This is a genomic window from Akkermansia muciniphila ATCC BAA-835 (genome assembly GCF_000020225.1).
Lineage (GTDB): Bacteria > Verrucomicrobiota > Verrucomicrobiia > Verrucomicrobiales > Akkermansiaceae > Akkermansia > Akkermansia muciniphila.
This window is the reverse complement of record NC_010655.1, coordinates 1,551,702-1,609,372: the sequence shown is the minus strand read 5'-3', so window position 1 is coordinate 1,609,372 and position 57,671 is coordinate 1,551,702. Positions and strand designations below refer to the sequence as shown.

At 56.9% G+C, this 57,671-nt stretch carries 46 protein-coding genes and 1 pseudogene (2 of these 47 cut by a window edge); 30 read left to right on the top strand and 17 right to left on the bottom strand.

Annotated features, from left to right (window positions below):
• Positions 1-1,206, bottom strand: partial view of an NTP/NDP exchange transporter gene (locus tag AMUC_RS07110; protein WP_012420370.1) — the 5' portion only. It extends 114 nt beyond the left edge of the window; 1,206 of the gene's 1,320 nt are visible here — the first part of the coding sequence; it begins with the start codon at positions 1,204-1,206; its stop codon lies beyond the left edge, outside the window.
• Positions 1,207-1,392: 186 nt separating this feature from the next.
• Between AMUC_RS07110 and dinB the strand changes: the two genes are divergently transcribed.
• The 5 genes from dinB (at position 1,393) to recR (ending at position 5,758) form a co-directional block, all read left to right on the top strand.
• Complete coding sequence (gene dinB / locus AMUC_RS07105) at positions 1,393-2,472, top strand: DNA polymerase IV (protein WP_012420369.1); 1,080 nt, start codon at positions 1,393-1,395, stop codon at positions 2,470-2,472.
• Positions 2,473-2,546: 74 nt separating this feature from the next.
• On the top strand, positions 2,547-3,098 hold the full coding sequence (locus AMUC_RS07100; RefSeq protein WP_232053426.1) for a peptide-methionine (R)-S-oxide reductase: 552 nt from the start codon (positions 2,547-2,549) through the stop codon (positions 3,096-3,098).
• 274 nt (positions 3,099-3,372) lie between these two features.
• Positions 3,373-4,620: a beta-ketoacyl-ACP synthase II gene (fabF, locus tag AMUC_RS07095; RefSeq protein WP_012420366.1), complete on the top strand. Its 1,248-nt coding sequence runs from the start codon at positions 3,373-3,375 to the stop codon at positions 4,618-4,620.
• An 87-nt stretch (positions 4,621-4,707) separates the two neighbouring features.
• Complete coding sequence (locus tag AMUC_RS07090; protein WP_012420365.1) at positions 4,708-5,157, top strand: hypothetical protein; 450 nt, start codon at positions 4,708-4,710, stop codon at positions 5,155-5,157.
• Positions 5,150-5,758 carry a recombination mediator RecR gene (gene recR, locus AMUC_RS07085; protein ID WP_012420364.1) on the top strand — a complete coding sequence of 203 codons (609 nt, stop codon included), beginning with the start codon at positions 5,150-5,152 and terminating at the stop codon, positions 5,756-5,758. The genes AMUC_RS07090 and recR overlap by 8 nt, the downstream gene beginning before the upstream one ends.
• 115 nt (positions 5,759-5,873) lie before the next feature.
• Here the strand turns inward: recR and AMUC_RS07080 are convergent, their stop codons facing one another.
• The 3 genes from AMUC_RS07080 to AMUC_RS07070 all read right to left on the bottom strand — a co-directional run bounded on the left by AMUC_RS07080 (position 5,874) and on the right by AMUC_RS07070 (position 9,486).
• Positions 5,874-6,098: a S1 domain-containing protein gene (locus tag AMUC_RS07080; protein ID WP_012420363.1), complete on the bottom strand. Its 225-nt coding sequence runs from the start codon at positions 6,096-6,098 to the stop codon at positions 5,874-5,876.
• Positions 6,099-6,112: 14 nt separating this feature from the next.
• A complete protein-coding gene (locus tag AMUC_RS07075) occupies positions 6,113-7,672 on the bottom strand; it encodes a translocation/assembly module TamB domain-containing protein (RefSeq protein WP_012420362.1) in 1,560 nt (519 codons plus the stop codon).
• A gap of 104 nt (positions 7,673-7,776) precedes the next feature.
• The gene (locus AMUC_RS07070) at positions 7,777-9,486 is read right to left on the bottom strand and encodes an SLC5/6 family protein (RefSeq protein ID WP_012420361.1); all 1,710 of its coding nucleotides are present in this window, start codon (positions 9,484-9,486) and stop codon (positions 7,777-7,779) included.
• A gap of 134 nt (positions 9,487-9,620) precedes the next feature.
• Here AMUC_RS07070 and AMUC_RS07065 point away from each other — a divergent pair, with 134 nt between their 5' ends.
• From AMUC_RS07065 to AMUC_RS07025, 8 genes are all read left to right on the top strand, one after another.
• Complete coding sequence (locus tag AMUC_RS07065; protein WP_012420360.1) at positions 9,621-10,244, top strand: peroxiredoxin; 624 nt, start codon at positions 9,621-9,623, stop codon at positions 10,242-10,244.
• 285 nt (positions 10,245-10,529) lie between these two features.
• Positions 10,530-11,423 (top strand): mechanosensitive ion channel family protein, encoded by an 894-nt coding sequence (locus tag AMUC_RS07060; protein ID WP_157738259.1) that lies wholly within the window; start codon positions 10,530-10,532, stop codon positions 11,421-11,423.
• Positions 11,424-11,489: 66 nt separating this feature from the next.
• On the top strand, positions 11,490-12,215 hold the full coding sequence (pyrH, locus tag AMUC_RS07055; RefSeq protein WP_012420358.1) for a UMP kinase: 726 nt from the start codon (positions 11,490-11,492) through the stop codon (positions 12,213-12,215).
• A gap of 51 nt (positions 12,216-12,266) precedes the next feature.
• Positions 12,267-12,833 carry a ribosome recycling factor gene (gene frr / locus AMUC_RS07050; protein ID WP_012420357.1) on the top strand — a complete coding sequence of 189 codons (567 nt, stop codon included), beginning with the start codon at positions 12,267-12,269 and terminating at the stop codon, positions 12,831-12,833.
• Between the two features lie 24 nt (positions 12,834-12,857).
• Complete coding sequence (locus tag AMUC_RS07045) at positions 12,858-13,178, top strand: bactofilin family protein (RefSeq protein WP_012420356.1); 321 nt, start codon at positions 12,858-12,860, stop codon at positions 13,176-13,178.
• 750 nt (positions 13,179-13,928) lie between these two features.
• A complete protein-coding gene (locus AMUC_RS07035) occupies positions 13,929-14,390 on the top strand; it encodes a MarR family winged helix-turn-helix transcriptional regulator (protein WP_012420355.1) in 462 nt (153 codons plus the stop codon).
• Positions 14,387-15,301, top strand: coding sequence for a DUF1848 domain-containing protein (locus AMUC_RS07030; RefSeq protein WP_012420354.1), 915 nt, complete (start codon positions 14,387-14,389; stop codon positions 15,299-15,301). Before AMUC_RS07035 ends, AMUC_RS07030 begins: the two co-directional genes overlap by 4 nt.
• Positions 15,298-16,233, top strand: a complete 936-nt coding sequence (locus AMUC_RS07025) for a radical SAM mobile pair protein B (protein WP_012420353.1) — start codon at positions 15,298-15,300, stop codon at positions 16,231-16,233. The genes AMUC_RS07030 and AMUC_RS07025 overlap by 4 nt, the downstream gene beginning before the upstream one ends.
• Positions 16,234-16,365: 132 nt before the next feature.
• Here AMUC_RS07025 and AMUC_RS07020 read toward each other — a convergent pair whose 3' ends face one another.
• On the bottom strand, positions 16,366-16,983 hold the full coding sequence (locus AMUC_RS07020) for an HD domain-containing protein (protein WP_042448008.1): 618 nt from the start codon (positions 16,981-16,983) through the stop codon (positions 16,366-16,368).
• 162 nt (positions 16,984-17,145) lie between these two features.
• On the bottom strand, positions 17,146-19,668 hold the full coding sequence (locus AMUC_RS07015) for a M16 family metallopeptidase (RefSeq protein ID WP_012420351.1): 2,523 nt from the start codon (positions 19,666-19,668) through the stop codon (positions 17,146-17,148).
• A 239-nt stretch (positions 19,669-19,907) separates the two neighbouring features.
• Here AMUC_RS07015 and AMUC_RS07010 point away from each other — a divergent pair, with 239 nt between their 5' ends.
• The 3 genes from AMUC_RS07010 to AMUC_RS07000 all read left to right on the top strand — a co-directional run bounded on the left by AMUC_RS07010 (position 19,908) and on the right by AMUC_RS07000 (position 21,770).
• The gene (locus AMUC_RS07010; protein WP_012420350.1) at positions 19,908-20,150 is read left to right on the top strand and encodes a hypothetical protein; all 243 of its coding nucleotides are present in this window, start codon (positions 19,908-19,910) and stop codon (positions 20,148-20,150) included.
• Between the two features lie 145 nt (positions 20,151-20,295).
• Positions 20,296-20,775 (top strand): outer membrane lipoprotein, encoded by a 480-nt coding sequence (locus tag AMUC_RS07005; RefSeq protein ID WP_012420349.1) that lies wholly within the window; start codon positions 20,296-20,298, stop codon positions 20,773-20,775.
• Positions 20,776-20,810: 35 nt separating this feature from the next.
• Positions 20,811-21,770, top strand: a complete 960-nt coding sequence (locus tag AMUC_RS07000; protein ID WP_012420348.1) for an aldose epimerase family protein — start codon at positions 20,811-20,813, stop codon at positions 21,768-21,770.
• Between the two features lie 84 nt (positions 21,771-21,854).
• On the opposite strand, the gene AMUC_RS06995 is transcribed toward AMUC_RS07000, so the two are convergent.
• Together AMUC_RS06995 and pstB (AMUC_RS06990) are read right to left on the bottom strand one after the other, a co-directional pair.
• Positions 21,855-22,502, bottom strand: a complete 648-nt coding sequence (locus AMUC_RS06995) for a phosphate signaling complex PhoU family protein (protein ID WP_012420347.1) — start codon at positions 22,500-22,502, stop codon at positions 21,855-21,857.
• 185 nt (positions 22,503-22,687) lie between these two features.
• Entirely contained in the window at positions 22,688-23,470 is a 783-nt protein-coding gene (pstB, locus tag AMUC_RS06990) for a phosphate ABC transporter ATP-binding protein PstB (RefSeq protein ID WP_012420346.1), read from the bottom strand.
• A gap of 202 nt (positions 23,471-23,672) precedes the next feature.
• On the opposite strand from pstB (AMUC_RS06990), the gene AMUC_RS06985 reads away from it, so the two are divergent.
• From AMUC_RS06985 to AMUC_RS06925, 13 genes are all read left to right on the top strand, one after another.
• A complete protein-coding gene (locus AMUC_RS06985) occupies positions 23,673-24,635 on the top strand; it encodes a PstS family phosphate ABC transporter substrate-binding protein (RefSeq protein WP_012420345.1) in 963 nt (320 codons plus the stop codon).
• A 91-nt stretch (positions 24,636-24,726) separates the two neighbouring features.
• Positions 24,727-27,081 (top strand): ABC transporter permease subunit, encoded by a 2,355-nt coding sequence (locus AMUC_RS06980; RefSeq protein WP_012420344.1) that lies wholly within the window; start codon positions 24,727-24,729, stop codon positions 27,079-27,081.
• Between the two features lie 37 nt (positions 27,082-27,118).
• On the top strand, positions 27,119-28,873 hold the full coding sequence (pstA, locus tag AMUC_RS06975; protein ID WP_012420343.1) for a phosphate ABC transporter permease PstA: 1,755 nt from the start codon (positions 27,119-27,121) through the stop codon (positions 28,871-28,873).
• Positions 28,874-28,895: 22 nt separating this feature from the next.
• Positions 28,896-29,675: a phosphate ABC transporter ATP-binding protein PstB gene (gene pstB, locus AMUC_RS06970; RefSeq protein ID WP_012420342.1), complete on the top strand. Its 780-nt coding sequence runs from the start codon at positions 28,896-28,898 to the stop codon at positions 29,673-29,675.
• 25 nt (positions 29,676-29,700) lie between these two features.
• Positions 29,701-30,375 (top strand): phosphate signaling complex PhoU family protein, encoded by a 675-nt coding sequence (locus AMUC_RS12030; protein WP_012420341.1) that lies wholly within the window; start codon positions 29,701-29,703, stop codon positions 30,373-30,375.
• Positions 30,376-31,048: 673 nt separating this feature from the next.
• Complete coding sequence (cysK, locus tag AMUC_RS06960; protein WP_012420340.1) at positions 31,049-31,978, top strand: cysteine synthase A; 930 nt, start codon at positions 31,049-31,051, stop codon at positions 31,976-31,978.
• Between the two features lie 56 nt (positions 31,979-32,034).
• On the top strand, positions 32,035-32,718 hold the full coding sequence (locus AMUC_RS06955) for a phosphoadenylyl-sulfate reductase (protein WP_012420339.1): 684 nt from the start codon (positions 32,035-32,037) through the stop codon (positions 32,716-32,718).
• An 18-nt stretch (positions 32,719-32,736) separates the two neighbouring features.
• Positions 32,737-33,648, top strand: a complete 912-nt coding sequence (gene cysD / locus AMUC_RS06950; protein WP_012420338.1) for a sulfate adenylyltransferase subunit CysD — start codon at positions 32,737-32,739, stop codon at positions 33,646-33,648.
• A gap of 45 nt (positions 33,649-33,693) precedes the next feature.
• Positions 33,694-35,421, top strand: a complete 1,728-nt coding sequence (gene cysN / locus AMUC_RS06945) for a sulfate adenylyltransferase subunit CysN (protein WP_012420337.1) — start codon at positions 33,694-33,696, stop codon at positions 35,419-35,421.
• A gap of 34 nt (positions 35,422-35,455) precedes the next feature.
• Positions 35,456-36,481 (top strand): ABC transporter substrate-binding protein, encoded by a 1,026-nt coding sequence (locus tag AMUC_RS06940; protein ID WP_123038957.1) that lies wholly within the window; start codon positions 35,456-35,458, stop codon positions 36,479-36,481.
• Entirely contained in the window at positions 36,474-37,271 is a 798-nt protein-coding gene (locus AMUC_RS06935; RefSeq protein WP_012420335.1) for an ABC transporter ATP-binding protein, read from the top strand. The genes AMUC_RS06940 and AMUC_RS06935 overlap by 8 nt, the downstream gene beginning before the upstream one ends.
• Positions 37,256-38,035: an ABC transporter permease gene (locus tag AMUC_RS06930; RefSeq protein ID WP_012420334.1), complete on the top strand. Its 780-nt coding sequence runs from the start codon at positions 37,256-37,258 to the stop codon at positions 38,033-38,035. The genes AMUC_RS06935 and AMUC_RS06930 overlap by 16 nt, the downstream gene beginning before the upstream one ends.
• A gap of 15 nt (positions 38,036-38,050) precedes the next feature.
• Positions 38,051-39,691 (top strand): NADPH-dependent assimilatory sulfite reductase hemoprotein subunit, encoded by a 1,641-nt coding sequence (locus tag AMUC_RS06925; RefSeq protein ID WP_012420333.1) that lies wholly within the window; start codon positions 38,051-38,053, stop codon positions 39,689-39,691.
• Between the two features lie 232 nt (positions 39,692-39,923).
• Here the strand turns inward: AMUC_RS06925 and AMUC_RS06920 are convergent, their stop codons facing one another.
• The 4 genes from AMUC_RS06920 to AMUC_RS06905 all read right to left on the bottom strand — a co-directional run bounded on the left by AMUC_RS06920 (position 39,924) and on the right by AMUC_RS06905 (position 46,951).
• Positions 39,924-40,307: a hypothetical protein gene (locus AMUC_RS06920; protein WP_012420332.1), complete on the bottom strand. Its 384-nt coding sequence runs from the start codon at positions 40,305-40,307 to the stop codon at positions 39,924-39,926.
• A 79-nt stretch (positions 40,308-40,386) separates the two neighbouring features.
• On the bottom strand, positions 40,387-41,514 hold the full coding sequence (locus AMUC_RS06915) for a Rid family hydrolase (protein WP_012420331.1): 1,128 nt from the start codon (positions 41,512-41,514) through the stop codon (positions 40,387-40,389).
• A gap of 14 nt (positions 41,515-41,528) precedes the next feature.
• On the bottom strand, positions 41,529-43,391 hold the full coding sequence (locus AMUC_RS06910; RefSeq protein WP_012420330.1) for a YncE family protein: 1,863 nt from the start codon (positions 43,389-43,391) through the stop codon (positions 41,529-41,531).
• Positions 43,392-43,405: 14 nt separating this feature from the next.
• On the bottom strand, positions 43,406-46,951 hold the full coding sequence (locus AMUC_RS06905; protein ID WP_143245872.1) for an SUMF1/EgtB/PvdO family nonheme iron enzyme: 3,546 nt from the start codon (positions 46,949-46,951) through the stop codon (positions 43,406-43,408).
• A gap of 155 nt (positions 46,952-47,106) precedes the next feature.
• On the opposite strand from AMUC_RS06905, the pseudogene AMUC_RS13130 reads away from it, so the two are divergent.
• A pseudogene (locus tag AMUC_RS13130) lies at positions 47,107-47,277 on the top strand (arginase family protein); the annotation flags it as partial.
• Positions 47,278-47,400: 123 nt separating this feature from the next.
• On the opposite strand, the gene AMUC_RS06900 reads toward AMUC_RS13130, so the two are convergent.
• The 5 genes from AMUC_RS06900 to AMUC_RS06875 all read right to left on the bottom strand — a co-directional run.
• The gene (locus tag AMUC_RS06900; protein WP_012420328.1) at positions 47,401-48,672 is read right to left on the bottom strand and encodes a peptidase U32 family protein; all 1,272 of its coding nucleotides are present in this window, start codon (positions 48,670-48,672) and stop codon (positions 47,401-47,403) included.
• 3 nt (positions 48,673-48,675) lie between these two features.
• Positions 48,676-49,308, bottom strand: coding sequence for a lactate utilization protein (locus AMUC_RS06895; protein ID WP_012420327.1), 633 nt, complete (start codon positions 49,306-49,308; stop codon positions 48,676-48,678).
• 59 nt (positions 49,309-49,367) lie between these two features.
• The gene (gene gyrA, locus AMUC_RS06890) at positions 49,368-51,989 is read right to left on the bottom strand and encodes a DNA gyrase subunit A (RefSeq protein WP_012420326.1); all 2,622 of its coding nucleotides are present in this window, start codon (positions 51,987-51,989) and stop codon (positions 49,368-49,370) included.
• Between the two features lie 23 nt (positions 51,990-52,012).
• Positions 52,013-54,571, bottom strand: a complete 2,559-nt coding sequence (gyrB, locus tag AMUC_RS06885) for a DNA topoisomerase (ATP-hydrolyzing) subunit B (protein ID WP_012420325.1) — start codon at positions 54,569-54,571, stop codon at positions 52,013-52,015.
• Positions 54,572-54,999: 428 nt separating this feature from the next.
• Positions 55,000-57,671, bottom strand: partial view of an autotransporter-associated beta strand repeat-containing protein gene (locus tag AMUC_RS06875; RefSeq protein ID WP_012420323.1) — the final stretch only. It continues 6,376 nt past the right edge of the window; 2,672 of the gene's 9,048 nt are visible here — the last part of the coding sequence; the start codon falls outside the window, past its right edge; the stop codon is at positions 55,000-55,002.

Here is a 57,671-nt window from a genome sequence, read left to right as displayed (position 1 = left end):
GGCACCCAACACGTTAAAGGAGCTTTTCAGCCATGCGCTGACGGCGTCGCCGCCACGGTAAAGGACCGTATCAATAAAGCTCTTGGCTTTATATTTTTCTTCCGGGGACAATACGGAATTCAACATTTCACGGCCGGGACGCACCATTCCGTATTCCCCGATGCGGCGTACCGCCATCACCACGGCCACGACGGCAAATACCGGAGCGAAAGCCATCCATACAAAACCCAGGGAAATAAGAACGGGGACAGCCGCCAGCAGCGCCGCCAATCCGAATTTCCGAACAATGCGTCCCGCCAGAAATACCTGAAGCAGCATGGTACACCCCTGAACAACAACGTCCAGCACTCCGAATACCTGCGTCTGGCGCACCGGATCAGGAAAGGAAGACGCTACAACGCTCATCAGCTCAAAATACAGGAACGTATTGGTCCCGGCCAGCAGGATGATGAACAGCCCGATGCTCATCAGGAAGGGAGACCGGAATACGGCAGACGCCCCGGCAAACGGGTTCCCTCCCAGAGGGCGTTCCCGGCAATCGGCCGGAAGAAGAACTCCCGTTTCCTCATCTTCCGGGGAATTCCCGTCACGCCAGCGGTGCAGGTACATTCCCGCCAGCATCGCCAGCGCCAGAAGAACAGCGGCGGCAAGGAACAACCACAAAAGGCCGGCCACTCCGGCAAGGGCGGCCGTCACCGCCGGCCCCGCCATGGCCCCAAGGCTGCTTCCGCTGGCAACCAGGGCAAACAGGCGTTTCATCTGCCCCGGCTTCATGACGTCCGACAGCACGCTCCACGCCACGGAAACGGTAAGCAGGTTAAATACGGACAGCCACACATAAAACAAACGGGCCGTCCAGACATTTCCCGGGCATGCCAGCACAAGCGCCGCAAAAACCGCCAGGTTAAGAATGAAAAAACCGTACGTCCACGGAAGAATGGCCTTTCTCCGCACCTTTGAGGAAATCCATCCGAATAAAAACTGGCCCCCTATGGAAGCGGCGAAAGTAGCCGTAAAAAGCCACTGCAGATTCTGAACGCCTCCGGCAATGCCCATCGTCTCCCGGACCGGCCGCAACATGGAATAGGCCAGGAACAACAGGAAAAACAGGAGGATTCCCCCCGCTGCGGCAGGCAATTCGCGGGTTTCCGCATGCAGCACCTTTTCCAGGCTCCGGCACAGGCGTTCCTTCATTCCGCTGGACATGCCCGGAATTTACCATACCCGGAAGATTTTTTCACTTAAATCGTCCCGTTCCCCAAAAATCCGCCTTTCTTTCATCTCCCTGCCGGAGCTTTTCCTTCCAACTGGACTTGCAGGATAAGTCGGATTATGATGGGGCATCCCATTCCCTCATGTTTCCCGCCCCATCAGGAATCATGAAGCGCTCCCATGAACCAGAGAAAAATCATCCATGTGGATATGGATGCCTTTTACGCATCCATAGAACAGCGGGACCATCCCGAATACCGCGGCAAGCCCATCGCCGTAGGCAGGCCGGAAATGCGCGGCGTGGTGGCGGCGGCCAGTTATGAGGCGCGCCGTTTCGGAGTGCGTTCCGCCATGCCTTCCATGAAGGCTCTCAAGCTTTGCCCCCATCTGATTTTCACCCGCAACCGCATGGATGTGTACAAGGCCGTCTCCGCGCAGATACACGCCATTTTCCACCGTTACACAGATCTGGTGGAACCCCTTTCCCTGGATGAAGCCTTTCTGGACGTCACGGAAAACAAGCCGGGCATTCCGCTGGCCGTCGACATTGCGAGGAGGATTAAGAAGGAAATCCGCCGGGAACTTCACCTGACGGCCTCCGCCGGCGTTTCCTACAATAAATTCCTGGCAAAAATCGCTTCCGATTACCGTAAGCCGGACGGGCTGTTCACGATCCATCCATCCCGGGCGGAAAAATTCATCGCGGCACTTCCCATTGAAGCTTTCTGGGGAGTCGGGCACGCCACCGCCGAACGCATGCGCGCCCTTTCCATCACCAACGGGGCGCAGCTCCGGGCACGGGACAAAGACTTCCTGGTAAGGCATTTCGGCAAAACAGGAGCCATCTTCTACAACTTCGCCCGCGGTGTGGACGACCGCCCTGTGGAACCTTCCCGCATGCGCAAATCCGTGGGTTGTGAAGAAACCTACCGGGAAAACGTCACCAGGGCGGAAGCGCTGGAACAACGCCTCCCCCTGCTGGCGGAAGAACTCGCGGGGCGGCTGGCCCGTTCCGGCTTCCGGGGAAACACCCTTACCCTGAAGGTTAAGTTCCCGGACTTTGTCCAGAAGACCCGCTGCGCGACCGTTCCGGAAATCCTGACGGAGAAAGAAGGAATTCTCCCCCTGGCCCGCACCCTGATGGAAGAACTGGATTCCGGGGACCGTACATTCCGCCTTCTGGGGCTGTCCGTCTCCCATCCCCAGGAAGAACAGCGGCAGGGCATCTGGGAACAGCTCTGGCTGGAGCTGGAGTATTAACTCTTCCATAGACTGCCATATTTTCAGGACTCTCCCCTTAAAAACGGCAATACCCACAAGATATCGTTTCAGGAATGAGCAAAACCCGCTCCAACCTGGTCATAAGCCATATGAATCAGGAAGAACGGAGACACTGGGCGTCATGGATAGGCATGATTGCGGAAGGCGTGGCTGGAGTCATGGCCGTGAATGGAGGGATTCCCGCCTCCCGGGACGTACCCGATCCCGGCCCTGCCCGCACGCGCCGCCCCCTCACGGAAACGGAAAAACGCATTATCGAACACCAGGGAACGGAACCGCCCTTTTCCGGGGAATTCGTCAGCTTCTTTGAGCCGGGCATCTATTCCTGCCGCAAATGCGGTGCGCCTCTGTTCCGGTCGGAAGACAAATTCGATGCCGGATGCGGCTGGCCCTGTTTTGATGATTCCCTGCCGGACGCCGTCACAAGCGTCCATGCGGGCGGCGGGCGGCGCACGGAAATCACCTGCGCCCGCTGCGGAGGCCATCTGGGACACATTTTCAATGGAGAACGCCTGACTCCGAAGAATCTGCGCTACTGCGTCAATTCCCTTTCCCTGGAATTCCGGGCAGCCCCTCTTCCGATAGCGGCGGATGCCCCCCGTTAAAGGCGTGCGGCAGGAAAAAAATATCCGGCCGCCCTTCCATGCGCTGCCGGATGCGGCCGCCGCGGCGGAATTTACCCTGAAATCCGTTCACGGCCCCGGAGCCTCAGCAGGCAACAGGGAATATCCTTGACCCGCAAAATCCTTGCCGTAAGCAGGATACGCCTTTCCGCCCAACCTGTTTCCCCCGTGCCGGGAAACAGGGGGGATTAGCTTGACTTTCCCGTAATGTCGCCTATTCTGGTTCAAGCATTATTTGCAACCACTCACACTTATTATGACCGACCGCAGAATTGTTATCACCGGCATCGGAGTGATCAGCCCCCTGGGCAATGATCTCGCATCCACCTGGGAAGCCATGAAGGCTGGCCGCAGCGGCATTGACACCATCAAATCCATGGATGTTACCGGCTACTCCACGAAAATCGCCGGTGAAGTCAAGGATTTCGATCCCGCCCCGTACTTCAAGACGCCCAAGGACGCCCGCCGCGTGGACCGCTTCACGCACTTTGCCATGGGCGCTGCCGGAATGGCTCTCAAGGATTCCGGGCTGGATCTGGAAGCGGAGGACAAAACCCGCATCGGCGTCATGGTGGGCAGCGGCATCGGCGGCCTCGGCACGCTGGAAAGCCAGCATGCCACGCTTCTTTCCAAGGGGCCTGCCCGCGTGTCCCCCTTCATGATCCCGTACATGATCAGCAACATTGCCTCCGGCCTCATCTCCATGGAATACGGCCTCGGCGGTCCGAACATGTCCATCGTCACGGCCTGCGCCACCTCCAACCACAACATCGGGGAAGCCTGGCGCATCATGAAATTCGGGGATGCCGACGTCATGGTCTGCGGCGGAGCGGAAGCTACCATCCTGCCCACGGGCGTGGCCGGGTTCAGCAACATGAAAGCCCTCAGCTCCCGCAATGACGAGCCCCAGCGGGCCTCCCGCCCGTACGACGTGGACCGCGACGGCTTCGTCATGGGCGAAGGCGCCGGCGTTGTCATTCTGGAAACGCTGGAACACGCCCAGAAGCGCGGCGCAAAAATTTACGGGGAACTCGTCGGCTACGGCATCTCCGCGGACGCCTACCACCTCACCGCCCCGGACCCGGAAGGCCGCGGCGCCGCCCGCTGCATGAAGATGGCTCTGGAACACGCGGGAATGAAGCCGGAAGACATTGACTACGTCAACACGCACGGCACCTCCACCCCGCTGGGCGACATCTGCGAAATCAAGGCCATCAAGGCCGTTTTCGGCGACCACGCTAAAAACGGGCTGCTTATCAGCTCCACCAAATCCATGACCGGCCACCTCCTGGGCGCCGCGGGAGGCGTGGAACTGGCCGCCTGCCTGATGGCCATGCAGGACAACATCATCCCGCCCACCATCAACGTGGACAACCAGGATCCGGAATGCGACCTGGACTGCGTGCCCAATAAGGCCCGTGAAACCAGGGTGGACGCCGTCTTGAGCAATTCCTTCGGCTTCGGGGGGCATAACTCCTCCGTCATCGTGAAACGATTCGCCTGACCCTTTCAGGCCTCTCCTTTCCGGCGGAAGCGCTGATGTTTGCGGCCACCGCAGCCATCGCGCTTCCGCTTTTTTCATTTAAAAGCCATGCCCGCCAAAACGCACCAGGACATTCTGCTCATGCGCTGGGCCCTGTTCTCCGTAGCCGGGCTTATCCTGCTCGTGGCGCTCTATTACCTGGGCCTTACTCCCGTCTGGGGCCGGGAGCTGAAGGAAGCCATGGCCTCCGCCCCGTTTCTGCTTCCCCCGGACGCCCCCGCCCTTTCTCCCGGCACGGGATTCCTGCTGTGCATGGCGTTGACGCTGGCCCTCGTTTACGATTTGCTGCTCATCCGCGGCACGCTCCGCAAAACGGCCGTTCTGGCCGCTTTCCTCCTTCTTCTGGCCAGCTTTACCCCGGTGCTGGGGCTGTGGGGCCTTTTCTTCAATGCCGTCCCATGCCTGCTTTCCGCAGGGAGCGCGGGCGCGCTCGCCATCCTCTGGCCCCAAACGCCCCCTGTCCGGCGTCATTCCGAACCTCCTTCCGCTCATGAATAATCTGGACTATCCCATCCCCGTGCTTGAACTGGTAACCGCCCTGAAACAGCTTCCGGGCATCGGCACCCGCGGCGCGGAACGCATGGCCCTGTGGATGCTCCAGGGGCACATGGGAGAAGCGGAGGCGATTGCCCGCACCATCGGCCAGGCGGCGGAACACGTTACGCCCTGCCCCGTCTGCGGCTTCTTCAGCACGGAAGGGGAGCCCTGCGCCGCCTGCCGGGATGAAGAACGGGACAGCCGCCTCATCTGCGTGGTGGAACAGGCCACGGACGTCATCCCCATTGAACGCAGCAGCGCCTACCGCGGATTGTACCACTGCCTGGGCGGCAAGCTTTCCCCTCTGGATGATGTGGAGCCGGAAGACCTCAACATTCAATCCCTGGTGGAACGCGTCTCCCGGCAGCCTGATTGCGAAGTCATTCTGGCAACAGGCTCTGACGTGGAAGGGGAGGCAACGGCCACCTACCTCCACCATCTGCTCAAAGAAATGGATTGCAGGATATCCCGCCCTGCCCAGGGGCTGCCTGCCGGCTCCGGCCTCAGCCACGCGGACACGCTGACGCTGATGAAGGCTCTGGAAGGACGCACCCGGCTGTAAAGGAAAGCCCTTTCCGCATCCATCCCGGCATGGGGACGGTTCCGTCTTTACAGCGGTTTTCCTGCACCGGGCAAAACGCCTCTTTCCCCCCATAATGAAGGAAAAAACGTCCGCCTCATTCCGCCAGTCCGTCCACACGGGCGCGGTCAAAATCCGCCGGGCAAATCGTCACCTTCACCCGGTCGCCCGGTTTGAGCAGATCCCTCAGGGAAGCGTTCTTTTTTTCTACAAAAGCCACGGCGGTTTTGCCATTCGGAAGGGTGGCGCGGAAAGCCGTATCCGCGATACGCTCCACAATAACGGCGACCGCCTGCACCATCTGGCAGGGATAAGGTTTCATCTGAAAAAAACGGGTTACCAATTCATTAGTTCGTTCATCAGGTCATTCCCGGTTTTAAGCCCCTTTTCCGCAGCGTCCTGAAGCCGCGGCACAACCGGGACGGGTACTTCGTCCGCGGCGGGAATCCTGAACTTGCGGCCATTACGTTCCGCACCATCCCCCGCCCCGTTTTCCCCGGCCCCTCTGTTCAGCAGCCGCGCCGCGACATCCGCCACCTCAGCCGCCTTGCCCATTCCTATTTCCGTCAGGCGGTTTCCCGCCGCCTTGATGAGCCGCGCGGACAAGTCCTCCGACGGGTTGTCCAGCGTCCCGCCGATATTCACATTGGCCCACGCCAGATTGCCTCCCGCTCCCTGGCGGGAAACGGAAAACACATCGGAAAACCCCGGAAGAGCTTTCCACAGGCCGTCGGCCCGCAGCCCCACCTGCAGCCTTCCGGTCAGCGCCCCCCCTTTCCCGATTTCCAGCCAGCCTTCCACCCTCACCAGGTTTTCGCTTTCCACCAGAATATTGGAAATATGCCAGGCGGATTCCTGATAGGAGAACTGGGCGGACGCCTCGTGCAGGGGAAGATTCCGGAATCTGGAAGAACCGCAGAACAGGGCCAGCCTGTCCAGAACGGGAAGGCCGGTCAGCATGCCGCCCTGCAACCTGGCGAGCCCGGCCACATGGGTTACGCCGTCCCGTCCGCCGCGCAGGTCTATCCCGCCGCTTACGCTGCCCTGGACATGCTTTTTCCAATGGCCTTCCAGGACGGAAGAGGCGGGGACGCCGTTCACCACCATATTCGCCGTCCAAGAGGAGGAAGAGCCGTCCCAGTCCCCCTTGATGTCCAGATAACCGCCGGCAGCCGTAGTCAGGCGGCAGGACGGAACGTTCACCCTCCTGCTGGCATGGTTAAACTGCGCCGTGCCGGACATCAGGGAAAACTCCGGGCATCCCTTGAAAGGAAGGAGCAGCCTCCCCCCCTGCATTTCAAACCTGTACTGGCTGGAACCGGCGTCATAGGTGCTCTCCACGCGGGTTCCGTCCAAAACATACGGCCGGCCGGCCTCCCCATAGGAAACGAACAGGGAATCAATGCTCCCCTTTTCCAAGCGGAACGTATCCGGCAGAATATTCTCTTCCGCCCAGCTCCTGGCCCCTTTCGGTTTTTCCCGGAAACGGAAAGGCACGGGAGCGAGCTGAAGCTTCAGCTCCGCAATATTGACGGAGGTAATGACAAACGCGCGCTTCAGCAACTCCCAGCGGCTGAATTTCGTCTCAATGTTCCTGGCCTGAAGGGAAGTCAAAAACTCATGCCCCTCCATCGTTACGCCGCCGCACCGGATGCCGGAACCGTCCCAGTCAAGAGGGTCTATCCTGGCGGTCTCCACATTCATATCATCAACGGCGGACTGTTCCAGCATGGCTAAAAAACCATCGCTCTTCAAATAGGCCCTGACGTACAGATAGGATCCCGCCACCGCAGCCGCCGCCAGAACAAGCATCCCCAGCACGCCCCACAGCAGCAGCTTTTTCCAGACGCTGCCGGCACGGGGCTTTTTCCTGCGTATCCTCCTTATTCTGGGCATGACGCCAGCCTATATCAAATCCGGCTTCGGTCAAGCCTCCGGATTGCCTCCCGGCCTGCCGCAAACTGCGGGGAACGGGCATCCGCGCAGCAGGCCTTCCCCGCCTATCGCGGACCGTGGTACACCTTATGCCTTCCGGAAGCCATGGTGATGAAAATCAGGAACAGGGCATAAGCCGCCAGAAACCCCATGGGAATGACCGCTCCATGTTCCCCACGCCCCAGAGCTTCAATGGGCGCGGCCTGCTTCACCCAGATATTCTGCGCCAGCCAGGCCAGGAAAATCGCCAGCAGCAGCGTAGGCGTCACAAACTTCATGATGAAACGGTAAATTCTGGGAATGCGGATGACGGAACCGTCCTCCAGATCCTTCAACCCCCGGTCCACCCCCAGTTTCCAGGAAAACAGAATCATCATCACCATGGCGCTCACAAAGAAGCACAGCGTGCCCAGAAAGAAATCATAAGTATCCATCGCCAGCAGGTTGCCGCTGTACCAGGCAACGATGAACGTGCCCGTAGCCGTAAAAAAGCCCTGCACCACCACAGCCATTTTGCGTTTCAGCCCCATGAATTCCTCAATAAAGGACAGGCCCACCTGCATCATGGAAATGGAGCTGGTCACCGCCGCCACCGTCAGAAGCAGGAAAAACAGGCTGCCGAATACCACGCTGGACCCCATTTTGGCAAAAGCCTGCGGAAGCACCATGAAGCCCAGCGCGAAGGTCCCCTGCCCGGCGGCTCCGGCCACTCCCAGGAACGCCACGGCGGCGGGAACCGTCATCATGCCGGCAATGCCCACCTCGCACACTTCATTGGAGGCGGCGGCCGAAAAGCCGCTCAGCGCGATATCCTCCTTCTTTTTTACATAGCTGGCATACGTCAGAATCAGCCCCGTTCCTACGGAAAGGCTCAGGAAAACCTGTCCGGCAGCCGCAATCCAAAGCTCAATGTTTTTCAGGCCGTCCCACAGGGTCACCTCAGTCAGCCTCCGGGTTCCTCCGGACATTTCCACCTGCCGCACGGCTTCATCCATGGCTCCCGCCTGGGAGGCCGAAACCATGGAAACCGTCTTCCAGTCCCCGCTGTTCCGGTCCAGCTCCTCCACCAGCACCTTGCCGGGATTCCACATATACCCCAGCCCCTGTTCGATGCTGCGGTCCGGATAAGAAGGGTCCGGCGTGCCGATGCACAAAATGCGCACCAGCAGCACCAGGGAAATCAGAAGCAGCAACGGCATGAACCAGCGCGAAAACATTTCGATGCCCTTGCTGATGCCCCGGTAAATAATCCCCAGGTTCAAAAGGATGACCCCGCTGACAATCCAGAGCAGCCCGTTGTCCGACAACAGGGCGCTCCCGTCGCCGTACATGCCCGTGAAACTGAAAAAAGTCTGCGCCGTCCCCTCCGCCGTGGCAAAAACCTCCGGGCAGGTGAGCATCTTCCAGAAATAGCCGCAGCACCACGCTTCCACCACCATGTAATAAAAGGCCACGGAAGAAGGCCCCAGAACCGCCAGCACTCCCAGGAACTTCCACAGCCTGGACCCTTTGGTCAGGTACCAGAACACGCCGGGGGCGCAATGGGCGCCCATCTGGCCGCCGCGCCGCCCGATGGACCACTCCGCCCACGCCACGGGCACGCCCACCAGAACCAGCATGAGGCCGTAAGCCACCATGAAGGCGCCCCCTCCATATTGGGCAGCCAGCCCCGGAAAGCGCAGAAAATTTCCCAGCCCGACGGCACTGCCGGCCACAGCGAGAATCACGCCAATTTTTCCGGACCACTCGTCTTGTTGCGCCTTTGAGGATGACATGGAGGGAATACTGACAAAAAAAGCTTCATTTTCAAGAGAAAACAGGCTCTTTTGGAACGAACGGGATATCATTGCCGCTTGACTTTCGTCCGTTTTTTGGAATCATTCTTTTAGAACCAAACCAAAAAACAACCATGCTTCTCATAGGAAAACCGGCACCTCATTTCAGCGCTAACGCAGTAGTAAACGGTACCATCGTACCGGATTTCAGCCTTGACCAGTTTAAGGGCAAAAAGTACGTGATCCTGTTCTTCTACCCGAAGGATTTCACCTTCGTGTGCCCTACCGAGCTGATCGGCTTCCAGGAAGCCCTGGGCGAATTCGAAAAGCGTGACGTGGCCGTCGTCGGCTGCTCCACAGACAGCGAATTCTCCCACTGGGCCTGGATCAACACCCCCCGCAGCCAGGGCGGCATTCAGGGCGTGACCTACCCCATCGTTTCCGACATCAACAAGACCATTTCCGCCGATTACGGCGTGCTGGCCGGAGACGAGGAAATTGACGAAGACGGCAATGTGGAAGTCAACGGGGAACTGATCGCCTACCGCGGCCTCTTCCTGATTGACAAAGACGGCATCGTCCGCCACCAGCTCATCAACGACTTCCCGCTGGGCCGCTCCATTGATGAAGCCATCCGCGTGGTTGACGCCCTCCAGCACTTCGAACTGTACGGGGAAGTCTGCCCTCTTGGCTGGCACAAGGGAGACGCGGCCATGACCCCGTCCCACGAAGGCGTGGCCTCCTACCTCAGCAAGTAAGCAGCCCCCCCGGCAATATTTCAAGGCCGCTCCCCTTCCGGGGGAACGGCCTTTTTTCATCCCCGCCTTCCCCTCTTTCCCAACCAGGCGCCATATCCGGCCATGCATCCGCCGCCTTTCCTGCGCCGGAAACCGCCCCCCCTTCTGCGGGATGAACCTATACGTCCTCCTCGCCCGAACACCCTGCCCTTTCCGCTGCCGGAGGAACTGTCATAAACCGGGGGGAATACGCGCGCGCCCCTTGAGCCGGGGAGAAGCGTCTGCTACATCCTTCATATGAATCTCATGGCAGACGCATCCTCCAGGGAAGATATCTGGACAAAAACCATGGACTTCCTGAACATGCCGGACTGGCTCAAGCTGGAAATGGTGCAGTCCGTGGGAATCAAAATCCTGCATGTGGCGGTATGGCTGGTGATCAGCTGGATACTCCTGAAACTGTTCTGCCAGGTGCTCCGGAAAATCACTGCGTTGAAAATGTCGCCCCAGGCCTCCCGCCTGACGGTAAAAATCGTCAAAAACGTCGGCTACATTATTATAGGCGTGGAGGCCTTCGCCCTGATGGGGTTCGATATCCTGACCCTGCTGGGCGCGGCCAGCATCATCGGCGTCGCCGTAGGCTTCGCCTCCCAGACCTCCCTGTCCAACATCATCAGCGGCCTCTTCCTGGTAGGGGAAAAGCAGATCAACCTGGGGGATATGATTGAAGTGAATGGAATCACCGGGAACGTGGACTCCATCAACCTGATGTCCGTCCAGCTCCGGCTGCCGAACAACACCATGGTGCGCATCCCCAATGAAATAATCATCAAGAATCCGGTCAGCAATATCACCCGTTTTTCCACGCGCCGGTGCGACCTGAGCCTGGGCGTGGACTATAACTGCGACATTGAGCATGTCGTGAACGTCCTCCGGGAAGTAGTCAAACAAAACAAATTCTGCCTGGATGACCCCGCGCCCCTCATCTCGTTTTCAGGGTTCCAGGACTCTTCCCTGGGCTTTACCGTAGGGGCCTGGTGCCGGAAAGACAATTTCCTGGACTGCCAGAAAACGCTCGCCCATGACATCAAGCGCCGCTTTGAGGAAGAAGGCATTTCCTTCCCCTTCCCCACCCGCAGCCTGGAGAGCAGAAGCCCCATCAAGGTGGAAATCTCCGGACCTCCGGAGAAAAATCAATAAGGAATCTCTTTTTGCTTTCTTTTTGCCCCGTGAAATTTCAATCTTGTCTGCGTAAAATCCGCATCTATGTCTGACACATCCGCACCAGCCTATCGAAGAATCCTTCTGAAACTCAGTGGGGAAGCCTTGCGCAGCCCCGGCAGCATGGACAACATTTCCCCGGAAATCGTCGCCCGCATTGCTGAAGAAATCGCCCAGGCGCACCGCGCCGGCGTCCAAATAGGCCTGGTCGTGGGCGGCGGCAATTTCTGGCGCGGGGCGAAAGCCAGCGTGCGCGGCATGGACCGCGCCACGGCGGATTACGTGGGCATGCTCGCCACCGTGATGAACGCCCTGGCCCTTCAAAGCGCGCTGGAACGCGCGGGGGTCCCCTGCGTGGTGCAATCCGCCATTGAAATGAAAAATGTCGCGGAATCCTTCATCCGCCTGAAGGCCCGCTCGTATCTGGACAACAATAAAATCGTCATCTTCGCCGCCGGCACCGGCAACCCGTTCTTTTCCACGGACACCACGGCTGCCCTGCGCGCCAGCGAAATCAATGCGGAAGTGGTCATGAAGGCCACCTCCGTGGACGGGGTGTATGATGCGGACCCCAAAAAAGTCTCCGGCGCCAAGCGATTCGACACCATCTCCTATCAGGAATGCCTGGAACGCCAGCTCAAAGTAATGGACTCCACGGCCTTCACCCTGTGCATGGACAACAAAAAGCCCATCATCGTATTCGACATGCATACGCCGGGCAACATCACGCGCGCGCTTCTCGGGGAACCGATCGGCACCACCATCAGCTGAACCCCGCATTCCTTTTCAACCCACCAAAAACACTTAGCACCCACCATCATCATGGACGCAGAAACATTATTATTGGAAACGGAGGAATCCATGCTCAAGGCCGTGGACTTCGCCAAACAGGAATTCTCCGGCGTACGCACGGGCAAGGCTTCCCCCGGCCTCGTGGAAAACCTGGACGTGCATGTCTCCAGCTACGGCTCCGTCATGAAACTGAAGGGCCTGGCCGTCATCAGCACGCCGGAACCCCGTCTCATCCTCATCCAGCCCTTTGATCCGAGCACCGTCCACGACATCGGCCGCGCCATCAATGAAAGCAAGCTGAACCTTAATCCCCTGGTGGAAGGCCGTTCCATCCGCCTGCCCATTCCCGCCCTCACGGAAGAACGCCGCAAAGACCTTGTGAAGCTTGTCAAATCCCAGGCGGAAGAAGCCCGTGTGCGCGTGCGCGGCGCCCGGAAGGCCGCCATGGATTCCGCCAAAAAGCTCAAGGCGGAAAACATCGTTACGGAAGACGGCCAGCGCGATCTGGAAACGCAGATCCAGAAGCTGACGGACAAATACGTGAAGGAGATTGACGAACTGGTGGCCGTCAAGGAAAAGGATATCATGACCATTTAACCCATCCCCAACCATTTTACGACAATGACAGACAACGTAACCAACTTCCTCGCCTCCGGCATCGAAATCAAGGGAACCATCCGTTTCCAGAATGACATGCACATCGACGGCAAAATCGAAGGCGAAATCATCTCCGACAAGGGAAAAGTCACCATCGGTGAAACCGCTCAAATCAAGGGAGACATCACTGCCGGAGACGTCCGCATCTACGGCAACGTGGAAGGCAAGGTCACCTCTGACCGCTGCGAACTCAAGCAGCAGGCCCGTGTCGTCGGGGACATGAAGACACGCAGCCTCGCCATGGAGGAAGGCGCCCACCTGCTGGGCCGCACGGAAATCGGCTAAAAAACAGCCGCCCCTGTTCTTCCCTGGCGTGCCTGCCTTGTACGGGCCGCTTCTCCAAAAGCGTAAAAGCGCGCCGGGGTTTCTCAGGGGGCGGCGAAAATGAGGAACGGAAAAAAGGTACCGCACTTTTTTCCAAATACCGTTCCCGCTCCGGAAGCGGAATTGCTGGGAACCCCTGGGTCATCTCCCGTTCTTCAGGAAGCGGACGGATGCCGTTTTACACAAATACCATCCGGCAGAAAAACCGCTTCTTTCTTCTGTCCGAACCATCGCCGGATATCACGCAGGCGCATCGCCGCCTGCGTTTTTTATTGAGTCTCCACGCTCTCTCCCCGCCTCCGGCGAAACATCCGTCACCGGAGCAGGCGGAACTTGCCCTGGTGCGGAAAAGCCCCGCCGGGCAAGCTCTCCAACTCCCGTGAACACGGAAAAACGTTTCCCCGGCAGCCACAGGCACCTGTCTTCCGAAGCCATGCGGCAAAAAAAACTCTTCTGCCGCGAAACAGAAGATACGGGAATAAAAACGGAAAACGTCCCGGATTCTTGAAAGGCCGGCAGCCATTGCCGCGCCGGCACCGTTTCCGGAAATTTGCCTGGCCACGCAAAAAGCCGTCCCTATCCCCCGCCTCTTTATCTGGAGCTTTATATTTGGGGCTTTATATTTGGGGCTTTACAAAAAACGCGTAAAGAGCTACATTCTTTTTGTCAAATATCAGACCATCAAATATCATACTTTATTCATCTCCGCCTATGAGCAAAGAGAGCGTCAATATCCACGTAAACAACTACTGCCGGCTGCGGGACAAACAATATGCCGTCTATACGGAATACGCCAGAAAACACGGGTTAACCACCAAAGAGCTGTTTATTCTGGATATCATCTATTTCGCTCAGGACGGCTGCACGCAGGCCGGGATTTGCGAACGCCTCTCCGCCACGAAGCAAACCGTCAGCGCCGCCATCAAAAAATTCTGGAAGCTGGGGTACCTTTCTTTTGAAGAATCCAAAACCGACCGGAGAATCAGGTTGATACGCTTCACCGCAGCCGGAAAGGAATACGTGGAACGCATCATCCCCCCTGCCGCGCAGGCGGAAAACGACGCCATGGCGGAATTGAGTGGAGAACAGCAAGCGGAACTGATTCGTTTAACCGACCTTTTTTCGGAACAAATGCGTCTGAAATTTCAATCCATCAACAAAAACACGCTATGATTATCAATACAGGAGGACGGACGGACACCGTCCAGTATTACACCCGCTGGCTGCTGAAGAGATTTGAAGAAGGCTATGTCCTTTCCCGCAATCCCCTGTTCCAACATAAGGTGACCCGCTATGAACTGACGCCGGACCAAGTGGACTGTGTTGTCTTCTGCTCTAAAAATTATGCCCCCATTCTTCCGCATATCAACAGCATCACCGAGCGCTTCCATACCTACTTCCACTATACGATTACGGCCTACGGAAAGGAAATTGAACCGGGTGTTCCCGGCATTGATGAAAGCATGGCCACGCTGGCAAAACTTTCGGAAGTTGTCGGAGCAAACCGCATCGCATGGCGGTATGACCCGGTATTGCTGACAAGTGAATATACCATCAGAAGGCATCTGGAGACCTTTGAACGCATGGCGTCCTTCTTATCCGGCCACATCGACCGCTGCATTTTCAGCTTTGTGGAAATGTACAGGAAGCTGCAAACCAACATGCCGGAGCTAATCCCCCTCACGGAAAAAGACAAGGAGGAGCTGGCGGCCGGGCTGGGAGCGATCGCGGCCGAATATAAAATCCCCATTCAAACCTGCGGAACCAATGGCGATTACACGCGTTACGGCATTTCATCCTCCGGCTGCATGACCCTGAACATTCTGGGACAGGCCAACGGCGTTCAATTCCGCAACCTGAAACATCAAGGAATGCGGCAGGGCTGCCATTGCATTGAGAGCCGGGACATAGGAGCGTATGACACCTGCCTTAACGGCTGCAAATACTGCTATGCAAATACGAACCGGCAAAAGGCCCGTGAAAATTACAAACTCCATGACCCGGACTCTCCGTTGCTGCTGGGGCATCTGCTCCCTTCCGATACCGTGCAGCAGGGAATGCAAAGGAGCTTTTTAAAACCATGAACGCTGATGCAATCAAAGTAAGGGAAATTCAGGTAAAGAGCATCCTGTCAACGTCAAATCTGCCTGTGGCCGATTACTCGGTCAATCCTTACGTGGGCTGCCCCCACGCCTGTAAATACTGCTACGCCTCGTTCATGAAACGGTTCACCGGGCATCCGGAACCATGGGGAACCTTTCTGGACGTCAAATACTGGCCGGAAATACGCAACCCCGGGAAATACGCGGGAAAACAGCTGTTTATCGGTTCCGTGACCGACCCTTACGGACCTCAGGAAGAAGTCTACAAGAGGACAAGGGCGCTTCTGGAACAGCTTCAAGGCAGCGGCGCGGAAATCAGCATAGCTACAAAATCCGATTTGGTGCTGAGGGACCTGGATTTGATAAAAACATTTCCCCATGCCCGCGTTTCCTGGTCCGTCAACACGCTTGACGAGCGCTTTCAGGCAGATATGGACATGGCGGTGAGCATCTCGCGGAGGCTGGCCGCCATGAAGGCCTTCCATGAGGCAGGAATCCGCACCACCTGCTTCATCTCCCCCATTTTTCCGGGCATTACGGATATTCCGGCGATTGTGGAGCAGGCTGAAGACAAATGCAACCTGATCTGGCTGGAAAACCTGAATCTGCGGGGCAGCTACAAATCCGTAATTCTGGAGTACATCAACAAACGCTATCCGCACCTGGTGCCCCTCTATCGGGAAATTTACCAGAAAGGCAGCCGCGGCTACTGGGAAGGACTGGACGCAGCAATACGGCAGCTGGCGGAAAAACGGGGGTTGCCGTACCTGCGCAATGACGATTCCATGCACCGGCCGTTCAACGAACCGCCGGTTATCGTGAATTACTTTTACCATGAGCAGATCAAACGTTCCGCCATGAAAAAAGGGGCGCTTCCGAATCCTCCGCCTCCCGCGGCGGCCTCCAGCTATTGATGTCAAAAACGCCTGATAACCCTGCATGGACTCCCAACAGCAACGCAGCTGGCCGGCACAGAAATTCCCCCTCCCGGGCGATTTGCCTTAGCGCATTGGGATGTGCCGTTTCCAAAAAAATCTTCCGCTTCATCACGCATGGCTTTCCTCCTGGCGAAAACTGTTTTCAACGACGCCCGGCAGAAGCTCATAAATGGAACAGCCCGCTTTTTTCTCAAAGAACGCCTTGAGCTGCAGAATTTTTTTCCACCGGTCCACCGTAAACGGATGCACTCCATACCGGATTGTCACATCTACAAACCGTTTTTCCAAAAGGCAGAAACCTGTCGGCATGGCCAAAGCGTCACATAACTGGACCAGGCGGTCGTAGTCGTCATAGACCGCGTTCTCTACAAAATCTTTCATGAACAGGTAATCCTCCCCACTCACGTCAAACGTGCCGATGGAAGTATTGATATCCTGTATCATAAACGCATGGGAAATACAAATCTGCGCCGCCTTTTTCCAGCCTCTTGCCGCACAATAGCGGTACCCGTCTATCAAATGCTTTTCGGAACTTACTCCGGCATACCGTCCAATATCATGCAACAGCCCCAGGACATAAGCTTTTTCACCGGATAACCCTTTACAGCGCGAGGCTATATTTTTACAGGCTTCCGCCACATAGCGGGAATGTTCCGCCCAGCCCCCCGGGTTGGATTCATACGCTTCCCTGATTGCCCGTTCCGCAGTTTTCCTGTCCGGCTCCATCTCAGTCATGGCTGCCACTATAGCGCATCACCACTGAAATAAAAATCACGATTCCGCTACACCCCTCCCCCAGCCTTCAGATGATGTAACGCAAAAATATTCCTTTTTATTTAATCCTGCCTTTTTCCCGGACAGGGAAAAAGGAAATGATTTTCCGGGGAATTACTCCCCGGCAGGCGGACGCACGATGGACCAGGAACGCGGCTGGGCGGGATCCAGCACCTTCCTGATAAAGGCGTTCATCCGGGCCAGATCCATATTCCTGATAGCGTCCGTCTGCTGTTCAAACGCTTCCAGAGGCAGACCGAACAGGATATCCAGCGCCAGCATCTGGCACAAAGTTCCATTGGACTGCATGGCCAGCAGACGGGAAGACAGGGCGGCCGCCCTGGTGCGTTCCAGCTCCTCCTCCGTCATGCCCTGTTCATCAATCATCTCCAGTGTTTTTTCCAGCCTCCGCCCGGCTTCCTCCAATTGTTCCGGGGAAGTGCCCAGATAGAAGCAGATGCCTCCGGCATCCATGCCGATGAACAGGGAAGAACTGGCATAATAGGCCAGTCCGGCCTCCTCCCGGATATTGGTGAAAACGGGACCGGCCATATCACTGCACCAGGACTGGAACAGCAGAGCCTGGGCCATCTCCGGGGAAGCCACGTCCACGCCCGGCACCCCCACTACCAGCACGGCCTGCTGTTTATCCAGCACGGCCACTTCCCGGCCGGCCCGCAGCGCGGGCGTGGGAATCAGGGCCGGAGGCGTTCCCGCCCTCATGCCTCCCAGATGTTTTTCCAGAAGAGGCAGGACCTCATCCTTCCTGACATCTCCGGAAATGCAAATCACGGCGTTGGAAGCGCAGATAATGCGTTCATACTGTTTTTTGATGTCCTGAACCGTCAGTGAAGACAGGCTTTCCGGCGTGCCGGAAGGGGAATTTCCATAGGAAACATGCCCGTAAGCCACCTTCCGCTCCTGCCGGAACGCCACGGAAAGAGGGTCTTCCATATCCTCCTCCGCATCCGCCACAAAAGATTCCTTTTCCCTCAGAAAGGCGTCTTCCGGGAAAGACGGATTCATGACCACATCCGCCATCAGCTCCAATCCGGCGTCCAGGTCTTCCGCCAGAACCTGACATCCCACGCTCAGGGAATTGTTACCGGTGGACGTGTTGATGGCTCCCCCGATGTCCTCCAGAAAACGGGCTATATCCGCCGCGGAACGGGTGGAGGTTCCTTTCAGCAGGCACTCGGACATCAAGTCCGTCACCCCGGCGTCATGCTCATTCTCCGCACGGCATCCGGCCTTGAACGCCATGCAGGCATAGGCCAGCGGCAGGCGATGGTCTTCACGGATCACCACCTTCATGCCGTTGCCAAGAACATGCTCGCTCAGGGCCGTTCCCGCAGAGGCGGAGGCCCTTTCTTCATCCCCGGCGTTGCTGCCCGGGGGGTCCAGGCTGACTTCCGTCACATTCGGGGAAGACAGCCAGGTGGAACAAACGCGGTGCAAATCTTCCGTAGTCACCCGTTCAATAGCTTCCTGCCATTCGGAAGACAGGTTCAAATTGCGCGAGCCGAACCAATCCGCCCCCATTTCCGAGGCCACCCCGGAAGCGGAACTCCTGCGGCGCAGGCGACTGACCCGGGTCTGTTTGCAGACTCTCTTCAGGTCCTCCGTAAAATCCTCTTCCGCCAGATTGCGAAGCTCCTGAAGTACCAGGTCCCGCACCTTGTCGCGCTGGGCGCGGTCCACGTCCATGCTGATGGTAAACGCCCCTTCATCCGTCTCAGACTGGTTGGAATGCACCTCAATGCTGTACACCAGGCCCAGGCGGTCATGGAATTTTTCATAAAAACGGGCGGAACGTCCGCCTCCCAGAATGCTGGACAGAGCGGAAAGGGCTGGCGTATCCGGATGGGCGGAACAGGGCAGGCGCCAGGCAAGGTGCAGCTTGGAGTAAGGCACGGCAAACTCCTTCCGCACCCTGCGGGAACCGAACTGGTGAGGTTCATGGGGAATGGGTTCCCGGTTCAGGGGACGGGATTTCAGGTCTTCCACCAGCAATTCCAGATGGGAAAGAATCTCCGCGGCATCCACGTCCCCCGCGATGGAAAGAACCACGTTGTTCGGAACATAACGGCTGGCATGGTAATCCAGCACGTCCTGCCGCGTCAGGCAGTCAAAGGCGGCGCGCTCACCCAGAACGGGCCAGCGGCGGGGATGCTTGAGATACAGCGTCTGCATCAGAAGCTGGTAGGCCACGGAATCGGGATCATCCGCATACATGGCCATCTCCCGGCGCACGACCTCCTTCTCCCGCTCCATCTCGTCTTCCGGGAACGTGGGGAAAAATACAAGCTCCGTCAGAAGATTCAGGAAAATCTGCCAGGACTCCGCAGGGCCGTCTATATAGTACACGGTGCGGTTCACGCTGGTGTACGCATTCCAGTGGCCGCCGCGTTCCTGCACCTTGCGGGCCAGTTCCTGCCCGGAGAAATGCGCCGTTCCCTTAAACACCAGATGCTCCAGCAAATGGGAAAGTCCGCTCCCCTGCCAGTGCCCCTCATTCATGGACCCCGTGCCTACCCAGTACTGGAGGGACACTACGGGATGAGACTTGTCCTCCTTAATCAAAACCGTCAAACCATTTCCAAAACGGCGCGTCACAGGTTCCTTGGCTGAACTCATGTTCCCTACCGTGCCTCAAGAAGGCGCCCCATGCAAGCCGGCGCTCCGTACGTGCCCCCGGACTGTCAAACTTACCCCGGAGGCTAAAAGCGCGTCCTCATCAAAAAAAACCGCCCTAAAAAGAATCCTCTCCGCGCATTTTTTTGAACAAATATCACTCCCTGCCGCTCTATCTGTCGTAGAACGGCAGCTCTTCTGCCGCTGCATTACCAACACCACACAACCTCACATATCATTATATGAAAAAAATCCTCGCTGTAGCAGCCTTTGCTTTCGCCTTCAGTGTCAACGGTTACGCTCAGGAAGCCGCCGCTCCGGCGGAGTCCCCCGCCCCCGCTGCCCAGAAGTGCTGCAAGAAAGACAAAAAGTGCCCCAGGAAATGCGCCAAGGAAGGCAAATGCCCAGAAAAATGCGGCCAGCCTTGCAGCAAAGGGGAAAAGCCCTGCGACTGCCCCAAAAAGGGAGAAGCCCCCAAGGCCTGACCCAACGGACCGTTAAAATAAATAAGAACCCTTGCCGGAACCTTCCGGCAAGGGTTTTCTCCGCCGGAAGAGGGCAGCCGCGCCCCTTCCGTTGACTGCGAAATTACTTGATCTTAACCTTCAACCCATTTTATAAATCGTCATCATGAAAACAGCTTCCATTCTTACCATCGGCTGTGCAGCCATGGCGCTGTCCATTACTTCCTGCACCAACTTCGGTTCCCCGAACACCTATAACCTGAACGAAATCGGCGGAGCCCAGGAAACCTATACCGGCACGGTCACCAGCGTGGAAAACGTCAAGATCCAGGCCAATAACGCCAACACCGGCACCGGAATCGGCGCCGTGGCGGGCGGGTTGACCGGCGCCATGTTCGGGGGCGGCAACGCCAAATTCGCGACGGCGGCGGGCGGCGCCATTCTGGGCGGCATTGCCGGCAACCAGATTGACAAGGCCGTCAACAACACGACCGGGGAACGCATCACCGTGCGTCTGGACCAGAAGAGGAACGGCACCCGCAACTACACGGTCGTCCAGGTCGCCAGCAGGAACAACCCGATTCAGGTCGGGCAGCGCGTGCGCGTGATCATCGGCAACAACGGTTCCCGCGTGCTGGCCTATTAATTGGACATCCACTACTGACCAAGCTATATACCGGCATGATCTTCGGCACCTTACCCGGCGGCGCACCTGTAGAATTGTTTGAACTGTCTTCCGACAAGCTGACGGTACGCATCAGCAACTACGGGGGGCGCATCATCTCCGTCGTCAAGGACGGCATGGACATGATCGTAGGGCCCAAGCACTTTGAAGACATGCTGAAAGACACCTGTTATTGCGGTGCGATTTGCGGCCGTGTCGCGAATCGCATCGCAAAAGGCAGGTTCTCCATTGACGGGGATTCCCGCACCGTGGCCGTCAACAACGGCCCCAACCACCTGCACGGCGGCATCCAGGGGTTCGACAGCAAAGTCTGGCAGGTGCAGGAAGCCGGGCGCAATACGCTGGTGCTGACCCTGCACTCCGCAGACGGTGAGGAAAATTACCCCGGCAACCTGGAAGTGGTAGCCACCTACACCGTGGTGGAAGAAACCCTTCATCTCCGCCTGGAAGCGTATGCGGACGCAGCCACAATCGTCAACCTCACCAACCACGCTTACTGGAACCTGTCCGGCAAACCCACCATTGATTCCATGACCCTGGAGATACGGGCCTCCGCCTATACTCCGGTGGATGCGACCAATATCCCCGACGGCCGTATTCTTCCCGTGGAAGGAACGGACTTTGACCTGCGGAAAGCAGCCCTGCTGGGGGAACGCAACTCCGCCGCCCACCCGGACACCGCCGCCGGACTGGACCACAACTACGTGCTGGATTCCGAACCGGGCGACAAAATCGCCGCCATCCTTCTTGATCCGGAATCCCGGCACCGCCTGATTGTGGCGACGGATGCTCCCGGCCTCCAGGTATATACCGGGGAATACCTGCCCCAGGCGCGCCAGGGAATAGCGCTGGAAGCCCAGGGCTTCCCCAATGCCGTCAATACCCCCCACTTCCCCAGCGTCATTCTGCGTCCCGGCCAATCCTCCACGCGCAGCATTACCTGGACTGTCAGATAGGCGGCATGCCTGAATCCCGTTTCCGAACAAAAAACGGCGCTTCGACAACGCCCGCAACGGGCTTTCCTGTGCAGGCACGCGGCATCAGGAGGCCGCGTAAAGCCCTTCCGCAGCTACCTTTTGGAGCCCTTCCGCGATGCGTTCCAGGGAACGGCTTACAAAAACCAGATCCGCAACGGAAACCAGATTGTCCTGATATTGCTCAGGCAAGCAGGCAAATGCCTCCGTCAGGGACGCCGCATGCTCCGCCAAATCCTCCAGCGCAGGGACAAGCTCCGCCAGAGCCTCCCCGTCCCAGGAGGAAACAGCCTTATTCACAGCCCTGAACCGCTCCGCCATTTCCCGATAGACAGGATCCGCCAAGGCAGCCTCCCGGATGCGCGGGCGCTTATTCAGCCTGTTGGCCCTTTTGGCGATGGTCACGGCCTCATCACCAATCCGTTCATACATGGAGGACATGCGCAGGGAAGCCAGCACCACTTTGAGGTCGGAAGCCACCGGACTGAAAAAAGCCAGCAGATGCAGCCCTTCCCTGTCCACCGTCATTTCCAGCTCGTCCAATTCTTCGTCATCAGCAATAACCCGGTTGGCGGAAGACTCATTCTGCTGCAAAAGGCCGGCGGCGGCCAAATCAAGGGCGCTCTGCGCCTTATAGGCCATCTGGAGCAAATGCGTATTCAGGGAGGAAAGGGCGGCGTCAAACTCCCTCAGGGTGTGCGCGTCGTGATTCATGATTCGGAATATTGGCTTGATGATTGGATAAGGTTTTGCCGGCATGATAAAAAAGATGCTGCCTGCGCAGGCTGTTCTTTCTGGCGGCGCTGGCAGCCAGCCTTCGTCCAGAGCCGGGAACATGGGGAACACGCCCGGTTCCATTTTTGGAAATATTCTTTGGAAAAAGCATAATCGTCTCTCTGTTAACTGAATCTTCCCGTAATATAATCCTCCGTTTCTTTCAGGGAGGGATTGGAAAAAATCTTTTCCGTAGCATCAAATTCCACCAGCCTTCCCAACATGAAAAAACCGGTCAGGTCCGAAACGCGCGTAGCCTGTTGCATATTATGGGTGACCACAATGATGGTAAACTTGTCCTTGAGACGGTGCATCAGCTCTTCCACCCTCACTGTCGCAATGGGGTCCAGGGCGGAACAGGGTTCGTCCATCAGCAGGATGCGCGGCTTCACGGCAATGGAACGGGCAATACACAGCCGCTGCTGCTGGCCGCCGGAAAGACCATTGGCGGAAGCATGGAGACGGTCCTTTACCTCATCCCAAAGAGCGGCATGCCGCAGGCTTTCCTCCACAGCCTCGTCCAGAATGCCGCGGTTTCTTACCCCCGCCAGCTTCAATCCGTAGGCTACATTCTCATAAATGCTCATCGGGAAAGGGTTGGACTTCTGGAAAACCATGCCCACCTCCCGGCGCAGACGAATGGTATCCAGGGAAGGAGAAGTCACGTCCACCCCATCAATGCGGATGGAGCCTCCCGTAACGCGCGCCTCCGGAATACGGTCATTCATCCGGTTGATACAGCGCAGCAGCGTGGACTTCCCGCACCCGGAAGGGCCGATGAACGCCGTCACCCTGTTCCTGGGGACTTTCATGGTGACGTTGAACAGGGATTGCTTGCTCCCATAACAAAAATCCAGGGAATCCACCTCTACGGCGGTCTGGTCGGCTGCTGCTGGATGCGGAGTCATGTTCTTCTAATGGCGCGTCCTGCGCCTCTGGACGCATGGTATCCCAAAAACAGGGCTCCCTGGCTACTCCGGGTTTGTGACGATTTCTTAACCAGGATTCTCTTCCTCACCATGGGGGCGGAAGGGTATCACTACCCCGTCTTCCGCCATGAACGGCCCCGCCGGACGGAAACGGAAGACGCAACACACCAAAAAAGACGCCATGAAATTTGTCGCCAAAATCCTGACCATCGCCGCCGCCCTCAGCTCCCTGAGCATGGGCGCCAACCAAGTGACCGTTGACAGCAGCATCAAGCCGTATGCGCCCACCAGCGGCGTTTCCGGCAACCTGAACGCCGTCGGCTCCGATACGCTGAACAACCTGATGACCCTCTGGGCGGAAGGATTCAACAAAAAATACCCCAGCGTCAAAGTCGGCGTTGAAGGCAAAGGCTCTTCCACAGCGCCGCCCGCCCTCACGGCAGGCACGGCCCAGCTCGCCCCCATGAGCCGCCAGATGAAGCGGGAGGAAATCGCCGCCTTTGAAGCCAAATACGGCTACAAGCCGACGGAAATCAAAGTGGCCCTGGACGCCGTGGCCTTCTTTGTCAACAAGAATAATCCCATCCAGGCCCTTACCCTGACGCAGATCGACTCCATTTTCTCCTCCACTTTCAAACGCGGCGGCTCCAACATCACCGACTGGGGCGATGCGGGGGTGCCCTCCATGAAAGGAAAAGCCATCTCCATTTACGGCAGAAACAGCGCCTCCGGCACGAACGGGTTCGTGAAGGAAATAGCCCTGAAAAAAGGGGACTATAAAAACTCCGTGAAGGAACAGCCCGGTTCCTCCGCCGTCGTGCAGGGCATCAGTTCCGACGAACAGGGAATCGGCTATTCCGGCATCGGATACGTCACCTCCGGCGTAAAAACCCTCTCCCTGGCGGAAAAAAGCGGAAAGGCGGCGGTACAGCCTTCCTACGATAACTGCATCAACGGAACGTACCCGCTCTCCCGTTACCTGCTGATTTACGTCAACAAGAAACCGGGAGAACCCCTGGACACCCTGACCAGGGAATTCATCAAATTCATCGTATCCAAAGACGGCCAGGAAATCGTGACCAAGGACGGTTATTACCCGATTCCCGCCAAAGTCAGCGCAGAAGTGCTCAAGAGCATTGAATAAACACTCCCTTCCCGTGCCGTAAACACATGCCGGGGCAGGACTCCGGCCCGCCCGCCGGAGTCCTGCCCTCCAACTTCTCCTCTCTGCCGTCATGAGTTCCAATGCTCCCTCCCCCGCACCTTCCAGAAAGCCCAAACCCGTTCCGGAACGCTTTCAGGTGGCAAAAACCACGCTGTGGTTTGACCGCATCATGACCAAAACCATCATCGGCGGAGGATTCACCGTCATTGTAGCCGTTTTCGGCATTCTTTTCTTCCTGCTGGCCGTTACGATTCCTCTCTTCCAGAGCGCGGACGTGGAAGAACGGCAGCACCCCGCGCCCTCCTCTCCGGTTCCGGGAACCTGGGGCCTGGACCCTTCCGGCACGCTTCCCTTTGTCTACGGCAACGGGAAAAACATCTTCTTCCTGGACAAAACTACCGGGAACCTGTCCTCCGTTCCCGTTTCCCTGCCGGACGGCGAAACCGTCTGCGCCCATTCCTATGATGCATCCCTCACCGCCTACCCCATCGCCACGGAATCCGGCAAGGTGGGCCTCATCCATGTTCATTCCGGACTCAACGTCCACGGCCGGACGAATGCCCACGGCCCGGACAAAGCCGGAGCGGAGGCCGGCCCTCTCTACCCCCTGACGGAAAGCGGCTCCGTCCCCGGCAAAATATCCGGCATAGCCTATGCGGACGCGGGAGAACGGAAAATATTTACCGCAACCGTGGAGACAGAACAGGGCACGCGCCTCCTGCTGATGACGCTGGAAGAATCCCGCTCCCTGCTTCATGAGGGAGAACTGGCGCCTTCCGGATTCCATGACCTGACGGACCAGCTGGAAGGCCGCCCCACGGCCATGCTACCCGGAGCCTCCGGAGACAGCCTCGTCATCGCTACGGATGCGGACAAACTTCTTTACTTCTCCTATGATGAAGACGGGGAAACATGGGTCAGACGCCAGATGATTCCGACCCCGCTGGGGAAAGGGGAAAAAATGACTTCCGTCAACTGGCTTTTCGGAGACATGTCCCTGGTCATAGGAGGCGACAGGGGAAGCCTTAAGATTTTCAGCCTTTATCCCCATTCCCGCCCGGACGGCACTTCCCTGCGCCTCTTCGGCCAGACCAGGCAATTCTCTCCCATGGACGGTCCGGTGCAGCATTACGCGGCATCCGGCATCAACCGTTCCTTCCTGGTCTCCACTCCGCGGGAACTCAGGCTCTGCTACGGAACCACGGCCGACATCCGCTGGAACAGCGGACCTCTGGAATTCGTTCCGGTCCAACTGGCCGCCAATGCGGAATTCAACGCCGCCATTGCCGTGGACCCATCAGGAAACATCCATTTCTTCTCTCTGGAAGACAAGCACCCGGAAGCCGGCGCCAAAGCCCTGGTCGGGAAAATATGGTATGAGGGGTACGATTCTCCCAAATGGCTCTGGCAATCCGTGGGCGGCACGGATGATTATGAATCCAAGCTGTCCCTGATGCCCCTGGTCTTCGGCACGCTGAAAGGCACCCTGTACGCCCTTGTCTTCGCCGTCCCGGTAGCGGTCACAGCCGCCATTTACACGGCCCACTTCATGGCCCCTGCCGTCAAACGGGTGGTAAAACCCGTCATGGAAATCATGGCCTCCCTTCCTTCCGTAGTGCTGGGCTTCTTCGGCGCCCTTTACCTGGCCCCCAGAATGGAAGACAAAGTCCCCGCACTGCTCTGCATGGCCGTCCTCATTCCCGGCCTGGCGGCCCTCATCGCATGGTTCTGGACCACCCGGCCCGCAGCCTGGCGCAACAAATTCAGCCGCGGTGTGGAATACATCGTCATGACCCCCGTCATCCTGCTCTGCGCCTGGTTCTGCTGGGAATACCTGGGCTACTGGCTGGAACAGCCCCTCATCAGCCTCTGCCGCAGCGTCATGGGCCTGTGGGGAGACGGGGACTTCCAGGCCGCCAGTTTCGCAGACCTGTGGCGCAACGGCTCCGGCATGCCCTATGAACAGCGCAACTCCCTAGTGGTTGGATTCATCATGGGCTTTGCCGTCATCCCTGTCATCTTCACCATTTCCGAGGACGCCCTGAGCAACGTCCCCCCTTCCCTCATCGCCGCCTCGGAGGCTCTGGGGGCCAGCCGCTGGCAGATGGTCCGCACCGTTGTTCTTCCGGTGGCTTCCGCAGGCATTTTCTCCGCCCTGATGATAGGTCTGGGCCGAGCCGTGGGGGAAACCATGATCGTACTGATGGCCACGGGAAACACCCCCATCATGGACTGGAATATCTTCAACGGCATGCGCACCCTCTCCGCCAACATCGCCACGGAACTGCCGGAGGCGGCGCAGGACTCCACCCACTACCGGGTCCTCTTCCTGGGCGGCCTTATCCTCTTCTCCATGACATTCATTCTGAACACTCTGGCGGAAATAGTGCGCCAGCGTCTCCGCAAACGCTTCAACGTCGTGTGAACCATCCAACCCTTTCCCTCCCATCCATCCACCTTCCATGAAACAGGACTTCAGCCTTCCGCCCGCCCCCAAACGCCCCCTGGGGGAAGTCAATATCTGGCTCGCCTCCATCGGGCTCTCCCTGGGCCTCATCATGATTTTCGGCCTGCTGGGCATCATCGTCTTCAACGGTCTGGAGGCCTTCTGGCCCAAAACTATCCATGAACTGACGCTCGCCCCTTCTTCAAAAGAAGAACAACCGCTTGTCCTGTACGCCGGCATCACAAAGGACCAGACGCGCCACGTCCCCGCAGACCCCGCCCATCCCGGCTCCACAGCCAGAGACGTGCGGGAATACCAGCTTTTCACCGGCAGCAAGGAATCCTATGGACAATCCTACCGCTATGTGGACGCGCACAATGTCACTGCCTCCGCCACCCCCAAAGGCCTTCTGTGCCTGGAACGCATGGAGGGAGGGAACACCCTGGTCAAACCTCTGGAACTCAAGCTGGCCTCCGGAGAAACCATCCCCGCCGCCTCACCGGAATTCATGGAGGCTTTCCGCCGCGTGCTGGACCGGGAAACAGACCTGAGGGACAGGGTCAAAACCATTGACACCAGGGACATCGGCTCCGTCAATACCCGTCTGGCGGACGTCAGACTGGATATCAAGGCCATAGAACGTTCCTACGACATCCGGGAAGAAAACGGACGGCGTACGGCCGTCCCCAGGAAAAACCCCATTCTCACGGATATGGACGACCCGGCCGGTGAACTGGACCGGCTCCGCGCCAAAGAGGAACAGCTCAATGCCGAATACGCCCGGTACACCGCGGAAGCAGCCAAACTGAGGGCTCAACAGGGCCGAGACTCTCTTGTGTATGCCCTGGGAGACGGGGAAAGAAAGGAAATCCGCATGGATAAAATCGTTTACGGCTACCAGCCGAATGACCTGGGGTTCTTCGGCAAATGCGGCGTCTTCCTCCACAACCTGTACCATTTCATCACGGATGATCCGCGGGAAGCCAACACGGAGGGCGGCATCTTCCCCGCCATTTTCGGCACCTTCATCATGACTTTGCTCATGAGTGTGCTGGTCACGCCCGTGGGGGTCATCGGAGCCATCTACCTGAGGGAATACGCCAGACAGGGGGCTCTGGTTCAGGCCGTGCGCATCTGCGTGAACAACCTGGCGGGCGTGCCTTCCATCGTCTTCGGCGTTTTCGGCCTCGGCTTCTTCGTTTACTATCTGGGAGGGAGCATCGACGAACTTTTCTACTGGAAAAAGCTGGCTGTGGACAACACCCCCACCTTCGGGACCTCCGGCATCCTGTGGGCATCCCTCACGCTGGCCCTGATGACGCTGCCCGTAGTCATCGTCTCCACGGAGGAGGCACTCTCCGCCGTCCCCCGCGGGCTGCGGGAGGCTGCCCTGGCCTGCGGGGCCTCCAAATGGCAGATGATTAAACGCATCATCCTCCCCAGCGCCCTGCCGGGCGTCATGACCGGCCTCATTCTGGCCATGGCCCGTGGCGCCGGAGAGGTAGCCCCACTCATGGTCACGGGAGTGGTCAAGCTGGCCCCCTCCCTGCCCATTGACGGGGAAGGCCCCTTCATCCACCTGGAACGCAAATTCATGCATCTGGGCTTTCATATCTACGACGTGGGCTTCCAGTCTCCGGACTCGGACGCCGCCCAGCCCATGGTTTTCGCCACCACGCTGCTCCTCATCCTGCTGGTGGTGGTCATGAACCTCACGGCCATCCTCATCCGCAACCGCCTGCGCAAAAAATACGCGGCCTCCAGCTTCTAACCCCATTCTCCTTCACCATCCCATGACTGAACCAGCCGCCGCAAACGACGAACCCATCATTGAAGTGGAAGACTTCTCCTTCTTTTACGGGAGCAAACAGGTTCTCTTCAACATCGGCATGACCTTTGAAACCAACCGGGTAACCGCCCTCATCGGGCCCTCCGGCTGCGGAAAATCCACGCTGCTCCGCAACATCAACCGCATGAACGACCTGGTCCCGGACGTGCGCCACCAGGGGGATATCCGCATTGACGGCACCAGCCTGTATGACCCGCGCGTGGAAGTCATCTCCCTGCGCAAGCGCGTAGGCATGGTCTTCCAGAAATACAACCCTTTCCCTAAAAGCATTTACGAAAACATCGTCTTTCCCCTCCGTGTGGCCGGCCGCAACAGGCGCGCGGAACTGGACGAAACCGTGGAACGAAGCCTGAAGGGAGCCGCCCTGTGGGATGAAGTGAAAGACAAGCTGCATGAAAGCGCCTACGGCCTTTCCGGCGGCCAGCAGCAGCGGCTGTGCATCGCGCGCGCCATTGCCAACCGCCCCCAAATTCTGCTGATGGATGAACCCTGCGCCGCCCTGGACCCTATCGCCACCTTAAAAATAGAGGACCTGATGGAAGACCTGAAAAAAGAACTCACCATTGTCATCGTCACCCATAACATGCAGCAGGCCACACGCATCGCGGATCGGACCGCCTTCATGTACATGGGCCGCCTGGTGGAATACGGGGAAACGTCCCAAATCTTCACCAATCCTACGGAAAAAGAAACGGAAGCCTACATTACGGGCCGTTTCAGCTAAAAGCCCATTCCAAACCATTCTCCTCATGACATCCCCCGGCAATCACATCCTCCCCCACTACGACGCGGCCCTGAACGCTATCCGCCTCCGCGTCAATGCCATCTGCGGCAGCCTGCTGAAATACATGGACATTCTGGAACGGGTCATTTCCGGCCCGGACAGCGACGGGGCCAACAGCATCATTGCGGACAGCGACCCGCTGCAGGAAGAAACCCGGCAGGTTCTCTCCCTCTGCTCCTCCGTACTCACCCAGTTCCATCCACTGGGACGCGACCTGAGGCTCGTCATCACTTTCTCCCGATGCGGGGACAAGCTCCAGGAATGCATGGAGGAAGTAACGGGTATCGCCAAGCATGCCAAGTCCTCCATCAGGCATCAGGAATCCTTCTCCCCGGATATTGTGCTCCCTCTGCTGGAAATGGCCGTATCCGAATTCAGAGACGCCGCCAGGTGTCTGGAAACGCAGGATGTGGACGCCGCCAGGGAAATACGCCTGCGCGACAAAAAACTGGACAAAGCCCATCGCAAAGCGCTGGCCCTTCTGGTCTCCCCCGAACGGGAGGACTCCCCTTCCCTCAACGTCAACCTTCTCTTCATTATCCGTTCTCTGGAACGGATAGGAGACATTGCCAAAACCATCGCCGCCACCGTCGTCTTCCTGAAGGAAGCCACGGATATCCGCCACGGAAAAGAAAGATAAAACCATTCCTGCCCGCACGGCGATTCCCTGTTTCCCGTACCGAAAAAATATCCGGAGTAATCATCATAGCCGAGGGAGAAGATGAAACCGTCATGCAGGACAAAGAGAGGTCATGATAAACAACATGATCCGATTTTCGTGTGTCAGAGGCTTCCCCATAAGGCTTATGCGGATCAGCATCTCAGCAGTTGTGTTTTTTGCACACCATCCTCCAAATAATCACAACTAACAGATTATCAGCATATAGAAAACAAACATTCTAAGGATATGCGATAAAGGATGGAATTGGACAAAACAGACAGTTTTCCAAACGCCACAATCCCTCTCCGGGAAAAGGAAAATTCATAACGTCAACCGGAGAGTACCAATACAACTGCATGCTCTAGGAAGGCAAGGGAACAAGACATCTGTCCCTCACACGCATCCTTCCTTCTTCCCTATCAATAGCTTGAAAACAGAGGGAAGCGGTTTTTACTCTCAACCTCTGACATTTTGCGACTGTTCATTCAATGCTCTTCTATCATTTTTATTTACATAAAAAAACAAATAAAAAAATAATATCTCATATTCATTAATTCACATTGACACTTCCAGAATATAAGAGTAACTAATTCCTATTATTCCTATCGGAATACAAAAGAAATCTAAATCCATCCCTGTAAAGTACGACACGATGAACATTTACACCTCCATATCGGAACTGGTCGGGAAAACACCTCTTCTGGAGCCAAGGAATTATGCTCAGGCACATCGTCTGAATGCCCGGCTCCTGCTCAAGCTGGACCACTTGAACCCGGCAGGCAGCATGAAAGACCGTATCGCACTCGCCATGATCAACGAGGCAGAAGCATCGGGCCAACTCAAATCGGGATCTGTCATCATTGAACCAACCAGCGGCAACACGGGCATTGGCCTGGCGGCTATTGCTGCTTCCCGGGGATACCGCATCATTCTTACCATGCCGGAAAGCATGAGCGTTGAACGACGAAATATTCTAAAAGCCTACGGAGCCGATATTGTCCTTACAGAAGACAGCCAAGGAATGAAAGGAGCCATCGCCAAAGCCCAGGATCTGGCGGCCACAACTCCGGGCTCCTTCATTCCCAGTCAATTCACCAACCCAACCAATCCCAGAGCCCACTATGAAACAACAGGGGTTGAAATATGGGAAGATACGGACGGAGAAGTAGATATCGTCGTAGCCGGAGTAGGCACCGGGGGAACAATAACCGGCATAGGCAGACTGCTCAAGGAACGCAAACCCGGAGGAATCACCGTCATTGCCGTGGAACCGGCAGATTCCCCCGTATTATCCGCCGGCCAGGCCGGAAGCCATCAAATTCAAGGAATAGGAGCTGGCTTTATCCCAGAAACCCTGGATACGGATATCTATGATGAAGTCATCACAGTTTCCAACGAAGATGCCTTTTCCACAGCTAAAGAATTGGGCGTCAAAGAAGGCATTCTAACTGGGATTTCCAGCGGAGCTGCCCTATGGGCTGCCGTCCAGGTTGCTAAAAGAAAAGAGAACACAGGGAAAAATGTAGTAGTGATCCTCCCCGATTCAGCGGATCGGTACTACTCAACTCCTCTGTTCATCTGACATCCCGTTCTTTTCTACCGGATACGGCTATCCACCTTCAACCAGCGCCAACATTCATGAACGCTCATTCCCCAACCGCTACAGACACGTTGCGACAAGCCGCAGCGCAATACGAAGGAAACCTTGTTTTTGCCACATCATTCGGGGCAGAAGACCAAGTGCTTACCCATATGATCTCCCATCTTGGCCTGAATATTCCTCTGGCGACTCTGGACACGGGGCGATTATTTCCGGAAACCTATGAACTCTGGACAAGAACGGAGGAAATATACGGCATTCGCATTATTCCTTATTTTCCGGCAGCGGAAGAAGTGGAAAGCATGATTCTGGACAAAGGTGTCAATCTGTTCCGCAACAGTGTGGAATACCGTCACGAATGCTGCAATATCCGTAAACTGCGCCCTCTGGAAAGACTCCTTGCCGGGAAAAAAGCGTGGATCTGCGGATTACGCTCCACTCAGTCCATCACCCGGAAAGGGCTTCATATCACAGAAAACGATGAGGCGAACGGCATCATCAAAATCAGCCCACTGGCCAACTGGTCAGAAGAGGATGTCTGGAACTATATCCGCGCCTACGGCGTTCCCTACAATCCCCTTCACGATGCAGGATTCCCCAGTATCGGGTGCGCCTGCTGCACAAGAGCTGTCAAGAGGACAGAAGATGTACGCGACGGACGATGGTGGTGGGAAGAGAAAGAACACAAGGAGTGCGGTCTACACCGCAAACCAAGACATTGATAACCAAAAATATACAAAATGAACAGCATTTACAGACTCAGCCAGCTAAAACAGTTGGAGGCAGAAAGCATTCACATTTTCCGGGATGCCATCAGCCAGTTTGAAAATCCCGTACTTCTTTATTCCATCGGGAAAGATTCCTCTGTACTGGTCCACTTAGCCAAAAAGGCATTCTATCCAGGCAGACTCCCATTCAAGCTTCTTCATATAGACTCCACATTCAAATTTCGCGAGATGATAGAATTCCGGGACAGATTCGTTCAGGAAAATGATCTGGATCTGATTGTCCACAGTAACCAGGAAGGCATTTCCGCCGGCGTCAATCCTTTTACTTACGGCAGCCGCAAATACACGGATATTATGAAAACACAGGCATTGATTCAGGCGTTGACCGCAGGAAAATATGATGCCGTATTCGGAGGCGCCCGCCGCGACGAAGAAAAATCACGGGCCAAAGAACGAATTTTCTCTTTCCGGGATAAATTCAACCAATGGGATCCCAAAAATCAACGGCCGGAATTATGGAACATTTATAACGGCCGTATCAATCCGGGAGAAAGCGTCCGTATTTTTCCTCTGTCCAATTGGACGGAACTGGATATCTGGCAATACATCCGCCTGGAAAAAATACAGGTTGTAGACCTGTATTTTGCTAGACCCCGTCCCATTGTGGAACGTGACGGCTCCCTTATTATGGCGGACGACGACCGCCTGCCTTTGAAACCGGGGGAAACACCGCAGATGAGAACCGTCCGTTTCCGTACACTGGGCTGTTACCCTCTAACTGGAGCCATAGAATCTACAGCTCGCACTGTAGAAGAGATTGTAGCGGAAATGCTGGAAACCAGGCTGAGCGAGCGTTCTTCTCGTATAATTGACCACGACGGTGATGCCTCCATGGAACAGAAAAAACGAGAAGGATATTTTTAACCCCTATTATGAACCATTCTGACGATACCTCTTATTTTTACCATTATGGACATCGACTCATACCTGAACGAACACGAAAATAAAAGCCTGCTACGCGTACTTACCTGCGGTTCCGTGGACGACGGGAAATCTACACTCATCGGACGCCTCCTTTATGACAGCAAACTGATTTTTGACGACCAGCTGGCAGAGCTGCGCAAAGCCAGTGAAAAAAATGGAACTGCTGGAGCAGGTAAAATTGATTACGCCCTGTTGCTGGACGGCCTTAGAGCGGAACGGGAACAGGGAATAACCATTGATGTAGCCTACCGGTACTTCACCACCCCACGCCGCAAATTCATCATTGCCGACTGCCCCGGACATGAACAATACACCCGGAACATGGCCACCGGAGCTTCCACGGCAGATGCCGCCATCATCCTGATTGATGCTCGCCATGGAGTACTCACACAAACGAAACGGCATGCGTTCATCGTCTCTCTTCTGAAAATACGGCACCTCATCGTAGCCGTCAACAAGATGGATCTTTTGAAATACTCTGAAGAAAAATTCCGGAAAATTGAAGAAGAATTCGGAAGCTTCACGCAACAGTTGAATATCCCGGATGTTCGTTTCGTTCCCATTTCCGCCATTGAAGGGGAAAATGTGACGCAAACAACAGGAAAAACGCCTTGGTACCAGGGCGATCATCTGCTTTCCATTCTGGAAACGCTGGATGCCAGCGACAGCAGGAATCTCCGGGATTTCCGCTTTCCGGTACAGACAGTCATACGGCCCAATCTCGATTTCCGGGGGTTCGCCGGCTCCATTACCTCCGGCTCCATCCGCAGGGGTGATCCTATCGTGACGTTGCCTTCGTTTCAAAACAGCCGGATCAAAAGAATCGTTACTCCGGACGGAGAACTGGAAGAAGCATTCTCTCCCCAAGCCGTCGTATTGGAACTTGAGGATGAAATAGATATCAGCAGCGGTGACATGATTGTCAAAAAAGGGAATCTCCCCCATATAGAGGATCGGCTGGAAGCCCGTGTCATCTGGATGTCTGAAAAACCCCTTCTTCCCAGAAGCAAATACATTATGCGCCATGCGGGCAGAAATATCCAGGGGAGGATAGTAGAACTCCAATACGACATAGACGTCAATACACTGGAAAGCCGCCATGCAACGCAGCTTCCTCTGAATCATGTCGGCCGTATCGTCCTGGAAACCAGTTCCCCCTTGTTCTATGATTATTACCGGGATAACCGTTCCGGAGGAGCTTTCATCCTGATTGACCCGCTGAATAACGTCACAGCGGGAGCTGGTATGCTCCGCCCCCCTCACAGAGATAAGGTTCCCGAAAAAGAAAAGGAACAACTCCAAACATTCGTTTCAAGCGATGAACGCGCTGAAACCTTCGGGCATGGTGGAAAACAAATTTACGTAGCGGGAGAAGACAGCGAACTGGCACGCAGCTTCGCCAAACAGCTGGAACGGGAACTCCATCGGCTCAAGGCTCATACCTACGGTCTGGATTTCAAGGCAGAAGGCGTATGGGGCAGATCCGCTAGAGAAATCGTCAATGCCTCAGGCCTGCTGGCCGAAGCGGGGCTCATGAGCATTGCAGTGCTGCCGGGCCTTCCCGTCCTGCCCAGAAAAGCAAAGGGAACCTACTGCATCTGGCTTGGGAATGTCGTCTCCGCGCCAGAAACGGCAGACCGCATCCTCCCCCCTGCGAAAGCAAACGAAAATACTGCGTTTCTTCTGGCGCGCACTCTCTATGTGGAATTTTAATTTTATCCCATTTAAATACCTGTTCTACCATTTTATGAAAACTCTGCCTCTTGCATTAGATGCTCTTCTTTGTATTGGCGCTCTCCTGGTTCCAGCATTTCTGGCATCCTGTCGGGAAGCATCCGAACGGCAGGATCAAATACGCTTTGGCCTTTTCCCCAACGTAACCCATGTCCAGGGGTTGGTTGCCAGGCATTTCAGCCGCACGGGGGAGGGATGGTTTGAAAAACGCATCTTTGAACGGACGGGGAAAAACATCTCCATCCTATGGTATGCTTACAACGCCGGCCCCAGTGCCATGGAAGCCATGTTCGCCAATTCCCTGGATTTTACCTACGTTGGTTCGAGCCCTGCCATTAATGCGTATTCCAAATCCAATGGAACTCTCCTGCAAATAGTAGCAGGAGCCGTACAGGGAGGGTCCGGACTGGTCGTCCCCACCCATTCCGAAGCACGAACACAAAAAGACTTTCAAGGGAAAATCATCGCTACCCCCCAATTGGGCAATACTCAGGATATAGCCTGCCGGACATGGTTGGCCCTGGGAGGCGTAGCAGTCACTCAATCCAGAGGAGACGCAAGCATACTTCCTACCCCCAATCCAGAACAGATATCTCTCTTTCGTCAAGGAAAACTAGACGGATCCTGGACTGTAGAACCATGGATTAGCCGCCTGGAAAAGGAAGCCGGAGGCAAGCTCCTGTTTCTTGAAACGGATGCCGTAACTACTGTTCTGACAGCCCAAAAGAGAATTCTGGAAAAACAGCCGGACGTGGCACAGGCCATTATTGAAGCTCACAGAGAACTCACTTTCTGGATTATCGAACATCCCCAGGAAGCTCAAAAAATCGTCGTAGAAGAACTGAGGGAACTCACCCGTTCCAGCATTGATCCCTCTTTAATTCTCCATGCATGGCCCAGGTTAGTTCCCACTAATAAAATATCCGAAGAAAAGCTCCAAGCATTTGCCAAGGATATGGTACGGACTGGATTTTACAAGGAACTTCCCCGTGTCGAAGGCATCATCCGGAATGATAAAAATAATCCCAGCCATGAGTAGATTATCCATACGAAACGTTTCCAAAAGTTATTTTTCCAGAAAAAAATCGCTTCTGGCGCTTTCTTCTGCCAATCTGGACATAGGGGAAGGAGAATTCATCTGCCTGGTAGGTCCAAGCGGTTGTGGCAAAACAACTCTGCTGAATATGATCGCCGGTCTGATCAAATCGGATACGGGAAGCATTTCCTATGATGGAGAAATAATCTCAGGTCCTGGACCGGACAGGACAGTCGTTTTTCAGGATTTCGCCCTGTTCCCGTGGTTAAACGTGCTGCACAATGTAGAATTCGGTCTCCGATTTACCGGAATTCCCCGCAGAAAACGTTGCCAAATAGCTTTGAAAAACCTGAAATCAGTAGGCTTGGACAACTTCACGCAAGCTCGTATCCATGAACTCTCCGGAGGAATGAAACAACGCGTAGCCATAGCCCGGGCTCTTGCATTGCGCCCCAGGGTTCTTCTGATGGATGAGCCCTTCGCGGCATTGGATGCCATGACCAGGGAACAACTTTATGCGGATATCCAGGCCATTTGTGCCGGACATGGGATTACCGTCGTCTTTGTTACTCATAATGTACGGGAAGCCGTATGCCTGGGAGACAGAGTCATTTTATTTTCCTCCCACCCTGGACGTATTTGCGGAGAATTCTGCATTCGTTTGCCGCGACCGCGCCAAATCAATGATCCGGGAGTAGCCCGGCTATCCTCAAACATCACACGTGCATTAAAATTGGTTTCCAGAACCGCAGAAGAAAAACAAGACACACAGACATCATGCATTCTTCCATAAAAAGCATCATCCAATCCTCAGTATTCATCTTTCTAGCTATAGCTATATGGGAATACGGGTCTCTGTCCGGCTGGTGGAGGCCTTTCCTATTCCCGGCACCTTCCACCATAAGCGGCTATCTTGAAGAAGCAATCAGGGACAACTCTCTCTGGTCCGCTACGTTCGTTACCATTAGGAGACTGTTCCTGGGGTACCTGGCAGGAATCTCCATCGGGATTCCAGCAGGACTTTTATCTGCCCGTTTCCAAATAATAAGAAACACCATCGGAGTTCTGGCACTGGGATTTCAAGGGCTTCCCAGCGTTTGCTGGGTCCCTCTGGCCATCCTATGGTTCGGTCAGGAAGAAGCGGCCATCTTGTTCGTTGTCATCATGGGTACTGTCTGGTCAGTCATACTGGCCACAGAAAATGGACTTGCCAACATCCCTCCAATTTATGCTCGCGCAGCTCGGACAATGGGAGCCGGTTCTGCCTACACGCTGCTCTTCGTCACGCTTCCGGCCTCTGCACCATTCATCGTCAGCGGCATGAAGCAAGGTTGGGCCTTCTCCTGGCGCTCCCTGATGTCCGCAGAAATTTTTGTTCCCATCCTGACAGGATTGGGATTGGGACAGCTCCTGCACTTCGGAAGAGAACTCAATTCCATGGAGCAGGTCATGGGAATCATGTTCGTTATTATTCTCTTAGGCCTGCTCTCAGATAAACTCATCTTCTCCCCCCTGGAACAATCTATCTACAAACGCTGGGGGACAAATCTAGCTTAACCCACAGAAAATATTATGATTAAAGAAGGATACACATCCAACGAACGAATCAAGGAGGAAAGCGATTTCCTCAGAGGGAATATCTCTAACCTCCTCCATGACGATAGCATTACCCATTTCCCGTCCGAAGAAGAATTTCTGCTGAAATTCCATGGAATCACCCAGCAGGATAACCGAGATGAACGGCTTATCCGAAAGAAAAACGGACAGGGACGAAATTGGTTATTCATGTTGAGGTTACGCCTCCCCGGAGGCCGTATCACACCCAGTCAATGGCTGGCTGCGGAAACGCTAAGCGACCAATTCGGTAACGGCACTCTTAAACTTACGACACGCCAAGCCATTCAAATCCACGGAGTCGTCAAGCAGGATTTGAAACAGACCATGAAAGATATCCATCACGCGGCCATCACCACGATTGCCGCCAGTGGAGACGCCACACGCAATGTCATGGTTTCTCTGCACCCGGAAGATTCCGGCATCCATGAGACAGTCTTCAATCAAGCCCAGGAACTCTCCCGAAAACTGGAACCGCAGACACATGCCTATCATGAAATATGGCTGGATGCCAAACGAATCTACTCGGGCGAGGAGGAGGAGCCTCTGTACGGTCCCGGATATTTGCCGCGCAAATTTAAAATCGCTTTTACGCTTCCCCCGGAAAATGATGTGGATGTATACGCCCAGGACTTGAGCTTCGTGGCTATTGAAAAAGAGGGAAAACTCCTGGGATATGATATCCTGGCCGGCGGAGGAATGGGCTATGCTTACGGCAATCCCGGATCTTTCCCCCGCCTTGCGGATATTATCGGATTCTGTTTCCCGGAACAGGTGGAGGAAGTAGCCCGGCAGGTGCTTTTGATCCATAAAGAATTCAGCACCCGCAGCAACAGAAAAACATCCCGGCTCAGGTACACCATTGCCGGTAAAGGACTGGGCTGGTTCACTAACGAACTTGCAACACGCCTTCCATTTCCTCTTCAAGAGGCCAAACCTTTTTCATTATCTACGAACGGAGATGCCGCAGATGTTCCTGGCCGACAAACCATTGAAATTGAAGGCGGCCGCATCCAAAATTCAAACAGGCAACAGCTTAAAACCGCTTTTCACGAAATAGCTTCCATTCATCAAGGAGATTTTTTCATCACAGGTAATCAAAATCTGGTCATTGACGGCATCACACCAGATACTGCCGTGCGAATCAAATCCATCATTAGGAAGTACAATCTTCTCCCCAACGATTCGGGACTCAGGCGCAATTCCTCCGCTTGTACCAGCCTGCCATTTTGTCCGCAGGCTCTTACAGACTCCGAAAGACTACTTCCAAAACTGGTGGATGAACTGGAATCACAGTTAAAAGAACTGGGGCTATGGGACGAAGAAATTTCTATACGCATGACCGGGTGTCCCAACGGATGCTCCAGGCCGTATCTGGCAGAACTGGCTTTCGTCGGCAGAGGTCCGGGCAAGTACAATATCTGGATGGGCGGTTCCAGAAGAGGAGACAGACTAGGCTTCGTCTATCAGGAATCTGTATCCGTAAAAGAAATCGTAGACGTGCTCCGACCAGTATTTGCACGTTTTGCGGCAGAACGCAACCAAGGGGAAGGATTCGGTGACTGGAGCATCCGCTCATTACATCCGCAATCTTTATAAAAGCATAAACATCCGGAGCCGTTTTTGCCGTAGACGGCTCCGGGACAAATCCTGCTATATTTGAAAATCAAAGAGATATTCCAGAAAACAAAATCATGAAACCTTTTTCTCCCCCCTCTAGGAAAAGTATTCCTTCGTCGCCGCCAGGAACTCTCATTCAGCCCATCTCTGCCGCAACGGCATAATATTTTTATTAAAGACCTTTAGAATCTTCCTTCAAATCTCCCTCCGCTCATTCCGCCCGGCCGACGCTGAAACAATACACGGCGGGGTTAATCAGGGCCAGGGGAAGATAAAACACGGCAAAGGAAAGGGAGCCGCCATACAAAACCAGGCACAGGATGGACATGACAAACAGCACGCTGATTTTCAAGCTCCGCGCCCAGTCCAGACGATGCACCAGCCAGACCAGGGCGGCGCACACAAAACCAATAACCGCGCACAACACGCCGCCCAGGGTCAGAAACTGCATGTAGCTGGAACAGAACTGCTCCAGCCACCGCACATTATCCGGACCCGGAGGATTCCCTTCCCAGGCAAAAACACCCGGCGGCAACAGCACCCACAACAGCACGGAAAAAAAAACCAGACGGTCCGTATTAAGGCGATAAGTCATGCGCTTTCATGATACCATTTCCGTGCACGGGATAACAAGGGAAATCGCCCGTGCGCCGCGGTTCCGGGAACGGCAGGGTTTACAAGGGGGCAAAGGCGGACTCTCCGGCTCCATTAACGGCTATTCCGTCTATTTCCACCAGCCAGCCGGGGCGGCAGACAGGGGCTTTCAGCATCACATGCGGCACAGCGGCCAGCGGAGAGTCCATCAGCCGGTTCCGGACCGTTTCCCGGTCCGCCCAGTCGCGCAGGTACACTACGGCCTGCTTCAGGTCGGACAGGCTTCCCCCGCTCCTTTCCATCAGGGCGCTCATATTTTCCAGGGTGCGGGCCGTCTGGCCCACCACGTCCCCCGGATGGACAATGTTTCCCTCCGCGTCAATACTGGCGGTGCCGGAAAGGAAATAATGGGAGCGGTCCCCGTACACAATACGGACGCCGCGCTCAAAGGCCACCCGGTACACATGCGTGGGGGACAGGTAGTCCGGCGCTTCCATGTACCGGACCTGCCCGGGCTCCAGCCCCGCGATGCCCAGACTGTCCATATGCAGCAGGCGGCCCGGCAGCTCCGTACAGCCTTCAATGCCGGTACTGGCGATGAAATGGCTCTCCGGAGTCAGCCCGTAACGGTCAAAGCATCCGTTGCGGCCTTCCACCAATCCCCGGTAGTTGTTGTCAATGTCCCGGCAATAAATCCAGGTGCGGTGAATCAAATCCGGCACGGCTCCCCCCTGTAAGGCGGCAATCCGGTCCAGCCAGCGGAATTCCTCCCGCATCTGGCCGCAGCTGTCCGGGGAGGAGAATTCCCTCTTGCCCGCCAGGAACAGCCGGTAATGAACGCGGAGGGCTTCCACGACCGTTCCGCCCTGTTCCGCCATATGCCTTTTTCCCAACATTCCGCCGATGTGCCAGGCTTCCAGAGCTACGCGGGCCCCGTTCGCAGGGGGCTGGCCAACCATGGAAACATAGGAGTTCCTCTCCCCTATCATCCGCCGCAGCGCAGCCGACTGGCGCACCGGGTCGCTGACATGGAAACGCAACAGGAATTCATCTTCCTCCCCTCCCCCCAGATTGCGGTACCTGGTCATCAGGGAATGCAGTTCTTCCTCAAAACTTGCGCCCGGCTCCGCCGTCATGCAGAAGAAGCGTTCTTCCGCCCCGTTTTTTCCGGACCATTCCAGTTGTTCAGGTGCATTCGCCGTCATCATGCCCTCCCGCCCCTTTACAGGGACTGCACGTAATTGATCAAATCCTCCAGTTCACGGTTATTCAGGGAACTCGTCTTCCCTCGGATATCCCCCGGATTGCATGTCGTGATGGCTTCCCGGATCGTCTTCGCACGGCCGTCGTGCAGGTAAGGGGCGGTCCGCCACACTTCCGCCAGGGAGGGCACCAGAACGCTTTTACCTTCATCCAGCCCCGTGGCCGTCCCCGTGGCCACCAGTTCCTTGGTAGTGAAGTAAGGATGGGGGTGGCACCGCACGCACCCGGCTGTTTTAAACACTTCCCTGCCCCTCCGGGCAGATTCGGACAAAGCCCCCCTTTCCACGCCGGGAGCATGGCACTGGGCGCACCCCTCCCCCCCTGTCTGCTGTTTGGAAGGGTTATGCGCCACCAGGAACGGGCTGGGAACTTCCTTCATGTTTTTCAGGTATGCATTCACGCATTCCGCCAATTCACCGGAAGGTTCCAGAAACTGGATGTGCACAAAGCCTGCCGTCACGGCCACTTCCGCAGAGGCGCGGACGCCCAGCGTCATCACCGGGCTTGTCCGGTGAGAAAGGAACATGGTGCGCGTATTTTTCGGGTTGCCCATGCCGTCATTCAGCAGATCCCAGTTCAGGCCGTCCACCCGGCCGTCCGGGTGGCAGGTGGCGCAGCTCTGCCACCCCTGGAAGCAATGGGAGGCATCATTAAAATACCGTTCCCCCAGTTTTTCCCGGGAAGGCCGGAATTGGCCGTTCAGGGGAATTGCCCTGGATTTGCAGGCATCCTTCAGGGAGACTTCCGCCAGAGAATCAGAAAAGTAGCCGGCCACATAAACGTTTTCCCCATCGGAAGCCACGGCGCGCGGGCCATTCAAGGGCAGAGCGATCCGGGTGCGGAGACCGTGCAGGAAACCAAGCCTTTCGGAAACCGGCTCATTGCTCCGGCCTTCCCGCTTCATGCGCTCCAGCAGGGCCGGGAAATCAATTACGGAGAGTTCATGCGTCCCCGCATGCGTCACGAACAGTTTTCCGCCATCTCCGGAAAAAGAAACGCCCCACGGGTTGGCCGCCCCCGCATCCGGGTCATCCAGCAGAACGGGATGGGGCTTGTCCGGATCGTCCGTATCGATAACCGTCACGGCATTCGTGTTCATCCAGCCGCGGTCCAGCTGCGTGGTGGGCACCTGGTACCGGCTCAATACATGCGCCACGGCCAGATAGCGGCCATCCGGGCTTATCGCCATGCCGCGCACGCCCTGCGTCCCGTTGGAAAGCGGGAAATGGACAGCTTTTCCATCTTCCACCAGAGTCAGCGCGGCAGCCGTGAAATCCCCGTCCGCAGCCCCGGCCGGCAAATGGCCGGCAGCCCAGATTTTCCTGCCGTCCGGAGAAACGGCCAGCGCTACGGGTTCACGGGGGACATTCCAGGAATCCAGCACGGTTCCGGTAGCGGCGTCCATTTCCAGCACGCGGGAATCAAACCGGCAGGCCACATACAGCTTTCCCCCCCGCACCACGGGAGACATGGGCGTATGCCCGGCAGGAAAAGAACGCTTCAACGCCCCGCTTTCCAGGTCCACTACTTCTACTGCTCCGCGCGGGCCACCTTCCGCCACATAGGCCGTTGCTCCATCCACGGCCATTCCGTTGGGAGGCTGGGCCAGCCGGATGCTTTTCACCTTTTCCCCGGAAGCAGGGTCCACCAGTTCCAGCACGCAGCTCTCATGCCCCAGCACGGCAACCAGGTGATCGACGACCTTCACATCCACCGGAGCCAGCGGGCCGGAAGCAGCATCCGGTCCCTGCCTGCATGAAATGAGGGCCAGCAGGCAGCAAAGGGCAGTCGCAGAAGCGCGGAACATTTTTGTCAGTTTCATGGCAATTTCAACAATCAGTCTTCTATGATCACCCGGAACCCCACGTTGTACACCGGACGCCAGCCGGGATAGCCCCAGCGCCAGGAGGACGTGGCCCTCCTGGGACGGTCATACCAGGAACCGCCGCGCACCGCACGGGGAACATGGGAGTCCAGGCCTTCATTGCGCCCGTCCCCTTCCTTCCAGGGGTAAGGCCTGTATTCGGAACGGGTCCATTCCGCGGCATTGCCGATCATGTCGTATAATCCGTAGGCATTCGGCCTGTAACTCTTGACGGGGGCCAGGTGGAGCTTCCCGTCATTGTATTTCTCATCCCTCGGCACGAAGTCCCAGAAACGGTTGGGATTTTTAATCGGCCTGGGATCTACGCCGGAAACGGCCAGCTCCTTCAGGGTCACATCCCCCAGGTTGGCATACGCGGAAAAATCCGCATCCCGCTCCCCGAAAAAGAAATCCGTATCAGCTCCCCCCCTGGCCGCGTATTCCCACTGCGCTTCCGTAGGCAAGGTCACTTTTTTCCCGGTTTTCCCGGAAAGCCAGCGGCAAAATTCCATGGCCCTGGCCCAAGGAACCCGGATGACGGGAAAACGCGGATCGGCATCCATGTCGTAGCCGGGCCTCACCTGGTCCTTGTAATGCATGTCATACCATCCGTTAACATACTCCGGGTCGAAGCGGCGGTATTGCTCCAACGTCACTTCCGCCTCTCCCATCCAGAACGGCCTTTCAATCCCCACCGTGGAAACAGGACGTTCCGCCGGTGTTTCCCGTTCATTCCCCATCCTGAACTTCCCTGCGGGAATGCGGCGGAATGTCATGTTCACGCCGTCGCCCAAATCCACAGTCAGCGTTTCATTACGCGGTTCCGGAACGGGAACGCTCTTTCCTCCGGTGCGAGCAATGGGCTTCCCGGCGTCAGGTTTGGAAACGCCGGCGCTTCTCCGGAATAGGGAATCCTTCATCGTCACGTAATTACGTTCCGCTCCTGAAAATCTGCCGTGCAGGTCATAACGGCGTTTCAGCAGCCCTTCATTGCGCTCTCCCGGCCATTCACCCAGATAGGGGGCGTTCATGTCCATCCACGTGACCAGGCGGTTCCAGTCCTCCTGCGGCATTTCCACGCCATGGTGGCCTTTTTTAAGGAGCTGGTAAAGCTCCGACGTATCCGCGAAAAACTCCGTGGGGGCCAGCCCCAGATAGTTCCCCTCCGGGCCGTTGCGGCGCACATAGGGGTGCAGGTTCCAATAAGAGACGGAACCGGGGGCGGGAGCCCCCTTGACGGCCTCCAATGTCATGAAATCCGGCACTCCTCCACGGGCCTTGCCTTCCGCTGTGTGGCAGCGTATGCAATGGCGGTCCAGCACGGGCTGCACTTCATTCATGAAGGAGAAAGTGCGCGCCGGACCGTACCACGGAACAATAGGAGCGGGTTTCTGGCGGGAAGCCATGACGGCCCTGGCGGGGGGAGCGCAGTTCTGCCGTTCATGGCAGCCGATGCAGCTGAGCGTTTCCCCCGGCATGGCGGTAAACCAGCTCCGCATCAGCGCCAGGGCGCGCCCCTCCCCGTCCAGCACCTGAAGCGTCAGAGGCTGGCAGGCGGGAGCCGTGAAGATGGCGGAACCGTCAGGATTCACGGGCACGGTGCCGTACAGAACTTTCAAGTCCCAGTTGCTTTCCATGCCCATGGCATAGTGGCTTCCCGTATTGCGGGGGCTGTACTCGGACATAAACACGCGCAGGGCCTTGGCTTCCCCTCTGGGCACTCCGGCCATGGCGCGGCCCCGGTATACGTCGGAAATATAAACCGTAGCCGTCTTGCTTTCCGTCTTCACCCGGTCATGCAACACGGACGGTTTTTTGCGTGGCCCCAGGGGCGCGGGGTCTGCATAGACGAAGTAGGAGGAGGCCGTGAGAGGAACGATGTTATCGTATATGTCGCACCAGACCACATTGGTCACGCCCTGGTTGCCGGAGGGGGAGGAAACGGCCAGGAAACACTCGTCATTCAAAGGATAAGGTTCTGCGAAATAAGGAGTCTTCAATCCCTGCACCAGCTGATCTTTGGTCACGTTTTCCACGGGCTTTCCATACCCCGGAATCTTCTGAACGGCACCCTCCGTGGCGGTGCGCCCCCTGTTCACGTCAAAAAGGACCAGTTCCCCCAGCCTCTTGACTCCATGGTGCCCGCTGACAATGCCCGCAAACATGCCCGGCCTGCCGGGGAGGGGCCGTGCGTTGAACAAGCTGTTGGGCCAGTAGGAGTTGGAACCATAGTATTCCTTCTGGTCGCTGCCGTCCGGATTCATGTGCATCAGCACGCGGCTGAAATAGTGGGCACTTTCCGTGTACTCCCAGCGCAGGAACATCACCCTGCCGTCCGGCAACATGGTGGGGAACCAGTTATTGTCCTGGTCAAAGGTAAGCCGGCGGGTCGTTTTCTTTTCCCGGTCGTAAAGGTGGAGGTTGCCCACGTAATCCACCCCGGCCACGCAGGGCACCCCCTGCATGCCGGAAGTATTGACGAAAATAATCCGGCCGTCCGGCAGGTAGCAGGAATTATAGCTGTCCGTATCCGCCGGCATATGCGCGGTAAGGGATTCCTTTTTCCCGGTTTTCAAATCCAGCTCAAAAACGTCCCAGGGCCTGCTTTCCTTCTTGCCGAATCCGTTCCCGGTGAACATGAGCTTCTCCCCGGAAAAATCAACATCCAGATGCCCGACCCAGCGGTCGTCCGCCAGCAGCTGCTCCACAGGGGAAGAAGAGGAAACCCCGTTAAATTTCACAATGCCGCTGCGGTATCTGCGCCCGGGCCCCGGCATGCTGGAAATACCCTGCCAGTTCGCCGGACGGTCATGATTGAAAGAACTTTTCCCGGACGGATTGAAACGCCGCACGCTCACCCATTCCTTCAGGCCGTTCTGTTCCGGCAGGGCTTCAATCAGGGCTTTTCTCCGCAGATCCACCATCTCCCGCAGCAGGGCCGCCTGTCCCGGCCCGGCCTGCTCCACCCACCGGTCCAGCGGCCCCAGCTCCTTCTCCCACTCATCCAGCCGTGCCAGGAAACCTTCCGCACCGGCGTACCGTTCCCCGTACTTGTCCCGGTTTCGCTTCACCGCGCGGCGGATGGCCGCAGAGTCATAATAGGCCGCCAGCTTCTTCAGCCTGAGGAAACGGACTCGTTCCTGAATGGCTTCCTGATGCTTAACCAGGTCATCCCAGGAAGAAACAGCTCCAATACTCTCCGCGGGAACGGAAAGAATTTCCGCCAGCGCGGCACCTGCTGCCTTCCCGTCCGGCCACGCCTGAAATACGGGAACCAGCAAAACCATCGCATCCCCGCAATCGTCAGCGGCAGCAGGCTCGGAAAGGGAAGCCGCATATTCCGCCGTCCGCGTCCATACCTGCCTCATCCATGCATCCTTTTCTTTCGCGGAAGGCGCAGGCGGGATTACGTCCAGCTCCCGCAACCAGGGCTGCAAACCGGAAGCGTGGAGCATTCCGGCACACAGCAAGGCGCAGGAACATGAAAAAAGACGCAGAAAGGAAATATAATCAGGCATGGCATACGGTTTTAAAATAATACGCCAGGGAAATTCTTTTTCATTCAATAGGAAGACTACTTTACGGCATTTTCTCTCAAACGTCAGACAATGAATGAATAACTTAATTGATTCGGATTTCTAGACCGGAAGCCAAACGTGAATTTCAAAAGACCCCGGCTGAAATCATCGCGGGAGTGGAAGAGGAACCGGGAGGAATGAAACTCCATGAGGTGGTCCGTCTGATCAACGACATCGCCGCCCGTTATGAAGTGGCAGCCCTCACGATAGCCGAGCCGATGCCGCGCCTGACGATCAAGATCAGAAACATGCTTAGCCAGCTCCCCCCTGCTGAAGCCGGACGCCCCGCCGGCCCAGCCGGGCAGGAAACGGAAAAATTAAAATCATCCTGCCGTCGATTCCCGGTCTTTGGAAAAGGCAGGCAGAGGAAGAAAGGGACAACCGGACATTCAGGCATCCTCCAGCATCCGGGGGCGCAGCAGGTACACCTTGTCCCGGCGGCGCACCTGTTCGGGAACCGCCAGATAGACGGTTTCTCCCTTTTGAGCGGCTTCTACGGGCTCCATGCCCTCTGCCGTCTCCCTCCGCATGGCTGCCACTTCCATGCGGACGGCTCCCGTAGTGGGGCCTGTTATGAGGATGGTCTGCCCCGCGGACAGGCCGCCGGCTTCCAGGAACAGGGCCGCCACCCCGTTCTTCTTATAAAAGTTCTCTACCCTGGCAATGTGGATCTTCAACAGGGCAGCGCGGCTGTTGGCGGAACCGCTCCATTCCCCCCACTTCACGCCCAGGTAATAGCCGCCTTGCCAGAATCCCCGGTTGAAAACGGATTCCAGCCGTTTCATCCACGCTTCCGCCCTGTCCGCGGAAAAGGTTCCGTCCTGGCATGCCCGCGCGGCTTCCCGGTACACGGAGGTAACCGTCCTGACGTAATCCGAGGAACGGCCGCGCCCTTCCAGCTTCAGCACGGAAACGCCCGCGTCCAGAAGCTGGTCCAGCACCGGAATGGTACACAGGTCCTTGGGAGACATCACGTATTTGTTGTCTATCACCAGTTCATTGCCCGTTTCCTCATCCGTCACGCGGTAGGCGCGGCGGCAGTTCTGGAAGCAGGCCCCCCGGTTGGCGGAGGAGTTGTAGGCCGCCAGGCTCATGTGGCATTTGCCGGACACGGCCACACATAACGCCCCATGGGCGAAAATTTCCACCCGCAGCAGCTCCCCGGAGGGGCCTTTCACGCCCTCCTTCCGGATGGATTCAATGATATGCCTGATTTGCGCCAGGGTGAGTTCCCGGGCCAGCACCACCACATCCGCGTACTGCGCGTAAAATTTGACGGAGGCCATGTTGCAGACGTTGGCCTGCACGGACATATGGACTTCCAGCCCAATGGAACGCGCATAAGAAATCACCGCCAGGTCGGAAGCGATGACGGCATCCACACCGGCTTTCCGGGCGGCGTCGCACAGGGCATGCACCGCCTCCAGCTCTTCATCGTACACAATGATATTCAGTGTCAGATAAGCTTTGGCGCCCGCCTCATGGCAACGCTCGACGATTTCCGGCAAATCTTCTTCCGAAAAATTGACCGTGGCGCGGGAACGCATGTTCAGCTTTCCTACTCCGAAGTACACGGAGTCCGCTCCGCCCTGCAAGGCGGCCGCCAGAGATTCAAACGACCCCGCCGGGGCCATGATTTCTATCCGGTTTTGAAAAGGCATGGGTCAAAGTCCTCCGGGTTCTTCCATCAGAATGACGGAAATTCTTCCCTCGGGAAAGCATTTAACAATGGACATGTGAATATTGCACAGGCGGTCCGGGGAATTACAATCCGCGCAGATTCCGGTGTGCATGCAGGGAGTCCTGAACCCTTCATGCCGCCTGGCGTTCAGGGGCGCAATGCGGCGGATGCGTTCCCGGGCCTCTGCCGGCGTTGCCACCAGCTTGTTGGAACCGGCCAGCAAAATGACGCGCCGGGGTCCGAATGCCACCGGAGCCACACGGTTGCCCACCATGTCCACCCAGTGCAGGGTCCCTTCCATGCTGACGGCATTGACGCCGGTTAAAAACAGGTCCGCCGTCATGCCCTGGCGGCGGATTTCCCATTTCTCCTCCCGCACCATGCCCGGAACAAAGCCGTCATAGAACTGAATGTCCGGATTGGAGCGCAGGTCATCAAGAATGCCCGCATCCTTCAGGGTCATGGAATCCCCATAGGAAGCGGACGACGGCCTGAACTCCCGCACCAGGCCGCGCATAACCTCCGCAGCCGCCCTCAGGTCCGGCACTACAAAACTCCGGAATCCACGCCGTTCCAGACGTCCGGCACATTGCTCCAATGAAAGGGGGTCTTCCATAAAAACGGCCCATGAAGCCCCCTGCTCCGGCATGACGCCGGAGCAGGGAAACCTGGATTTTATTCTTCCGCCGGAGCTTCCATTTCACCGGACACTTCCCCGGCTCCCGCGTCTTCCGTTTCCGCCGGGGCTTCTTCATCTTCATCATCAGGAATGACGATGGAAATGTCCTGGATGGATTCGCCCTCATTCAGCGTCATGAGCTTCACGCCCTGGGTGGCGCGGCCCGTTTCACGCACGGTCGCCACCTTGATGCGGACGGATTGTCCGGCCGTGGTCATCAGCATCAGCTCGTCCTCATCAGACACGACCGTGGCGGAAACCACCTTGCCGGTCTTATCCGTGCAATTCATGGTCTTGATGCCGGTTCCGCCGCGGCCCTGCGTGCGGTATTCATCAAAGGAAGTGCGCTTGCCGAGGCCGTTTTCAGAAGCCACCAGCAGGGTTTTCTGCGGGTCCACAATGGCCAGGGCCACAACGTAGTCCCCCGCCCGCGGGCGGATGCCGCGAACACCGATGGTGTTGCGGCCCTGCGTACGCAGATCTTCTTCCGGGAAGCGGATGCTCATGCCGTCATGCGTGACGAGCACGATTTCATCGGCCCCGCTGGTAAGTTCCGCGTTCACCAGACTGTTGCCTTCCTCCAGATTAATGGCAATGATGCCGGCCTTGCGGTAGTTGGCGAAATCGTTCAGGCTGGTTTTCTTCACCGTGCCGTCCTTCGTGGCGAAAACAACATTGCCGCTGCCTTCCGCAAAGGTAATGTCATTGCCTTTTTCATCCACCCGGCGTTCCAGGCGCAGGATGGCAGCGATGGCTTCTTCCGGCTGGAGATCCAGCAGATTCTTGATATTGCGACCCTGCGCGCTGCGCGCCGCTTCGTCAATCTCATACACGCGGTCCACGTACACGCGCCCGGTGTTCGTAAAGAACATCAGGTAGTCGTGGTTCTGGGCGGCGAACAGGTGTTCGATAAAGTCCGCTTCCGCATCCTTTTTGGCTCCCCTGGTAGTGGCAGCCTTCACGCCCTTGCCCCCGCGCGCCTGCACGCGGTATTCCGCGGAGTTGGTGCGCTTGATGTAGCCGCTGTGCGTGATGGTGACGATCATCGTGTCATTCGGGATGAGATCCTCAATGGCCATATCCCCGGAGAAGGGAATGATGCGCGTGACGCGCGGCGTGGCGTACTTGTCCTTAATCGCCTTCAGTTCGTCCTTTACAATGCCCAGCACGCGGGATTCGTTCGCCAGAATATCCAGGTAGTCCTTGATGCGGACCAGCAGTTCCGCGTATTCCCCGGAAATCTTGTCGTTTTCCAAGGCGGTCAACTGGTACAGGCGCAGGTCCAGGATGGAGTTCACCTGGCGTTCCGTGAAGACGTAGCGGTCCCCCTGGATGGAGGCCTGGGAACGGATCAGGATGCCCAGGCTTTCCGCTGTCTGCGTGGAGAATGTGTAATTCTGCAGGCGTTCACGGGCTTCATCCCGGTTTTTGGAATCCCGGATAATGGAAATGAAGTCATCCATGTGGTGCAGAGCCAGCAGGAAGGCTTCCAGGCGCTCGGCATCCTTCTCCGCATCCCCCAGCAGATAGCGCGTGCGGCGCACGACCACCTCGCGGCGGTGCTCGATGTAGAAGTTGATGGCGTCCATCATGGCGAGCGTCTTGGGGCGGTTGTCATGAATCGCCAGCATATTCACCGCAAAGGAAGTTTCCATGGAGGTGAGCTTGTAAAGCTGGTTCATGACCACCTGCGGGCGGGCATCCCGCTTCAGCTCGATTTCAATGCAGGTTTTCTCATCGGAAAGGTCACGGATGCCGGAAATATCCGTCAGGATTTTATCCTTGTACAGTTCCGCAATGCGTTCCTGAAGGGCGGCGCGGTTCACGCCATACGGCACTTCCCGGATGATGAGAAGATCCTTGCCGGAATCCGTTACTTCCATGTCTATCTTGCCGCGGATGCGCACGGAGCCGCGCCCGGTGCGGAAGTAGTTGTCAATGCCTGAAAAGCCCAGCACGTCGCCCCCGGTGGGAAAATCCGGCCCCTTGATGTACTGGCGCAGCTCTTCCACAGTCATGTGGGGATTGTCAATCACGGCGCAGATACCGTCCACCACTTCCCCCAGGTTGTGCGGAGGCATGTTGGTGGCCATCCCCACGGCAATCCCCGTGCCGCCGTTCACCAGAAGGTTTGGGAAAGCGGAGGGAAACACGGTGGGTTCCGTGTGTTCATTGTCGTATGTGGGAACAAAATCCACGGTGTCCTTGTCCAAATCCGCCATCAGGGCCACGCCCATGCCGGAGAGCTTGGCTTCCGTGTATCGGGCAGCGGCGGGGGGGTCTCCATCCGGCGTGCCGAAGTTGCCCTGGCCGATCACGAGAATATCCCGCATGGACCAGTCCTGCGCCATGTTCACCAGGGTGCCGTAAATGGCGGCATCCCCGTGAGGGTGGTAGTTACCCATCGTGTCGCCCACGATTTTGGAGCATTTGCGGGTCTTGCCCCCAGGGGACAGATTGAGTTCCTTCATGGCGTACAGGATGCGCCGCTGGGAAGGTTTGAGGCCGTCTCTCACGTCCGGCAGGGCGCGGGAGATGATGACGGACATGGAGTAGTCCAGGAAAGAAGTGGAGAGCTCACTGGCTACATCCACCGGTTTGATTCTATTATTTTCCATGGTGCTGAAAGAGAGTGCGGGGGTTAAATGTCAAGGTTGCGGACATTGAGGGCATGATCCACGATGTAATTCTTGCGGGGTTCCACCACATCCCCCATCAGGATGGTGAACATTTCATCGGCCCTGACGGCGTTGTCATCGTTCAGGATGACGCGGAGCAGCTCGCGCCGTTCCGGGTCCATCGTCGTCTTGAACAAGTCCTTGGCATCCATTTCACCCAACCCTTTGAATCGCGTGATTTCCACCCCGCGCTTGCCGATGGAGATGACGGATTCCAGAATGTCCATGACGGAGAACAGGGGCGTTACTTTTTCCTTATCCCCTTCACCCTCCACCAGTTCAAACAGGGGCGTATCCATGGAGACAATCATATTCCCCGGAATGCCCAGTTCCGCCAGCCGGGCCAGGGCCCGCGTGATGGCTTTGGCTTCATGCAGTTCATGAGTGATGGAGCGGCGGCTGGGCCCCTCCCGTTCCGGAAGCGGATTTTCCAGCAACTCCTCTTCCGAGGGCGTGCCAAAGATGAAAAGGTCCCTGTTTTCCTCAGAAAAGGCGGTCAGGGCCTCCATGTCATGGAAGAAGAGTATTTCCTCTTCATTGCCGCAGCGCACCTTCACCAGGAATTCCGGGAATTCCCCGTTGGTCTCCCGATGGCTGAGCAGGTCTTCCAGGGAACCGCCCTGCGCCTGCATGGATTCCGTATAGCGCTGGAGGTTGACCAGCGTTTCCAGAATGGCGGAGAGTTCTTCGGGAGAGAAGGAACGGGAGCCGTCTGCGAAACGCAGAGTCACGTCATTAACGGCCAGTTCAATCAGTTTGCGGTTCAGGGCCACGTCATCCTGCACGTACTCTTCCTTTTTCCTGCGGATGATGCGGTACAGGGGCGCCTGAGCGATGTACAGATACCCGGCGCGCACCAGCTGCGGCATGTGGCGGCAGAAGAAAGTGAGAAGGAGGGTGCGGATGTGGGCGCCGTCCACGTCGGCATCAGTCATGATGATGATTTTGTGGTAGCGCACGCGGTCCAGCTTGAAGGAGGCTTCATCGTCCCCTTCCCCGATTCCGGCGCCGATGGCCGTAATCATGTTCTGGATTTCCTTGCTCCCCAGGGCTTTGTCCAGGCGGGCCTTTTCCACGTTCAGCACTTTCCCGCGCAGGGGCAGGATAGCCTGCGTGCGGCGGTCGCGCCCCATCTTGGCGGAACCGCCTGCGGAGTCACCTTCCACAATGAACAGCTCGCACTTCGCGGGATCCCGGTCGGAACAATCCGCCAGTTTGCCGGGGAGGCCGCCGATGGAGAGAGCGCTCTTGCGGACTGTTTCACGCGCCTTGCGGGCGGCTTCCCGGGCACGAGCGGCCGTGATGCTCTTCTCGATGATCTTCTTGGCCATCGCCGGGTTTTCTTCAAAGTACGTCTTGATTTCCTCGTACACGACATTGCCCACCACGCCTTCAATCTCCGTATTCACCAGCTTGTCCTTCGTCTGGGATGAGAAACGCGGGTTGGGCATCTTGACGGAAATAACCGCCACCAGGCCTTCACGAACATCTTCGCCGCTCAGGGAGGGATCTTTTTCCTTCAACAGGCCGTTGGCCTTTGCGTAACCGTTGATGACGCGCGTCAGGGCGCCGCGGAACCCGGAAAGGTGCGTTCCCCCGTCCCCGTTGTAAATGGAGTTGGCAAAGCAAAGGATGTTCGTTTCATACGTGTTGTTGTACTGGAACACAACGTCCACCAGAACATCGTCCTCCATCTTCTTGCCGTCGTACTCCACTTCCACCTTCCGGACGCCGGAAATGGAAATGGGGTCCTCGTTGATCACTTCCTTGTTCGTGCCCAGCTGACGTACGAACTCCACAATGCCGTCCTTATAGAAGAACGTTTCCCGGCGCGCCGGAGCTTCACGCTCGTCAATCAGTTCAATGACCAGGCCGGGATTCAGGAAAGCCAGTTCCCGCAGGCGCGTCGTCAGGCGGTCAAACTTGAACTCCGTGGTATCCGTGAAAATGGTGGCATCCGGGAAAAACGTGATCGTGGTTCCCGTGACTTCACAGGCACAGGAACCTACAGTGCGGAGGGGTTCCACCGTCTTGCCTCGCTCAAATTTGATCTGATAGCGCTTGCCGTCCCGGCGCACTTCCGCCTTGAACCAGTCGGACAGGGCATTCACGCATTTGGCGCCCACACCGTGCAGGCCGCCGGAGTACTTGTACGCACCCTGACCGAATTTGCCGCCCGCGTGCAGGTTGGTCAGAACCAGCTCCACAGCGGGAATGCCGAACTTCGGGTGGATATCCACCGGAATGCCGCGCCCGTTATCTACGATGGAAATGGAACCGTCCACATGAATGACAATGTCAATCTTGCTGCAATAGCCGGCCAGATGCTCGTCAATGGAGTTGTCGAGCACTTCAAATACGCAATGGTGCAAGCCTCGTTCGTCAGGGTCCCCGATGTACATGCCGGGCCGCTTCCGCACGGCCTCCAGGCCTTCCAGTTTGTCAATCTGCGCGGCGCCGTATTCATGCTGCGCCGTCGTGGAAACGGTGGTTTCAACAACCTCGTTGGTATCTTCGGACATAACCGAAATATATTACGCTTATCTTAATTTTTTGCAAGACTAATGTTATAAATCGCGTGCGCGCGCGTAGGGCCTAGCCTTGCAAAATTCCGCTGAAATCGCATAAAAAAGGCCCTATTGCTCGCGTTCCGTTCTTTTCCGGCTCCGGACAGCGGAGAGGGCTTCCGGAAACATTTGGCGCGTTTTTACAGATTTGAGGAGAGGATGAGGCGTTTCACGGGAGGGGACGAGGGGAAAAAGGGCCATGGCTTCCGTGGGGACGGCGCATTCTTTTTTCTTGCCGCTGTTTTGTTTTTGGCCCATCCGGGCCGCCCCAAGGGGCTTTCCTCAGGCAACAGAGCCGCTCCGAAGTTGTTCCGGAGCGGCTCTGGAGGGTCAGGAGGAAGGCCTTTCGGGGGTGGGGCCCCCTCCTTGTGTTTTCTTTCTTGTTAGAAGTCGTAGCGGTAGCCGACGCTTCCGTTCAGTGCGCTGGACCCGTCACGGATGTCCGCGTTCCCGTTCACGTAGATGGTTCCCTTCGTTCCTACAGGCACGCTCAGTCCGGCTCCCAGCTGCAGCGCCGTCGTTCCCTCTTTCGCCCCCCTCACGCTTTGCGCAAAGCCGGGGTTGCCCAGCAGAGAGACGTTCGTTTCCCCTCTCCGGTCTCCCAGGTCCTGCGCCGCGTTTACTCGGATTTCCGCCAGCGCTTCTCGTCCGAAGATGTTGCTGCCCACCAGGCCCATCCACCGGCCGCCCAGCGCCAGCGTCCCCGTCGTCCAGTCCTGCCTGCCGACGTTCAGGCCCGCGTTGCCCGCACCCGTTTCCTCATAGCCGTCCATCCGCGTCGTCACCACCGAGGCGTTGAACAGCGGCTGCAGCACGCTGCTGCGGTTTTCGTTGAGGTATACGTCGTAGGTGAGTTCATACATCGCTCCAAAGCCCCACCCGCTGGTGCTTCCCTGCGTCCCGTAGCTTCCTTCCCCATAGTTGACCGTACGGTTGAGTTTCGCGTCGTTCCACCCTCCCGTCAGGATGAGCGTGTGCGCCCAGCGCCTGTCCTGGTAGCGGCCGAAGAGGCTGGCGTAGTAGCTGTCCAGGTGCCCGTCGGCGCTGTCCGCCGCGCCGGCCGTCAGGTCGCCGTAGCCGGCCGTGAAGGCCGCTCCCACCGTGAGGCGGTCGCTGAGGTCCGCGTCCATGCCTACCGTGCCTCCCCAGGTGGTGAGCTGGTAGCCGCTTTCATCCCCGCGGGTGTCGAGCTTGGCGTAGGAGCCCGTGCCTTCCATCCACATGTGGAAGCGGGGGAGGTCGTCGTTGACGTAGGCCGGGTTGACGCCCATGAGGGTGGTCCGGTTCCTGATCCAGCCCATCTGGTCGCGCAGGGCGTCCCTCTGTGCCGTCCCCAGCGCGTTGACCGTGCTCCCAGCCACTGCTGCCATGGTGCGTTTCGCTTCCGAGGGGTTGGAAGACGTCAGGGCTCCTACGGCGTCATCCACCTTCTTGAGGATGGAATCCGCAGCAAGATCGCCGGGCAGGTTCCAGAGAAGTTCTGCTCCGGCCCTGGAATTAAACGTATCCGCAAGGCGGGCATATTTATTGTCCTTGGAAGCCGTGGCCATCAGAACAAGGTTGCCGTTTTCCATCACCAGGTACGCATCATTTTCAAATTTCTTGAAAGCGGAGGAGGAGGGATCCAGCAGGATAGCCAGCCTGTCGCTTCCTCCCAGATCAATGGTGCCATCCGCGTGCATGAGCGTATAACTTCCGTCTGCGTCCAGAGTCAGTTCATTCCCGCCAGTAGAACTGAGAGTTATTTCCGCGCCCTGGCTGATGCTGATATTTCCGGTCACGCTGATAATGGGGCCAGCGTAGTCCGTGTTGAAGGTAAGGTTCGTACTGGAACCGTCTCCCAGCGTCAAGCTGCTGAGGGTCAGCGCCGTATTGGCTCTCGGGTTGTCTACCGTCCCACCCATCCGGATATTGAGAAGGCCCGTGCTGTTAACTGCCCAGCTGCTGCCGGCAGCGGTCATGACGTTTTCAAACGTCTGCCCGGCATTGCCGGAAATATTAAGCTGCCCGCGTCCCTCCAGCGTACCGCTGAAAACGGAACCGCCGCCCGAATTACCGGTATTGACGGTCAAAACGCCTCCTGCGCTCTTCAGTGTTCCCTCTCCGCCGATTCCGGAAACGGTGCTGCCGGATGTCGAACCGAGGTCGAGCGTTCCCGTGGAATCGTCATCTTTTGCCAGATCAAGAAGAACACCGCCCTGAAGGGAGGCTGTTCCGGAAATTTCCAGCGTATCACGGAGGGTCAGCGTTCCGCTGCCCTGGATGGTGCTGGAGGAAAGATTGCTGGCGCCGTTGACGGAAAGGGAGGCTCCGCTGCCGATGTTCAGGGCTGCGCCTTCGCCGCTGTCCGTCAAATCACCCATGACGGTATTCCGGTTGATGTCCAGAACACTCCCTTCCTCTGCGCCGGCAAGTTCCACATGATTAAAGCTGTTCCCTTCACCGTTAAGAGCGAGGGAACCGCCTTCCACACGCAGGGTGTCCGTCACAAAAGAACCGTTGACTGTCAGATTGCCCGTGTTTTGCTTGACGAAGGTGACTCCGTTTTCCCCGACAATGCTTCCGCCCATGATGGAATCCGCACCGGCGTAATCATCAGGAGCAGGCAATCCCGTTTCCAGACGTTCGTTGTTGAGGATGACAACAGCGTTGCCTCCGTCCGCACTGGTGTTTTCCACTTTCAGCGTGCTTCCCGTAGCGCCCAGCAGGTTGTTGATGACCGCGCCGTCCCCGTCGGAATCGCCGGGTGCGCCGGCCAACTGAACGGTAAGCGTCTTGTCCTGGGAAATCACCACGCCGGAGTACATCCCCAGCGTGCCGTAGTTGGTGACGGTATCAGGATCGGAAGTAGAGGAATCATCCACCATATAAAGCCCGCTGACCTGCCCGCTGAGCACCAGGCTTCCTCCATCGGTGCCCGTCACGCGGATACCGTAATTGGAAAGAATCTTGCTGAACTGGATATCGCCAAGGTTTTCGCATTCCAGCGTTCCGGTCGTCAGGGTGAGCCAGCTTTCCGCACCGGCTTCCTTATGGGCGACGAGCGTGTTCACAA

Coding starts and splice junctions, on each gene's coding strand:
- AMUC_RS06915 (WP_012420331.1), bottom strand. CDS start 41,514: ATGATGACGGCGAATGCACCTGAACAACTGGAATGGTCCGGAAAAAAC.
- cysD (WP_012420338.1), top strand. CDS start 32,737: ATGAACAGCATTTACAGACTCAGCCAGCTAAAACAGTTGGAGGCAGAA.
- AMUC_RS07080 (WP_012420363.1), bottom strand. CDS start 6,098: ATGAAACCTTATCCCTGCCAGATGGTGCAGGCGGTCGCCGTTATTGTG.
- pstA (WP_012420343.1), top strand. CDS start 27,119: ATGAAACAGGACTTCAGCCTTCCGCCCGCCCCCAAACGCCCCCTGGGG.
- AMUC_RS07020 (WP_042448008.1), bottom strand. CDS start 16,983: ATGGAGCCGGACAGGAAAACTGCGGAACGGGCAATCAGGGAAGCGTAT.
- fabF (WP_012420366.1), top strand. CDS start 3,373: ATGACCGACCGCAGAATTGTTATCACCGGCATCGGAGTGATCAGCCCC.
- AMUC_RS07100 (WP_232053426.1), top strand. CDS start 2,547: ATGAGCAAAACCCGCTCCAACCTGGTCATAAGCCATATGAATCAGGAA.
- AMUC_RS06905 (WP_143245872.1), bottom strand. CDS start 46,951: ATGCCTGATTATATTTCCTTTCTGCGTCTTTTTTCATGTTCCTGCGCC.
- AMUC_RS07035 (WP_012420355.1), top strand. CDS start 13,929: ATGAGCAAAGAGAGCGTCAATATCCACGTAAACAACTACTGCCGGCTG.
- dinB (WP_012420369.1), top strand. CDS start 1,393: ATGAACCAGAGAAAAATCATCCATGTGGATATGGATGCCTTTTACGCA.
- AMUC_RS06900 (WP_012420328.1), bottom strand. CDS start 48,672: ATGCCTTTTCAAAACCGGATAGAAATCATGGCCCCGGCGGGGTCGTTT.
- AMUC_RS06895 (WP_012420327.1), bottom strand. CDS start 49,308: ATGGAAGACCCCCTTTCATTGGAGCAATGTGCCGGACGTCTGGAACGG.
- AMUC_RS06955 (WP_012420339.1), top strand. CDS start 32,035: ATGAACGCTCATTCCCCAACCGCTACAGACACGTTGCGACAAGCCGCA.
- AMUC_RS06920 (WP_012420332.1), bottom strand. CDS start 40,307: ATGACTTATCGCCTTAATACGGACCGTCTGGTTTTTTTTTCCGTGCTG.
- AMUC_RS06980 (WP_012420344.1), top strand. CDS start 24,727: ATGAGTTCCAATGCTCCCTCCCCCGCACCTTCCAGAAAGCCCAAACCC.
- AMUC_RS06985 (WP_012420345.1), top strand. CDS start 23,673: ATGAAATTTGTCGCCAAAATCCTGACCATCGCCGCCGCCCTCAGCTCC.
- AMUC_RS07010 (WP_012420350.1), top strand. CDS start 19,908: ATGAAAAAAATCCTCGCTGTAGCAGCCTTTGCTTTCGCCTTCAGTGTC.
- recR (WP_012420364.1), top strand. CDS start 5,150: ATGAATAATCTGGACTATCCCATCCCCGTGCTTGAACTGGTAACCGCC.
- AMUC_RS07045 (WP_012420356.1), top strand. CDS start 12,858: ATGACAGACAACGTAACCAACTTCCTCGCCTCCGGCATCGAAATCAAG.
- pstB (WP_012420346.1), bottom strand. CDS start 23,470: ATGACTCCGCATCCAGCAGCAGCCGACCAGACCGCCGTAGAGGTGGAT.
- cysN (WP_012420337.1), top strand. CDS start 33,694: ATGGACATCGACTCATACCTGAACGAACACGAAAATAAAAGCCTGCTA.
- pstB (WP_012420342.1), top strand. CDS start 28,896: ATGACTGAACCAGCCGCCGCAAACGACGAACCCATCATTGAAGTGGAA.
- pyrH (WP_012420358.1), top strand. CDS start 11,490: ATGTCTGACACATCCGCACCAGCCTATCGAAGAATCCTTCTGAAACTC.
- AMUC_RS07070 (WP_012420361.1), bottom strand. CDS start 9,486: ATGTCATCCTCAAAGGCGCAACAAGACGAGTGGTCCGGAAAAATTGGC.
- AMUC_RS07075 (WP_012420362.1), bottom strand. CDS start 7,672: ATGCCCAGAATAAGGAGGATACGCAGGAAAAAGCCCCGTGCCGGCAGC.
- AMUC_RS06995 (WP_012420347.1), bottom strand. CDS start 22,502: ATGAATCACGACGCGCACACCCTGAGGGAGTTTGACGCCGCCCTTTCC.
- AMUC_RS07015 (WP_012420351.1), bottom strand. CDS start 19,668: ATGAGTTCAGCCAAGGAACCTGTGACGCGCCGTTTTGGAAATGGTTTG.
- AMUC_RS07090 (WP_012420365.1), top strand. CDS start 4,708: ATGCCCGCCAAAACGCACCAGGACATTCTGCTCATGCGCTGGGCCCTG.
- AMUC_RS06935 (WP_012420335.1), top strand. CDS start 36,474: ATGAGTAGATTATCCATACGAAACGTTTCCAAAAGTTATTTTTCCAGA.
- AMUC_RS06930 (WP_012420334.1), top strand. CDS start 37,256: ATGCATTCTTCCATAAAAAGCATCATCCAATCCTCAGTATTCATCTTT.
- AMUC_RS06910 (WP_012420330.1), bottom strand. CDS start 43,391: ATGAAACTGACAAAAATGTTCCGCGCTTCTGCGACTGCCCTTTGCTGC.
- gyrB (WP_012420325.1), bottom strand. CDS start 54,571: ATGTCCGAAGATACCAACGAGGTTGTTGAAACCACCGTTTCCACGACG.
- AMUC_RS06940 (WP_123038957.1), top strand. CDS start 35,456: ATGAAAACTCTGCCTCTTGCATTAGATGCTCTTCTTTGTATTGGCGCT.
- AMUC_RS07065 (WP_012420360.1), top strand. CDS start 9,621: ATGCTTCTCATAGGAAAACCGGCACCTCATTTCAGCGCTAACGCAGTA.
- AMUC_RS07000 (WP_012420348.1), top strand. CDS start 20,811: ATGATCTTCGGCACCTTACCCGGCGGCGCACCTGTAGAATTGTTTGAA.
- AMUC_RS07005 (WP_012420349.1), top strand. CDS start 20,296: ATGAAAACAGCTTCCATTCTTACCATCGGCTGTGCAGCCATGGCGCTG.
- AMUC_RS07060 (WP_157738259.1), top strand. CDS start 10,530: ATGGCAGACGCATCCTCCAGGGAAGATATCTGGACAAAAACCATGGAC.
- AMUC_RS06925 (WP_012420333.1), top strand. CDS start 38,051: ATGATTAAAGAAGGATACACATCCAACGAACGAATCAAGGAGGAAAGC.
- AMUC_RS07025 (WP_012420353.1), top strand. CDS start 15,298: ATGAACGCTGATGCAATCAAAGTAAGGGAAATTCAGGTAAAGAGCATC.
- frr (WP_012420357.1), top strand. CDS start 12,267: ATGGACGCAGAAACATTATTATTGGAAACGGAGGAATCCATGCTCAAG.
- AMUC_RS12030 (WP_012420341.1), top strand. CDS start 29,701: ATGACATCCCCCGGCAATCACATCCTCCCCCACTACGACGCGGCCCTG.
- cysK (WP_012420340.1), top strand. CDS start 31,049: ATGAACATTTACACCTCCATATCGGAACTGGTCGGGAAAACACCTCTT.
- AMUC_RS07030 (WP_012420354.1), top strand. CDS start 14,387: ATGATTATCAATACAGGAGGACGGACGGACACCGTCCAGTATTACACC.
- gyrA (WP_012420326.1), bottom strand. CDS start 51,989: ATGGAAAATAATAGAATCAAACCGGTGGATGTAGCCAGTGAGCTCTCC.